The sequence below is a fragment of the Actinoplanes sp. TFC3 genome, assembly GCF_001553785.1.
In the GTDB taxonomy this organism is placed as follows: Bacteria; Actinomycetota; Actinomycetes; order Mycobacteriales; family Micromonosporaceae; genus Actinoplanes.
The window spans coordinates 778,515-836,185 of record NZ_LOJP01000002.1 but is presented as its reverse complement, the minus strand read 5'-3'; the positions used below and the strand labels follow the sequence as shown (position 1 = coordinate 836,185).

Here is a 57,671-nt window from a genome sequence, read left to right as displayed (position 1 = left end):
TCTGCCACGACGTCCGGGTGATCCGCCTGCCCCGCCACGGCGCCTCCTGCCCGGTGGCCATCGCGGTCTCCTGCTCCGCCGACCGCCAGGCCCTGGCCAAGATCACCCCGTCCGGCGTCTGGCTGGAACGCCTCGAACCGGACCCGGCCCGCTTCTTGCCCGACGTCACCGACGAAGGTTTGCAGACCGACGAGGTAATCCGCGTCGACCTGCGCCGCCCGATGGACGAAATCCGCGCCGAACTAGCCAAGTACCCGGTCAAGACCCGCCTCTCCCTGACCGGTCCCCTGGTGGTGGCCCGCGACATCGCCCACGCCAAAATCGCCGAACGCCTCGACGCCGGCGAACCCATGCCGCAATACCTGCGCGACCACGCGGTCTACTACGCCGGCCCGGCCAAGACCCCCGAGGGCTACGCATCGGGATCCTTCGGCCCTACCACAGCCGGCCGGATGGACGCGTACGTCGAAAAGTTCCAGGCCGCCGGCGGCTCGCTGGTCATGCTGGCCAAAGGCAACCGGTCGGGCCAGGTAACCCGGGCCTGCCAGACGTACGGAGGCTTCTACCTGGGCTCCATCGGCGGCCCAGCGGCCCGGCTGGCCCAGGACTGCATCCGGCACGTGGAGGTGCTGGAGTACCCGGAGCTGGGCATGGAAGCAGTCTGGCGCATCGAGGTGGAAGACTTCCCGGCCTTCATCGTCGTAGACGACAAAGGCAACGACTTCTTCGCTGAGGTGACCAAGCCCGTCCTTGGCATCGGCCGCCGCTGACCCACCGGCTTCGCCCACCTCGCCAACGAACTGTCCGTCGCGGACCTTCGTCCGGCTTGCGAGGGGCAACACACGGGGGGCCAGCGCTCATTGCCGCCTCCGAGCACTTAGCTTTGCGCGGGTTTGCTGTCGGATGAGAAATTCCACCGATCAAGATGCGGTTAGCCGATGTAGATCTCGACGCGGCGGTTGACGGCCTTGTTGCGCTCGGTGGTGTTGGGGCGTACGGGTTCGGTTTCGCCGCGCCCGGTGTGGGTGGCGCGGAGGCCGGTGTAGGTGCGCCGGAAGTAGGCGGCGACCTGAGCGGCGCGGCGTTGGGAAAGGGTGGTGTTCGAGCTGGCGGTGCCGTCGGCGTCGGTGTGCCCGACCATGAGGGCGGTGCCGAAACCGTACGTGCGTGCCTGGAGGGCGACGGTGCCGAGCACTCGGCGGGCGTTGGTGTCGAGGGAGAAGTCGCTGACGGGGAGGTACACCACGGCGAGTAGCCGATTGATGGCGCCGGGCGAGGTGATGCGGGCGGCGACCGGCTCGGCAAGGGTGCCCTGGGCGCCGACCGCGATCACCCGGACGGCGTCGCCGCCGGCCGTGACGGCTCCCAGCACCCCAGCGACGGCACCCACCGTGCGAGCGGGTACCTCTTCGATCACCGTTTCGTGGGCACCTGCCGCCGGAGCCGTCAGCGGCTATACCGCCTACGCCTCACCCGGTGAGGGCTCGTGCACTACCACATCGGCCTCCGACACCTCCTGCGTCATCGGCGCCAACACCAACAAGACAGTCCTGCCGGTGCCGTCCGGTGGCGCCATCACGCTGCTGGACGCGCAGGGCAACCCGGCCACGACCGTCCTGGTCACCCGGCAGGGCACGTACGCCCTGGACGCCACGACCGGCGTGATCACCTTCGTCCCGGTCACCGGCTTCCGGGGTACGGCCACCGCCGTCAAGTACCGCATCACCGACTTGATCGGCACTGTCGTCGACGGTACGTATACGGCAGTGGTGACCGGCGGCGGCGAAACACCCGGCCCGGCCCCATCCACCGGCTCGGTCACGGTCAGGGTGTCCAAGCTGACAGTGACCCGGGAGGCCCCGGCGCGAGCAACGGTGCCCGTGGTGGTGTCGTTCTCCTCGCCGGTCCGGGGCCGGCACACGCTGGTGTTGTGGAGCACTGTGTCCGGCAAGCGGGTCATGCTCGGCACCGGCCGGGCCGTGACCACCGTGGCCAGCCGCCGGGCGGTCGTCACGGCAAAGCTGAACCCGCTCGGCCGGGCCATGGCCGCACGGCTCGGCGGCTATCCGGTCGCGGCGGCGGTCACGACGGTGCCGACCGGTGGCGGAAAGACATTGCGGGCCAGCAGTCGTACCCGGCTCGTGCTGAACTCGTTCGCAGCGGCGCGAGCGGTGTATTTCGCCACCGCCTCCTCGGCGATCAGCGCGCCGCAGCGCCGGTACCTGGCTACTGTGCGGAGCAGCCTGGCCGGGGTTCGGTTCATCACCTGCGTCGGACACACCGATGACCGGGGCAGTGCGGCCGCCAGCCGGGCCCTCGGTAAGCGCCGGGCGCGGGCAGTCTGCGCTGCCCTGGCTGCCCGGTCCGGTATTCGCACGTACGTGATCACCAGGGGCGAGACCAACCCGTCCGCCAGCAACAAGACGCCCGCCGGCATGGCCCGCAACCGCCGAGTCGACATCACCGTCCGTTACTAGCACCAGCCGCCCAGCGATCATGGCCGTCTCCCATCCGGGGGGCGGCCATGATTGTCGCTTCGGATGCCTTCACCCGTTGTCCTGGGTGGTCAGCCGTCGGCACGCTGCTCTGGCCAGGCCTCCGCCGCGCCCGTGCGCGGGTCAGGAGGACCGGAAGCGGGGACGCGACAAGCGCTATGGGACCGCAGGTGAGGGTCAGTGGAGCCCCCGGTCGGAATCGAACCGACGACATCCTGTTTACAAGACAGGTGCTCTGGCCAACTGAGCTACAGGGGCGGCTGGCCCAGCATACCGGGTGGCCCCGGAGCGGGTCGAAATGGTTACGCCATGATCGTGACCTTGGCAGAACATGAGAAAGGCTTTACGGTAGCGAGGCGTGTGGTCTGCCGCACGTGTATTCCTCCCACTCGGATCGTCCGGCACGTTCCTGCCGGTGGAAAGGAAGTAACAGCTTCATGGCTACCGTGACCTATGACAAGGCTTCCCGGGTCTACCCCGGTTCGGACCGCCCCGCCGTCAACGAGCTCAACCTGGAGATTGGCGACGGCGAGTTCCTCGTCCTGGTCGGCCCCTCCGGTTGTGGCAAGTCGACCAGCCTGCGCATGCTCGCCGGGCTGGAGGACGTCGACCGCGGCCGCATCCTGATCGAGGGCAAGGACGTCACCAACCTGCCGCCCAAGTCCCGCGACATCGCGATGGTGTTCCAGAACTACGCTCTGTACCCGCACATGTCGGTTTATGAGAACATGGCGTTCGCGCTGAAGCTGCGCAAGACGCCGAAGTCGGAGATCGACCGCCGGGTCAAGGAAGCCGCCCAGCTGCTGCAGCTCGACGAGTACCTGTCGCGCAAGCCGAAGGCGCTCTCCGGTGGTCAGCGTCAGCGTGTCGCCATGGGTCGCGCGATCGTGCGTGAGCCGCAGGTGTTCCTCATGGACGAGCCGCTGTCGAACCTCGACGCCAAGCTGCGCGTGCAGACCCGCTCGCAGATCGCCACGCTGCAGGCCAAGCTGGGCATCACCACCGTGTACGTGACGCACGACCAGGTCGAGGCCATGACGATGGGCCACCGGGTCGCGGTCATGCTCGACGGCAACCTGCAGCAGTGCGACACCCCGCGGGCGCTGTACGACACCCCCGGCAACGTCTTCGTCGCCGGCTTCATCGGCTCGCCGGCCATGAACATCAAGACCGTGGCGCTGACCGAGGCGGGCGCCGACTTCGGTCCGCTGGCCGTGCCGCTGACGCGCGAGCAGGCCGAGGCGGCCCGGACCGGCGGTAGCAAGGTGACGGTGGGCTTCCGTCCCGAGTCGACCGACCTGGTTGCGCCGACCGCTGGTGGTCTGCCGATCGTCGTCGACCTGGTCGAGGACCTCGGCTCGGACGCCAACGTCTACGGCCACGCGGCCCTCGACGGTGGCTCGGAGCGTTTCGTGGTTCGCACCGACCGGCGCACGATGCCGAGCATGGGCGAGACCGTGTTCATCAAGCCGCAGCCCGAGCAGGTTCACCTGTTCAACGCGACCAGCGGCGACCGCATCTGATCCCGTACCGGCAGGAAAGGCGGCCCTGACCGGGCCGCCTTTTTGCTGTTCGCTGAAGCTATTTGCTGAAGGTCTGCAGGACGAAGTCCTTCTCGGCCACGCAGGCCAGGTTCTTGGTGTCCCAGGCGCAGGTCGCGGATCGGACGTCGACCAGCGAGCCCAGCGGCACCGGGTCGTCGCCGACATGATCACCGGTGAGCCCGGGATCGTCCGGGGACGTGGTCAGCGCCTTGGAGAAGATCAGCAGGTTGCCGGCATCGATGCGGTTCGCCACCCCGGCCCGGGTCCACAGGACCGTGCCGTCGTCGCCCAGCAACGTCACCTGCCCGGGTGAGGAGTCCTGCGCCGCGAGCACGGTCTCGCCCACCGGGATGAGCGACTCGACCTGGGCCACACCGCGGTGCCACACCTCGCCACCCTTCGCGGTGCTGACGGCAATCACCTGCGCGGTCTTGTGGTCGTACCCGGTCTCCTGCACGGCGCACATCCGGTCGGTGCCGCAGGGGGTGAGCTTGCTGAACCGGGTGTTCGTATCCGGCGGGGTCAGCAGCACCCGGGGTTCGCCCATTTTGCCCAGGTCGTAGGCCAGCAGCCGGTGCGCGTCGCCGGCTTCGGCCACCACCAGCCGCCCGTCGTGCGCGATGACTTCGTCGCCCGGGTCGGCAACGTTGGGTCGCGGCCCGGCGAGCACTTTGCCCGACCCTGCGTCGATGACCCGGGCGGACCGGTCCACGCCAATCTGCACAAGGCGGCCATCTTCCGCTTTCGCAGTTGCGGTCTCGAAGTCGGCGGGGGTGGACACTGCGACGACTTTTGTGGTGCTGAGGCCGTACTCGGAAGCCGGGGTTTTGCTTTCCCATCCGGTCTTTCCCTGTTCCCGGACCCGCAATCCCAGCAACCTGTTCTCGGTGCGATTGACAAGCACGACGGTGTCGCCGGCAAAGAGCAGGCTGTCATCGTCAGCGACGCGCCGCTCCCACAGCTTGTGACCGTCCTTGAGGTTGAGCAACACCATTCGCCGGTCGCTTGTCGCATAATCGTTTGCGGTAATCGCAATCACGGCATCCGGCGTCGTGAAGAGCTGCTCCCACCGCTCGGAAGTGCCCGCCTCGGTGCTGCGCCAGACAACCTTTCCGCTCCCAGCCTCAGCAGCCACCACGCCCAATTGACCATTCTCGTCGGCACTCGCGAAGTAGGCCCGCCCGTCCCGCATCACCGCCGCCGAAAACGCCGACCCAACCGCACTGACCGGAGCAACCCGAACAGGCTGACTCAACGGCCGGTAGTCCAACGCCGAACTCCGCGGCCAAAGCCAAACCGCAAGTCCGGTGCCCACCCCCAGAACCACCAGAACGGAAATAGCAGCAACCATTTTCCGGTACGTCCACAGCGGCGCCGATTTCGGTGGTTCACCGGCTTCTTGTTGTGACGCCAGCCACGACGCCGCCGGCACGCTGGAATGGGAAGGTGCCATTCCCGCGAAAGCAGCGGCCTCCCCGGTTGCCCAAGGGTCAACAGGTTCGGGGTAATCCGGGCTCTCCTGGGCCGGGGCCGCTTGATGGCCGTTCGGAACCGCCGGAACCGTAGGCGCGGCCGCATCCACGGTGTCTCGCGGCGCCTCGGCCCTCGTCATGACCTGCTCCTGCGGCGCCTCAGCGGCGGAGGGCTGCGGCGGTGCCGCGGCGGGGCGCTGCGAAAGTAACTCGGCGGAGGAGGCCGGTGCCGCGGCGGCGGGAGGCTGCGGCGGTGTGGGCGTGGTGGCCAGCGTGTCGGAGATTGGTGCGACGGGAGCTGCTGCCACGTCGACCGGCTCGGTGTCCGAGGGTTCGCTGGCGCTTCGGATGGCGCCCTCGGCCACCGGGAACTCCGGCTGTTCGAGCACCGCGGGGGCGATGCCCAGTTCGCTGTGCAGGAGCCGGGCTACCAGGGGAACCCGGGAGGAGCCGCCGACCAGGAACAACCCCGCCAGCTCGGCCGGGGTCAGGCCGGCCGCCTTGATGATGGTCTCCGCCTCGGCCACCCCGCGCCGGATCAGCGGGGCCGTCACCAGCTCCAGTTCGGTGCGGGTCAGGCTCAGCGCGGTTTCGACGCCGGGGACGGGAACGGGGGCTTCGGCCGTACGCGAAAGCATCTCTTTGGCCCCTCGCACGTCGTCCCAGAAGCGGCGACGGGCGCGCCATTGGGCGAGCGTGACCGGCTCCTGCAGGGTGGCCCAGGCGCCGGGTTCCTGCTGGCGCAGCGTGCCCCCGAGATGGTCGGCGAGCGCCGCGTCCAAATCGAGCCCGCCGAGATCGTCCAGGCCACCCGAGGCAGCGACCTCGAACCGCCCACGCCCATCCTCGCCGGCCGCGACGTTGCGCACCACGGCAATGTCCAGCGTGCCGCCGCCGAAGTCGAACACCGCGACGGCCGCACCCACCGGTACGGGCCGCCGCAGCACCTCAACGAAGTACCGCGCAGCCGCCACCGGTTCAACCACCATCCGAGACCCAGCCGCCCCAGAAAGCCCAGCCGCCCCCGAAGGCCCGGCTCGCCGGACCACTGTCGCGGGCGGCCATCCCGCGCGGACCAGCGACTCCGCCAGCACCGCCTGCCGCTGCGCGCCCCAAGCCGCCGGATAGGTCACCACCGCCGGCGGGAGGTGGCCGACCGTTGCCACCGCTTCCCGGGCCACCGCCCCCAGCAGCGCCGCGAACAGGTCAGCCACCGGCACCTCGGCGGTTCCCAGCAGCACCGTCGCGGCGTCGATGTGGCGTTTGGGGTGCAGTTCCAGGCGGCCCGGTTCGGCGTAGCCCAGGCGGATGGCGTCCCGGCCCACGTGCAGGCGGCCGGTGGTGTCCAGGTATACGGCTGAGGGCAGCAGCGGCTGGCCGTCGAACAGGAGCGGGCGGACCCGTCCGTCGGGGCGGCGCAGCATGGCGACCGTGTGGGAGGTTCCCAGGTCAACACCGAGCATGGCTCGTGACGGTACTACCAGGTGCTGTCCCGTCACGAGCCGGTGACTCAGCTGTACCTGCGGCGGCGGCTGACCTCGGCGAGGGTTACCGCGGCTGCGACGCTGGCGTTGAGCGACTCCACGGTGGAGGCCATCGGGATGCTGACGCGCAAGTCGCAGGTCTCGCCGACCAGGCGGGACAGGCCGCGGCCCTCCGAGCCGACCACCACGAGCAGCGGACCGACCGCGGCTTCGAGCTGGTAGAGGTCGGTTTCGCCGTCCGCGTCCAAGCCGATCGCGGTGAACCCGGCCTGCTGGGCCATCTTGATCGCGCGGGTCAGGTTGACGACCTGCGAGACCGGTACGCGGGCGGCCGCACCAGCGCTGGTGCGCCAGGCCGTCGCGGTGATGCCGGCTGCGCGGCGTTCGGTGATGAAGACGCCGTGGGCGCCGAACGCGGCCACCGAGCGGATCACCGCGCCCAGGTTTCTCGGGTCGGTGACGCCGTCCAGCGCAACCAGCAGTGGGGCGGTCTGCTCCAGCGAGGCGGCTACCAGGTCGTCGAAGTTCTCGTAGGCGAACGGCGGGACCTGCAGGCCGACGCCCTGGTGGAGCACGCCGCCGGTCATCCGGTCGAGCTCGAGCCGGCTGATCTCCAGCACCGGGATGCCGCGGTCGCCGGCCGTGCGCACGATCTCGGTGATCCGGTCGTCGATGTCGATGCCCTGGGCCACGTACAGCGCGGTGGCCGGGATCAGGGCCCGCAGGGCCTCGACCACGGGGTTGCGGCCGAGCAGCAGCTCGGGGCCTTCCTTTGTCGGGTTGGACCGGCGGCCCGGGGCGACACGCGGGCCCCGGCTCTGCATCCGGGCCCCACGCTGCTGGGCCGGGCGTCCGGTGGCCCGGCCACCGCCGCGGCCCCACGTGGTGTCCTTGGAGCCGGGAAGGCCAATCTTGGGCGCCCGTCCCTCGGCGGCCGCCGCGCGGCGTTCCTTGTCCTGCTTGCGGGCGGTCTTGTCGGGCAGCTTCTCGGTGCCGGAGTAGCCCTTGTGCCAGGGGCGCTCGTCGGCGGGCAGGGTCTTGCCCCGGCCCTTCAACGCCCCGCGGTTCTTGCCGCCGGAACCGGCCGCGGCACCCTTCTTCGAGGTGGCGCGCTTGCTTGCGTTACGGGAGTTTCCCGGCATCAGTGCTGCTCTCCTACCGTCCAGCGCGGCCCGGTCGGAGTGTCCTCCACCTGAATACCCGCGTTCTTGAGCTGATCGCGGACCGAGTCGGCCGCCGACCAGTCCTTGCGTGCCCGGGCCTGCGCGCGCTGCTCCAGCGCGAGCTTGACCAGCGAGTCGACGACCGGCTTGAGCTCGCTGCCGGTGTCACCGCCGCCCCAGGCGTCGTCGAGGGGGTCGAGGCCGAGCACCCCGAGCATGGCACGCACCTCGGTGAGCGCTGCTCGTACCCCGGTCTCGTCGGTTGCTGCGAGGGCGCTGTTGCCCTCGCGGATCGTGTCGTGCACGACGGCCAGCGCCGCCGAGGTGTTGAAGTCGTCGTTGAGCGCTGCGGCGAAGGCGGGCGGCACCTGCTTGGGCCGGCCGGGGCCGACAACTTCGACGGCGCGCTGCACAAACCCTTCGATCCGCTTGTACGCCGTCGCCGCCTCGCGCAGCGCTTCGTCGGAGTAGTCGATGCGCGAGCGGTAGTGCGGCGCGCCCAGGTAGTAGCGCAGCTCCACCGGGCGGATGCCCATCCCGCGTACGGCCTCGACGTCGATGACGTTGCCCAGCGACTTGCTCATCTTGGCCTCGCCGAGGTTGAGCAGCGCGTTGTGCACCCAGTAGCGGGCGAACGGCAGCCCGGCCGCGTGCGACTGGGCGATCTCGTTCTCGTGGTGCGGGAACGTCAGGTCGAGCCCGCCGCCGTGGATGTCGAACTCGGCGCCCAGGTAGCGCCGGGCCATCGCGGAGCATTCGATGTGCCAGCCCGGGCGGCCCCGGCCCCACGGTGAGGGCCACGAGGCGTCGGCCGGTTCGTCGGCCTTGATGCCCTTCCACAACGCAAAGTCCGCGGCGTGGTGCTTGTCGCGTTCCGGGGCGTCGCCGGCCGGGAGCATGTCGTCGAGCTTCTGCCCGGACAGCCGGCCGTAATCGGGGTAGCTGGGCACGTCGAAGTAGACGTCGCCGTTGCCCGTGGCCGACTCGTAGGCGTTGCCCCGGGTGATCAGCTCGGCGATCAACTCGTGCATCTCCGGGATGTGCGCGGTGGCCAGCGGTTCGTACGTCGGTGGCAGCACGTTGAGCGCCCGGTAGTCGGCGTCGAGCACCAGTTTGTTGGCATACGCGATGGACCAGAACGGCTGCCCGCTCTGCACCGACTTGACCAGGATCTTGTCGTCCACGTCGGTGACGTTGCGGATGAACGTGACCTCGAAGCCGGAGTGCGTCAGCCAGCGCCGCAGCATGTCGTAGTTGACGCCGCTGCGCAGGTGCCCGATGTGCGCCACGGACTGCACGGTGAGGCCACACACGTAGATGCCGATGTGTCCGGGCGTCTTCGGGACGAAGTCGCGGACGGATCGGGTCGCGGTGTCATGCAGCCTCAGCGTCACCGTACAAGGGTACCGACCGCCCCAACGGAATTGCCGCCCCGCCCGAGCGACGGGCGAAGCGGCAATCCACAGAGTTATCCACAGGCCGCTACCGGCCGCCGACCGCCTTGTAGGCGTCGACGATGCCGTGGCCGTAGAAGCTGTTGAACGACTTGGAGCCGGCGCAGTACGCGTCGAATTCCGGGCCGTAACCCTCCTGGGCATAGCTGCGCAGCCGTGGCGTCGGGCAAGCGGTCTTCTGCGCGGTGCTCAGCAGCCGGGCCTGGACCAGGCCGGGGTTCATCGTCAGCCCACCGCGCCAGAAATCGCGATGCCCGTACTTGCTGATGATCAGGGCCGCGACCCCGGCCGCGTGCGGCGAGGCCATGGAAGTGCCGGCGAGGTACGTGTAATAGCCGCACTTTCCGCGCGCCGTGCAGTCCTTGAACACCGTGCTGACCGTCGGGTTGCCGTCAGCGTCCACCCGGCCCGACTCCTGCAGGACCTTCAGCGGGTACGACGACAGGATGTTGTTAGCGGTCTGGTTGTACTGCGGGGTGCCGAAGAAGTCCCGGGTGAAGCCCCCCGGCGCCGCCACCGAGATCTGCTCGGTGCCGTAGTTGGAGTAGACCGCCTTGGCCGTCGACGGGCCCACCGACGACACCGCGATCACGTGCGGGCCCTCGGTCGGCAGCGAGACGCAGGTCTTGTTGTCGATCGGCCGGTCGTACGGGTCGGTGCCGTAGTCCGGGCTGCTGCTGTCCTCCTGCGGGTCGTTCAGGTTGTCGGCCTGGTTGCCCGCCGCCGCGACCAGCGTGACCCCGCGGGCGTGGGCGTAGTTCAGCGCCCGGTTGACCCCGGCGATGATGGCCCGCTGCTCGGCCTGGGCCTCGGGGGCGTCGGCCGGGTTGGCCTTGCAGTTGTAGAGCCACGGGTCGATGTAGAACGACATGTTGACCACGTCGATGCCGGCGTCGGCGGCGTAGGTCAGCGCGTTCACGACCGGGTCGAGGAAGAAGTAGCCGGAGTCCTGGCCCCCCTTGAGTTCGACCAGCGTCACGTTCGGGGCGACGCCGGAGACGCCGGTGCCGTTGGCCGCCGCGGCGATCGTGCCGGCCACGTGGGTGCCGTGCCCGCCGTCGTCGGTGCCGACCGCGTCGACGCAGCCCTCGGCCTCGCACGGCCCGTCGATGTCGACGATGTCCGGGGCGAAGTTGCGCGACAGCTTGGTGCTGAAGTTGGGGGCGAGGTCCGGGTTGCTGGCGTCCAGCCCGGTGTCGAGCACGCCCACGGTGACCCCGCGGTCGCCCTTCTCCTTGGCGCGGGCCTTGTCGGCCTTGACCATCTTGAGGCCCCACAGCTTGTCGTCGAGGGTGTCAGCCTTGCTGACCCCGCCGGACGGCTTGCCGCCCCGGCCCTCGGTGATCGGCTTCTCCAGCGGGGCCGGTTTGGGGGCGTACCCGATGGGCTTGCGCGCGGCCGCACCGATGAGCGCCCCCGACGCGGCCGCCTTGGTCTTGAAGTCGGCCGCAGCCGACGAAACCCGGTAGGTGCCGACCGCGGCGTTGCTACTGACCACCGTGCCGCCGGCGGCGGTGATCGCGGCAATGGCCTCGGTGGCGGAGACACCGTCGTCGGCGACGACGGTGTACTCAGTGGTCTCGGTGGACGGTGCAGCGCTGGCCGGCGTGCTCGGCAGGCCGGTGAGGAGGGCAAGTCCCGTCGCGGTGGCGACGGCCCCGGCCGTGAGGCGTCTCTTCATCCTCGCATTCCATCGAAGAGATCATATTTCCACAAGGGTCCGCCGGGGCCATCCGCCCAACGATGATCAGGGACGCGTCATGCGCAGGACATCAAGCGCCGCATCCAGCTCATCCTCGGTCAAAGTGCCGTTGGCGACATGTCCCCGTTCGATGACTACCGCCCGGATGGTCTTGTCTTCCTTGAGTGCCTGCTTGGCGATCGCCGCGGCCTCGTCGTAGCCGAGGTGGCGGTTGAGCGGGGTCACGATGGACGGTGAACCCTCGGCGTAGCCGCGAGCCACCTCCTCGTTGGCCTCCAGCCCGGCGATGCACCGGTCGGCGAGCATGCGGGCCGCCGCCGCCAGCAGCTTGATCGACTCCAGCAGGTTGCGGGCCATCACCGGCAGCATCACGTTGAGCTCGAAGTCGCCCTGGCTGCCGGCGAACGCCACGGCCGCGTCGTTGCCGATGACCTGCGCGGCGACCTGGCGCACCGACTCGGGCACCACCGGGTTCACCTTGCCCGGCATGATCGACGATCCCGGCTGCAGGTCGGGCAGGCGCAGCTCACGCAGCCCGGCGCGCGGGCCCGAACCCATCCACCGGATGTCGTTGACGATCTTGTAGAAGCCGACGGCTACCACCCGCAGCTGACCGGACGCCTCCACCAGGGCATCGCGGGCACCCTGGGCCTCGAAGTGGTTACGCGCCTCGCTGAGCGGCAGCCCGGTCAGCTCGCGTAGCTGCTCGATGACCGCCGGGGCAAAGCCGGGCGGGGTGTTGACGCCGGTGCCCACTGCGGTGCCGCCCAGTGGCAGCTCACCGAGGCGCGGCAGGGTGGCACCGAGCCGTTCGATGCCGTAGCGCACCTGGGCGGCGTACCCGGAGAATTCCTGTCCCAGGGTGACCGGAGTCGCATCCATGAGGTGCGTGCGGCCGGATTTCACGACCGTCGCCCAGGCCGACGCCTTCTCGCTCAGCGCGCCCTCGAGGTGTTCCAGCGCCGGGATCAGATCGCTGGTGATCGCCTCGGTCGCGGCCAGGTGGATGGAGGAAGGGAAGACGTCGTTGCTGGACTGTGAGGCATTGACGTGGTCGTTGGGGTGCACCGCACGGCCCAGCTCCCGCGAGGCCAGGGTGGCGATCACCTCGTTGGTGTTCATGTTCGACGAGGTGCCCGACCCGGTCTGGAACACGTCGATCGGGAACTGGTCGTCATAGCCGCCGTCGGCCACGTGCGCGGCCGCCGTCACAATCGCCTTGGCCAGGTCGTCCTCGAGCACGCCGAGGCTCGCATTCACCTGCGCGGCCGCACCCTTGATCTGCGCCAGCGCCCGGATGTGCGAGGACTCCAGCCCTCGCCCGGAAATCGGGAAGTTCTCCACGGCACGCTGCGTCTGCGCCCGCCACAGGGCGTCGGCCGGCACCCGGACCTCACCCATCGTGTCGCGCTCGATCCGGAAGCCGCTCTCGTCAGTCGTCGTCACCCCTCTATCCTGCCCCGGACCTCCGGCGGACGCAGTTGATCCACGCCACTGTCCGAGGCCTGCGGCAAGAGCGCGGATACCGGTACGCCCACCCGCCGGCAGATCGTCCGGGCTTGCGAGTGCCGGCGTTCCGCAGCCTCCGGATCGGTGGAAGCCTCGCAGACACCGAGGCCGGTGAGGGCGCGGGCCTCGTCGACCAGCGACTCGGTGCGCCGGGCGCCGGCGAGCGCCTCCTCGAACACCTTGCGGGCGCCTTCCCTGTCGTGCATGGCCAGCAGGGCTGCGCCCAGCCCGTTCTGGGCCTGGGCGATGCGCAGGGTCTGACCTGCCGAGCGGGCGAGATCCAGCGCGTCCAAGTTGCATTGCGCAGCTTGTTGCGGCTCGGCCCGGTACAGATGCAGGCTGCCCAGCCCGATCATGGCCTCGATGTAGATGGCGTCGTAGCCGCCCTTCCGGGTCAGCCACAGTGAGCTTTTCAAAAGACGCTCGGCCATTGCCGTCTCACCCAGTCGCAGCCGAGCTTCCGCGATCACCAGCAAGCAGGTGCTGGGCAGCGGTGAATCCACAAACTCCACAGCGGTCTGCAAAGCCACCCGAGCGCGCCGCAAGGCTTGGGCGGGGTCACCCAGGAGCACCTCGACGCTGGCCAACCCGGCGTTGCACCGGGTCAGACCCGAGACATCCCCGGACCGCTCGTAGAGGCGGTAAGCCAGCTCCAACTGCTCCCGGGCCTCCTGCAGCCGGCCCATCCGCTGATAGATGCCGCCGAGGTTGTGCCGGGCGCGAGCCTCGCCGTGGCGCCGGCCAACCCGGATCTCGTGCTGCAGCATCATGGTCGTCCGCTCCACCGCCTCGGTATTGCGGCCCAGGCGGTAGAAGCCGGAAGCAAGGTAGTTGCTCAGCACGACAACGCCCTCTTCATCGCCGTCCCGTTCGGCCAGAACCAGCCCGCTTTGCTGCACCGCGATGAGGTCATCGAGGTAGTTGCGGTCGTAGAGGTAGCGCCAGTTGACCCGGGCCAGCCGCCACCCGGCTGACAATTCGCCGGCCTCGGCGGCTGCGGCCAGCAACGCCAGCAGATCCGGACGCTGGTGTTCGAGCCACAACGGATCGGCGACGGCCTGGGCGACCAGCTCCGGACGTGCCGGTGCCCCGGTCGGGAAATCGGTGGACTGCAGAGCCCATTCCTTGCGCCGGTTGAGCTCGGTCGCGGCGTGCAGGTGCAGGTCGATCAGCGGGGCCAGCGCGGTCCGGCGATCCTGCTCGGGCAGCGTCGCGGCCAGAGCCGAGGCGTACTGCCGGACCAGGTCGTGCAGCCGGTACCGGCCCGTTTCCGGCTCCTCGATCAGGTTCACGTCGACCAGGCCGTCCAGCATGTCCTGGGCGTCGTCCAGGGCCACCCCGCTCAGGGCGGCCACGGAGACAGCCCCGAAATGCTTCGCCGGGTGCAGACCGAGCAGCCGGAACAGCCTGCGGACGGCCTCCGGCAATTGCCGGTACGACAAAGCAAAAGCGTCGGCCACCGTACGGTCCTCGGCGGCCAGTTCGGGCAGCGCCGACTCGCCGAGGCGCCGGACCAGGTCGTCGACTTGCCAGCGCGGACGGTGCGCGAGCCGGGCACCCGCCAGCCGCAACGCCAAGGGCAGGCAGCCGCAACGCTGGGCCAGCACCCGAGCCGCCGCCGGATCCGCCGTGACCCGCTCCCCGACGATCCGCTGCAGCAAGCCGACCGCCTCGGCGACGGTCATGACTTCCAGCGACTCGGGCTGCGCGCCGTCCAGCCCGGCCAGCCTGCGCCGACTGGTGACCAGCGTCAGGCTGTTCGGCGACCCGGGCAGCAGCGGAGCCGCCTGAGCACTCGACGCCACGTTGTCCAGGATCAGCAACACCCGGCGCGCAGCAAGTTCGGATCGCCACAGCCCGGCACGCGCCTCAAGGCCGGGCGGGATGCGGTCGGCTGCCACGCCCAGTTGGCGCAGCAGAATCAGCAGGGCCGCGGACGCGTCGAGGGGCTCCTGGATGCTGTGTCCTTGCAGGTCCAGGAAGAGTTGTGCGTCCGGATAGCGGTCGGCGAGTTTCGCCGCCACCTGCAGCGCCAGCGTCGTCTTGCCACTGCCGGGCATGCCGTCGATGGTGAGCACGCTCGTGTGAGCGGCGACGCCGAGCAAGCGGTCGACCGTGGCCGTCCGGCCGGTGAAGTCGCTTACCGTGCGAGGCAGGGCGCGTACCCCAGCAACGGCGGGACGCTCGGCCGGCGCCGGCAGCAACTCGCCGCTCAACATGCGCCGGTGCAGTTCCTGCAGCTCGGCCCCGGGCTCGATGCCCAGCTCGGTGCGGTACAGCGCCCGAGCGCGCCGATACTCCGCCAGCGCATCAGCGTGGCGTCCGAGCCGGTGCAAGGTGAGCATCAACTGCCGCCGGAGTCGTTCCCGCAGCGGATAGTTCTCCACCAGCCCGGTCAGTTCGGCGACGATGTCCCGTTCGCGCCCGGCGGCCAGCTCGAGATCCACCCAGTCCTCGGTGAAAGCCTGGCGCTGCTCGTCCAGGACGGTGGCGAGCCGGCGCACCGCCGGACTGTCGAGCCCGGCGAGGCAGGACCCACGCCACAGCGCCAACGCCTCCCGCAACGACTCGGCGCCTTTGGGGGGGAGCGCTTCCACCGCGCGTCCGGCCAGCTCGGCGAAGCTGGTGGCGTCCAGGTCCTCCGGGTCGAGCACGACGCCGTAACCGGCCGGATCGGTGCGGATGGTGCCGGACGGGAGCAGCCGGCGCAGCCGGGACACGCAGGTCTGCAGTTGCCCGCGGGCAGTGGCCGGTGGGTTGCCGGGCCAGACGGCGTCGATCAGCTCTTCAGCTCCGACGACCCGGCCGGGCTGCAGCAGCAGCATGGCCAGCACGACCCGATCGCGGCCCGCGGTGATGACGATCTCGTGGCCGGTTTCGCCGGTTACCAGGAGCGGCCCGAGGATGCCGAATCGCATCGCGCCCCCTATTTCCGCATGTCGATCTCGTCCGACGATAGCCGGTGAGAGCGCGACGACAGTCAGACGAGAGCGGCTGGGGACAGAATCCCTGCCGAGGCCGTTCCGCTTCCCATGATCGATCACGCCCCCAAGGGTGCGGAGCGGCCCGTAACGGGGGGTGTTCAGCTCGTCCACGGCGTGGTGGACGGGCTGATCGCTGATCGGCTTGCCGGGATTCTCGGGAGAAGGACACCGGTTGGACGCCGACGGGCTGCGGAAGTAGCCTCGCGGGGGTTCGCCAGCAACCGTGGAACGTCCCCGACGAACAGGATCTCTCATGCGACGCGCCCTTCTTGCCGTGACGTTCGGTGGCCTGCTGCTTTCCGGGGCGGCCTGCAGCAGCGGCGGCAACGATGCGGACTCCACGGCCCAGGCGCCGGCGATCGTGACGCCTTCCTCGCCGGCCGAGACGACCAGCCCGCCGCCGGACTACACGGCAAACACCAAGCAGGTCTGCTCGAAGGTCGAGAAGATCTTCGACGCCGAGCTGGAGGACTTCGGCACCGAGATCGGCAAGATGATCGCGTACAAGGAAGCCAAGCAGAGCGACAACGCCGAGGCGGCCGAGAAGGCGGCGGGCAAGCAGCTCAAGAACGTCGGCGCGCAGATCAAGAAGCTGACCGCGGCGGCGCAGGACCCTCAGGTCAAGGAGGCCGGCGCGACCTCGTCGGCCAAGTTCACCAAGAGCGCGGCGGACGGCACGTTCTTCGACAAGATCAAGTCGACAAAGGACCTGGACAAGGTGCTGGAGTCGCAGATGACCGAGTGGCTGACCCCGATCGCGGGTTACTGCGCCTGAGACCGGGACAGGCTACGCCGTAAACCGCTGGCGTCCGGTTTATCGTGACGCCATGCGAATCGAGCGCATCGTCAGCCCGGCGGCTGTGCACGCGGCCGCCGAGCTGTTCGACGGGCCGCCTCTGCCTGGGGCGACCGAGACGTTTCTGACCAGCCCCGGGCATCACCTGCTGCTGGCCTACGAGGGAGATCGGCCGGTCGGCATGATCACCGGCGTGGAGATGACGCACCCCGACAAGGGCACCGAGATGTTCGTGTACGAGCTGGCGGTCGCCCCGGATGCCCGGCTCAAGGGCATCGGCACCGCGCTGGTCGAGGCGCTCGCCGGCATTGCCCGGGAACACGGCTGCTACGGCATGTGGGTGGGCACCGAGAACGACAACGCGGCGGCGCAGCGGACGTACCGTAAGTCCGGAGCGACCGAAGAGGAACCGTTCCTGCTGCTGAACTGGGATTTTCACCCGGCCGCGGGGCGGTCCGAGGGCGGCCAGACGTAGGGCAGGTCATCCGGGATGGTGCCGAAGACCGGTCCGTAGAACGCCGGGTCCTTGCGCAGCAGCGCCGAGCGGTGGCTCAGATGCAGCGCCTCGTCACCCAGCCACGGCGGCAGGTCGTCCGAAGCGGCAAGATCTTCTTGGGTACGGATAACCGTCAGCCCCCGCGTCTTCGCCACGTCGGTGAGCAAGGTCTCCGCGGTGGTGTCGGCGTGCCCGGCCGCCGTCCAGATGCCGGCGAAGTCGAGGCCGTAGCGCACCAGCGCCTCCTCGTAGCCGATCCACATCTTGACCGCCGGATGATGCCTCCAGCCGTAGCCGGGCTGCACCAGCCCGCGCAGCACCTGGACTGTCTCCACGCGCTGCTTGCCCAGCCGCTTCTGGTCCAGCACCTTCGCGCTCTTGATGAAGTCGGGGTAAGGGAGAAAAGTCTGCACGCCCCATTAACTACGATGCGCCCATGGCCGACGATCCCACCCCCGGGGGTAACCGCAAGTCCCTGGTCTCCCGGTTGCGGCACACGCTGCCGGGCGCCGCGGACAACCGGCCGCATTTCGTGGTCTGCGGGGCGGACGCGCTGGTCTACACGCTCGCCGAGGAACTGGCGGCCAACCATCGGGTGCGGCTGACCGTCATTGTGCCGAGCAAGCTGCGGCGAGACGTGCCAGATCTGACAGCCCTGCGAGGGGTAAGGGTCATGCGCGCCGACCGCCTTGACGAACGCGCGTTCCGCTCGGCCGGGCTCGACGGCGCCGCAGCGCTGGCCCTGGTGATGCCCGACGACGTGGTCAACCTGCACGCCGCGCTCTGCGCTCAGGCCGTCGAGCCGGACCTGCGCCTGGTCATCCGGATGTTCAACACCGGCCTCGGCTACAGCGTACGCCGGCTGTTCGCCGACTGCGAGGTGCTCTCCGACGCCGCGATGGCCGCGCCCGCCTTCGTCGCAGCCTCCCTCGGTGAGGTCGTGCCCACCCACGTTCGCCTGCCCGGCCGCACGGTCCACGTGGCGCGGCGCGAGGACGTACGCACCGAGCAGGTGGTCTGCACCCTGACCGCGGCCGACGGCGCAGGCAAGGCCGAGGTGCTCCCCGAGGATTCCGGGCCGGACGTGCAGCGCCCGGAGGATCTGGTGCTGGCCGAGGCGACCGGGAAGGCCGCCGAGCCGGAGAAGACGGTCAGCTCCCGCCGCCGCCCGCACCTCGCGGCTGGCCGGGCGATCCGGGCCGCGCTGAGCCGCAAGCTGGGCATCGCCGTGCTGGTTACGCTAGCGGTCACGGCGGTGTCCGGAACCGTGCTGGCGTTGTCGCTGGGTTACCACGGCTTCTGGAAGTCGCTGTACGTCACGCTGCTGACCGTGGTCGGCTCGTCCGACGTGGAGGAGAACCGCAACGCCGTCGCGCAGGCCGCCCAGTTGGTGCTCACTATCGCTGGGCTGGCGCTGCTGCCGCTGATCACCGCAGCGGTGGTCGAGGGCATGGTCAACGCCCGGCTGGCGCTGGCCGGGGGCCGCTTCACCGCCAAGCGTGAGGACCACGTGGTGGTAGTCGGGCTGGGCAACGTGGGCACCCGGGTGCTGCGCCAGTTGCACGATCTGGGCATCGACGTGGTGGCCATCGATCGCAGCCGGGACGCGCGCGGGGTGCGCGTGGCCGAGCAGCTCGGCATTCCGCTGATCATCGCGGATGCGGCGTCGGAGGAGACGCTGCGCCAGGCGTCCGTCGCCACCAGCCGCGCGCTCGTGGTGGTCTCCACCGACGACGTGTCCAACCTGCAGGCCGCGCTGAACGCCCGCGCGGTCCGGCCCGATCTGCGCGTGGTGCTGCGGCTGTTCGACGACGACTTCGCCCGCCGGGTGCAGACCGCGTTCAACATCGCCATCTCACGCAGCGTCTCGCGGCTGGCCGCCCCGGCGTTCGCTGCGGCCATGCTGGACCGCGACGTGATCGCCACCATCCCGGTCGACCGGCACGCACTGCTGATCGCCAACGTCCGGGTGGTGGCCGGTTCCCCGCTGGACGGCGCCGCGCTGAGCCAGGCGTCGCGCGCGGAGAGCGTACGGGTGATCGGGCTGACCGCCGCCGAGCAGGAGTGGGTGGACTGGTCGCCGGACCCGCGCCGGGTACTGTCGGCCGACGACCGGATCATGGTGGTGGCCCGCCGGGCCGGGCTGCGCGCCCTGGTCGAGCAGGCCAGCCCGCCACCCGAGCCGCTGATCCTCGAAGGGATCTAAGGCAGCGCCGCCACCTCGATGCCGAGGACGGCCTGCTCATCGGGCTTGTGGGCGAGCACGTCGGTCAGGTACGACTGCACCGCCGGGCCCATGCCGACGTCCCGGCCGGCCTGCTCGGACAGCAGCCACTTGTGCTGGATGATCTGCGAGAAGATCTCCTGGGCCTCGAGCTTGTTGCGCAGGTTGGCCGGCACCGCGCGGACCACCGGCTCGAACACCTCGGTCAGCCACCGGTGGGCCGCCTGCTGCTCGTCGGTCAGGTCGCTCTCCGCGCGGTAGGTGTCCAGGTCGTTGAGCAGTTGCCGGGCCTGGTTCTCCTCGGCGTCCAGGCCGGTCAGCCGCATCAGCCGGCGGGTGTGGTAGCCGGCGTCGACCACCTTGGGGCGTACCCGGTAACCGCCGTCCACCGTGGACATGGCCACCTCGGCGACGTCGAAGCCGAGGTCGTTGAGGCGGCGGATGCGGCCCTCGATGTCGTGCCGCGCGTCGCCGGCGTTGCGGGGGACCTCCTGCTCGTACGTCACCTCGTGCCACAGCCGCTCGTAGCGCGCCACGATGTCGTCGACCACGCTCTCCGGATCGATCGACTCGTGCAGCAGCTCGGCGGCCTTCAAGTCGAGGCACTCGCCGAAGATGTTCATGCGCAGGATCTCGATGTCCTCGCTGCGCTGACCCTCCGACAGCCTCGGATACAGGTTGCCCGTCTCGGCGTCGACCAGGTACGCGGCGAACGCACCGGCGTCGCGGCGGAACAGCGTGTTGGACAGCGAGCAGTCGCCCCACGAGAAGCCGGTGAGGTGCATCCGCACGATCAGCGCGGCCAGCGCGTCGAGCAGCCGGTTCATCGTCTCGGGACGCAGCACGTGGGAGAACAACGCCCGGTACGGCAGCGAGAACTGCAGATGCCGGGTGATCAGCACGGTCTCCAGCGGCTCACCGCTCTCGTCGTGGCGGTCGGTGACGATCGCCAGCGCCTCCACGGCCGGGAAGCCGATCCGCTCGAGCGAGCGCAGCAGGTCGTACTCCTTCTCGGCGATCCTTTCCCGGGTCTCCTTGAGCGCGTAGACGGTGTCGTTGAGCTTGACGAACCGCACGACGTGCCGGGAGATGCCCTGGGGCAGCGCCACCAGGTGATCGGCGGGCCATTCCTCCAGCGGCACGGTCCACGGCAGCTCCAGCAGCGCCGGGTCGATGAGGGCGGAAGTGATGCGCACGAACCCCAGTGTGCCTGTACCAAGCGGCGCGACGCTGCTGCACGTGGCTCGTTACACACAAGCGGGACGGGGCAGACCGGAAGAAACGGAAGTGAATCTGTGCGACGCTCGGTGAGCATTGTGGCCGGGGCTGTTGCCGCCCTGGCCCTGGCCGGCACGGCTGGTGCGGTCGGGTGGACGCAGACCAGCCGTTCCGAGAGCCGCGAGGTCGGCACCTGGCACGAAGCCCCGGCGGTCGCCGCGTCGCCGACCGTCGACCTGGCGCCCCCGCCGGCCGAGTCGGCCCAGGTCAAGGATGACCAGGACGGCCGCCAGCAGGTCGGCGAGGTGCTGCGGCTCAACAAGCGGATCGGCTACGGGCGGCCCGAGCGCGAGGTGTTCAGCTACCCGCAGGCGTCCTACGTGAAGCTGCACTTCAGGAGCATGGTGCTGCGGCCCGGCGATTACCTCACCGTTTCGGATGCCGCCGGGCAGGAGTCCTACCGGTACGACGCCCCGGCCGCGGTGAACCCGACCGCCCCGAGCGACAAGTGGGCGATGTCGGTGACCGGGGACACTGCGGTGCTGGAGATCCACCGGGGGCCGGGCGCCGAGGTGGGTGCCGCGGCGGGGACTCTGGGCGTACAGGTGGACAAGGTTGCGAAGGGATTTTCGCGCTCGGAGCAGGCTCAGGCTCCGGTGGACCGGTTGCTGCGTCCCGGACTCACCGGGCGTGAGGAGTCGATCTGCGGCGGCGACCAGAGCAGCGACGCGGTTTGCTACAAGTCGAGCGACCCGGTCGCCTACACCCGTTCCCTGGCCATCGCCCGGCTGCTGATCAACGGCACCGAGCTGTGCACCGGCTGGCGGGTCGGCGCGAAGAACCGGCTGATCACCAACAACCATTGTTTCAGCAGCTCGGCCGACGCCTATGAGACCGAGGTCTGGTTCAACTACCAGTGCGCCAAGTGCGGTGGCTACCAGGTCTTCAAGCCGACAAAGGTCTGGGGCGACAAGGTCATTTCCACCAGCCACGTGTACGACTACACGCTGTTCACGGTGGAGAACTTCGCCTCGGTCCAGAAGTACGGTTACCTGACCCTGGACACCGCCCGCCCGGCGCGCAACCAGGAGCTGTACGTCCCGCAGCACCCGGCCGGCGAACCCACCCGGATCGCGGGTCGCCTCGGGGACAAGGCCGGCACCTGCGCGGTCGTCGACAACGCCTTCGACGGGTACGCCACCAACTCCGACGTCTCCTACTACTGCGACACCGAGGGCGGTTCCAGCGGCAGCCCGGTGCTGTCGCGCCGGACGAACAAGGTGGTGGCCCTGCACCACTTCGGCGGCTGCCCCAACTCCGGGGTCCGCGGTGACCTGCTCGCCACCAAGCTCAAGAGCTACCTCTGACCTTGTAACTTGGGCACTATGCGTCAGTTGCGAGCGTGGTGGCCGGATGTCGTCCTGCTGGCGGCGTTCGTCGCGCTCACCGTGGCGTTGGCCAACGGTCACTTGCTGAGCCTGGACCTGCGGGTTGCCGGCTGGGTCGACGAGCACCGGCCCAAGCCGCTGTACTGGGCGCTGCGGGTGTTCAACTATCTCGGCCAGGGCGGCCAGGTACTGATGCCGGTGACGCTGCTGCTGACCGCCCTGCTGTTCTGGCGCTGGCGTTCCTGGCGGGCCGTCATCCCGTTTGCGGTGGTGTTCGTGCTGACGTACATCACGATCGGCCCGCTCAAGATCTGGCTCGACCGGGCCGCGCCGGCCTTCAAGGGCCCGGACCGCGAGGTCCTGTTCAACCCCGCGGCCTCGGGCAACCTGGCGCTCAGCTATCCGTCCGGGCACGTCGCCAACACTCTGGCCTGGTATTTCGTCATCGCGCTGCTGCTGCGCGAGCTGACCGGCCGGGACTGGACCGCGCTGCGGGTGGCACCCCCGGTGATCGTCATCATCACGACCACCTACCTGGCGTACCACTGGATCACCGACTCGGTGGCCGGGCTGCTGCTCGGGCTGGTCCTGGCCCGGCTGCTGGCCCGGCTCCCGTGGCAGGCCCTGCTCAGATCCAGGACCCCGCTCGCATCACCCGCTTGACCTGCAGATCCGGCGACAGCACGACGAGGTCGGCGCGCAGCCCGGCCTCGAGCGCACCCACCTGATCGGCCAGCCCGAGCACCCGCGCCGGGGTGGTCGAGGCCATCGCCGACGCCGCGGGCAGGCCCAGCCCGGCCCCCACGGCCTGCCGGAACGCCGCGTCCATGGTCAGCGTGCTGCCGGCGATCGAGCCGTTGCGGGCCAGCCGGGCCACCCGGTCGGCCACCACGACGTCCTGCCCGCCCAGCTCGTACTCGCCGTCGGGCATCCCGGCGGCGTCCATCGCGTCGGTGATCAGCGCGGCGCGGTCCGGCCCGGTGGCGTGCGCGGCGAAGCGCAACGTGCCGTCGTGCAGGTGGATGCCGTCGGCGACCAGCTCACAGACGATGGCCGGGGAGTCGAGCAGCGCCAGCACCGGCCCGGGTTCGCGGTGATGGGCCGGCGGCATGCCGTTGAAGACGTGGGTGCCGACCGTCGCGCCCGCGTCAACCCCGGCGAGGGTCTGCTCGTACGTGGCGTCGGTGTGCCCGATCGCGGCGGCCACCCCGTTGCGGGCCAGGAACCCGATGGCGTCCAGCGCGCCGGTCAGCTCGGGCGCGATCGTGACCAGCCGAATCGCTCCCTCGCCGAGCTTGATCAGCGCGCTCAGCTCGTCGATCGAGGGGTCGCGCAGGAAGTCCGGGTTCTGCGCGCCGCACCGGATGCCGCTCAGGTACGGGCCCTCGAAGTGGATGCCGGCGATCGCGCCTTGCTGCACCAACGGCAGGTAGGCGGCGGTGGCGTCGCACATCAGCTCGTACGGGGAGCTGACCAGGCTGGCGAGCATCGTGGTGGTGCCGTGGGCCAGGTGGAAGGCGGCGGCCTGGGCCGCGTCGTCGACGTCGCCGCGGGTGAAGGTGTGCCCGCCGCCGCCGTGACAGTGCAGGTCCACGAAGCCGGGCACGATGATGTCCGAGCCCGCGTCGGGCGACTCGTCAACGGACAGGATCGTCGGGCCGTCCACCTCGACGAACCCGGGCACCACGGCGCCGGGCCGGACAATGCGGCCGTGAATTCTGTCCGTCACCGGGTCTCCTCCAAGTGGTCCAGGGCGAGCAGGGCAGCACCGAGACAGCCGGCCGTGTCGCCGAGCTTGGCGCGCACGATGCTGGGCAGCCGGTGGAACGTGACGCGCTGGGCGAGGGCCAGGCGCAGCGGGGCGAGCAGGGCCTCCCCGGCTTCGGCGAGCCCGCCGCCGAGCACGATGATGCCCGCGTCGTACAGCGCCTGCGCGGTGAGCAGCCCGTCCGCGAACGCCTCGACCGTCTCGGTCCAGATCTGGTTGGCCAGCTCCTCGCCGGCGGCCGCGCGGGTGGCCACGTCGTACGCGGTCACCCCGGCCTCCCCGGAGATCTCGACGTAGCGCCGCCCGACCGCCGAGGCCGAGGCGATCGACTCCAGGCACCCGTGGCCGCCGCACTTGCAGGCCGGTCCGCCGGGTCGCACCACGATGTGCCCGACCTCGCCAGCCGCGCCGTGCGCCCCGCCCAGCGCCTTGCCGTCGACGACGTGGGCGGCCGCGATGCCGGTGCCGATCGCGATGAACAGCACGTGCCGTTGCCCCCGCCCCGCCCCGAGCCGCGCCTCGGCCAGACCGCCCGCCCGCACGTCGTGGCCGAGCGCCGTGGGCAGTCCGAGCCGTTTCTGCGTCAACTCCCGCAGCGGTACGTCCCGAAAGCCGACATTGCTCGACCACACCGCGATGCCGTTGCCCTCATCGATGACCCCGGGCACGACCAGCCCGGCCGCCACCGGGTCAAGCCCGTCGGCGCGAGCCCGATCGGCCAGCCCGGCCGCGATGTCGAGGATGTTCGCGGTGACCGCTTCCGGTCCGCGCTGGGCCAGCGTCGGGTGCCGCTCGGCGTGCACGACCTCGCCGCCGCGGCCCACCAGGGCACACTTCATACCGGTGCCGCCGACGTCCAGCGCCACCACAACGTCGTTGCTCACCGATCTACCTTTCGCCGCTGACGCGCGAGCCGGGACCGACGCTGCGTTGCGTCATGGCAGAACCACAGAACGAGTGACCCCGCGCGGGTGGTCGGGGTCGAGGCCCTGGCTGGTGGCGAACAGTACGGCCACCCGCTGCGCCACCACCAGGTCAGCCATCGGATCGAAGCCCTCGCGCTCGCCCGCTCCCCAGTAGCCGCCGTTGTGCTGGCTGTGCACGAACGCCGCCCCGGTCGCTTCGACTTCTTCGGACAGCCCCTCGGGCACCTCACCGAAGGCCCACACCACCCGGCCCTCCCGGCCGAGCGCGATCGGGCCGTGCCGGTACTCCATCGCCGGGTACGCCTCGGCCCACCACTCGGCGGCTTCGCGGCACTTGAGGGCGGCGTCCTCGGCGAGCCCGACAGTCCAGCCGCGCCCGAGGAAGGTGATCTGCTCGGCGAGCGCCGGGTGCACCGGCAACGGCAGCCGTACGGCCGCGTCCCCGTCCGCCGCCAGCGCCTCGATGTCGTGGCCCAGGTGCGCGCGCAGCAGGGCCAGGGTGCTCGTGGCGAACCGGGTCTGCACCACCGACAGCTCGTCGGCGAAGTCCAGCACGATGGCCTCGTCGGCGATCGCGGCGACCGGTGCCTCCGGGTCCGCGGTGATGACCGTGGTGGGGATCTTGCCCCGCAGCGCGGCGAGCAGGTCGACGACCTCGGTGGTGGTGCCCGAGCGGGTGATCGCGATGACGCGGTCGTACTTGCGGCCGTACGGGAACTCCGAGGCTTGGAAGGCGTCTGTTTCGCCGTGGCCCTCGCGTTCGCGCAGCCCGGCGTAGGACTGCGCCATGAACCATGACGTGCCGCAGCCGGCGACTGCCACCCGTTCCCCGGGCACCGGCAGCCCCGCCGAGCCGGCCAACTTCGCCGCCTGCCGCCAGCAGTCCGGCTGGCTGGCGATCTCCACCCTGACGTGGCTCATCGGGCCCCTCTCGCTTACTTTCCGCTGCGGGAAGGTCTTGCGCATATCCGCTCGCTAAGCGGGTCTTTCGAGCGTCATTCTGCGCGGAACAGCGCCGCGACCGCAACCTTCGCGCAGGTACTCTCTTTGCTCGGGGACGTTTCGCGCACTAATGTGCACAGACCTGGCACTCTCGCCGGGTTGAAAGAGGGAGCTCGGGTGGACCGGTACGCGCGCTGGAATGCCCTGCTGGAGTTGCTGGCCGAGAGCGGCCGGGTCACCGTGGAGGACGCCGCCGAGCGCCTGGACGTCTCCCAGGCCACCATCCGCCGCGACTTCGACCAGCTCGCCCAGCAACAAATGATCACCCGCACCCGCGGCGGCGCGGTGGCCAACGGTGTCTCGTACGACCTCCCGCTGCGCTACAAAACCGCCAAGCACTCGGCCGAGAAGCAACGAATCGGCGAAGCAGCGGCCACCCTCGTCGAGCCGGGCACGGTGGTCGGCCTCAACGGGGGCACCACGATGACCGAGGTGGCCCGCGCCCTGGCGGTGCGCCCCGACCTCAACGCCAGCGGCGACGGCGCCCAGCTCACCGTGGTCACCAACGCCCTGAACATCGCCAACGAACTGCTGGTGCGCTCCCGGATGAAAATCGTGGTGGCCGGCGGCGTGGTCCGCCCCCAATCCTTCGAACTGGTCGGCCCGCTGGGCGGCGCGCTGCTCAAAGAGGTCACCCTCGACATCGTGCTGCTCGGCGTCGACGCCCTGGACGTGGAACTGGGTGCGGCGGCCCACCACGAGGGCGAGGCGGCAATGAACAGCCTGATGGTGGCCCGGGCCAAGCGGGTCGTGGTGATCGCGGACTCGTCGAAACTGGGCGGGCACGCGTTCGCCCGCATCTGCCCGATCGGCAAGGTCCAGACGCTGGTCACCGACTCGGGCGCCGCCCCAGGAGTGATCGAAGCCATCCGCGACGCCGGCGTCGAAGTGATCTGCGCGTGACGGTAACCGCGGCCCAGGTCACCGCCCTGGTCGCGGCGCAATTTCCCGAATGGCGGCATTTACCGGTACGACCAGTGCTCTCGCACGGCACGGTCAACGCCCTCTTCCGCCTCGGCGACGACATCGTGCTGCGCTTCCCGCTCCAGCCGGGACGCAGGTCATCGCCGTAGCCGGAGATAAGCCGCATCCGGGCGCCGTTCGATATGTCTCCCCTAGGACGTCACGTCCTTGCGGGTGAAGCGGTAGAACGCCATCGACCAGAACACCGCCGCATAGCAAACCGCCGAAATCGCCCCCTTCACCACGTCGTCGGTCTGCATGGGTGTCGACAGCAGACCCAGCCAGGCGTCGCTGTAGTGCGTGGGCAGGAAGTTGCGGATCCCGCCGAGTGCCGTGATCTGGTCCAGGATGCTCGACAGGATCCAGAGCAGGACCGCGCCGCCGACCGCTCCCAGCGCCGCGTCGGTCAGCACCGACAGCAGGAACGCCAGCCCGGCCACCCCGAGCAGCATCACCGCCAAGTATCCGAGAATGCCCAGTAAGCGCAGCAACCCCTCGCCGGCCGGAATCTCCGCAGCCACCGTGCTTCCCAGGGGATGCCAGCCGTAGCGCAGCGTGCCGACCAGCAGCGCCGTCCCGGCCAGCGTCAGCAGCGCGGTCAGCGAGTAGCCCAGCGCCACCACCAGCTTGACCGCCAGCAGGCGGGCGCGCGGCACCGGAATGGCCAGCAGGTAGCGCAGGCTGCCCCAACTGGCTTCGGAGGCGACAGTATCGCCGCAGAACAGGGCCACCACCACGACCAGCAGGAAGCTCGATGACACGAACAGCGCGAACAGGGTGAAGTTCAGGCCGCCCGAGGTGGCCAGGTCGACCAGCGAGGAGAAGGCGCCACCGCCGTTGTCGTCATCGTCGCCGCCGCCGAACTCGAAGGCCAGCAGGATGATCAAGGGCAGCAGGACCATGAAGCCCAGGGCCAATTGGGTACGGCGCCGCGACGCCTGACGCCGGATCTCCGCGCCGATCGGCAGGGTCCGGGATGGCGAGTAGCCCGAGATCATCGGTCTCCACTTCCTCGGGAGTTGTCGCCCACCAGGGCCAGGAAGGCGTCCTCAAGGCGGCGGCGCGGCACCACGCGGTCCACCCCGACGCCCGCACGCACCAGCGAGGCCACCACCTCCTCGCGAGGTGTGCCGTTCATGTCCACGATCAGATCTGCGGGACCGTCGCGGCGGACGTCGCGGACGTTGAGCCCAGCCAGCACCGTCGAGGCCACCGCCACGTCGGAGACGCTGAGCTGCACCGACGGGGACTCGCCGACGATGTCATCGACCGGGCCGGAGGCGACGATGCGGCCCTTGTTCACCACTACCGCGTGCGTGCAGGTCTGCTCCACCTCGGCGAGCAGGTGGCTGGAGACCAGCACCGCCCTCCCGTCGGTGGCGTAGCGCTTGAGCACCCGGCGCATCTCGGCGATCTGCGGGGGGTCCAAACCATCCGTGGGTTCGTCGAGTACCAGCAGCTCCGGCAGGCCAAGCATGGCTTGGGCGATGGCTAGGCGCTGGCGCATGCCGTGGCTGTAGTTCTTGGTCCGCCGGTGCACCGACTCACCCAGGCCGGCGATCTCCAGCGCCTCGTCGAAGTGGGCCTCCGCCAGCGGCCGGCCGGTGGCCCGCCAGTACGCCTGCAGGTTCTCGTACCCGGTCAGGTGGGGCAGGAAGCCGGGGCCCTCGACCAGCGCACCGACCCGCGACAGGATCGGTGCCCCGGGGACCAGGCGCTGGCCGAACACCAGGGCATCGCCGGAGGTGGGCATGGTCAGGCCCATCAGCACCCGCAGCGTGGTCGTCTTGCCGGCGCCGTTCGGGCCGAGCAGACCCACTACCTGCCCGCGTTGCACTGTGAAGGCGACCTTCTCGACCGCCACGAACCCGTCCGCGTACGCCTTGCGCAGGTCACGGACCACCAGCGGGGTCTCAGCGAACTCCTCGACCGGGGCGGTCGGGCGCCGGCGGGTCAGCCAGTAGGCGGCTGCCGCCCCCAGCGCGATGACCACCAGCGCACTGAGCAGCACCCAGCGCCAGATCACCTGCGGGTTCGCGATCGGCGTGCCGACCACCGTGGGCAGCGACACCGCGGGCTCCACGGCCACCGTGTACCCGGCTGGGGCGGCCGGGGTCAGGAACGCCTGATCGGTGGTGGCGACCACCACCCGTACCGTGTGGCCCTGATCGATGCGGCGCACGATGGCCGGCAGCGTCACAGTGACCGGTTGGGCCGCGGCGATGTCCTTGGCCAGGCCGGTCAGCCGGACCGGGGCGATCAACCCGCCGCTCAGCGTCTCGGTGCCGGTGGGGTCGACGTCGTAGAGCTTGACGAACACGGTCGCCGAACCGGTCGCCGCGGCCACCCGCAGCTTGACCTGCGGCGAGCCGACCACCTCTATCGCAGTGCCGACCGGCGCGGAGGCGAACGTGGCGTGCTGCCCGCCCAGGTCGCCGGCCACGCCGCCGAGCAGCGAGCTGAGCTGGCCCCCCACGCCGGGCAGCGAGGACAGGGCGCCGGGGTTGCCGTTCGGCGGAGCCGCGATCTGTTGCGCCGCACCGGTCACGGCAACGTCGGTGCGACCGGTTCCGCCGATTCCCGGGTACGTCGGATCGGAGTAACCGTTGGTGACCAGCCCCCGGTCCAGCGCGCTGAAACCCGCCACCCGCGAGTACGTGAAGCTGTTCTCCGGGGCCGGCCCGTCGCCCTTCACGTAGTGGTCGAGCCACTCGGCGGTCAGGAACCTGGTCCGATCCTGATCGGTCTTCGGGCCCACCCCGCCGTCGTGCCCGCCGGTGAACCAGGCGACCCGCACCGGGGTGCCGGTGGCGGCGATGCCCTTGGCGTTGGCGTCGGCCTCGGACAGGGGGAACAGCGTGTCGACAGCACCCTGGATGAGCAGCGTGGGCGCCTTGATCCGGGTCAGGTACCCGGCCGGGCTGGACTTGCGCAGCAACGCCGTGGTGGCCGCGTCCGGGGTTCCTGTGGTCGCCATCTTGAGGTAGGCCGCGCACACGTCTTCGGCGAAGCGCCCGCAAGCCGGGTTGCCGGCGTCGGAGCCGGAGGTGAAGAACAACCCGGCCCAGTTCTTCTTGAACACCCCGCCGGGGAAGAACGACGTGCTCAGGTCGTTCCAGGTGATCATCGGCACGATGGCGTCGACCCGGGCGTCCTGGGCGGCCAGCATCAGTGCGAGCGCCCCACCGTACGAGCCGCCGACCACGCCCACCCGCGGGTCCCCGGCCGCGTCGGTGCGCACCTCGGGCCGCGCGGCCAGCCAGTCGAGCAGCCGTTGACCGTCTTTGATCTCATAGTCGGGGTTGTCGAGGTGGATCTCGCCGGCGCTGCGCCCGAAGCCGCGCGCGGTCCAGGTCAGCACCGCGTAACCCCGGTCGGCCAGCGACTCGGCGTCATCGCTGACGGACTCCTTCGTACCCCCGAAGCCATGCGCCAGCAGCACCGCCGGGACCTTGCCGTCGTGATCCTCGGGCAGGTAGAAGCGGGTGTCCAGGGCGACCGGCTCGGTGCCCGAGGGTCCGGACAGCACGCTCACCATCTGGTCGGTAGCCGTCCACGAGTGCCGTTCGGGCAGCGCTGCCCAGGTCACCAGCGCGGCTACGAGCACCAGCACGGCACCACCGGCGATGACCCGGCGCCGCGTCGGGCGGGAGAAGACACGGCGCAGCCGGGCCGTCAGGGCAAACATGACCGCAACGCTAGCCCGGCCCCCCTGAGCAAGACCTGTGAACGTGGCCGGAAGAGGACTACTAGCAACCCTGCTGATCGGTGTACGCGAACTGCACAGCCTCGCCCTGGCCCGCGTCGATGGCGCTCACCTTGCCGTCGGCGATCTTGAACAGCAGCCCGTTGCCGCCCTCGGCGGTGTACCAGGCGCTCGCGCCGACCCAGTTGTCGAGCTGCTTGCCGTTCGGGTACAACTTCTTGACCTCGTCGTAGGACATGCCGACCTTGGCGCCGCCCGCGGTCTTGACCTTGGTGCTGGTGATCGAGATGCGGGTCAGCTTGCCGTCGTTGAACGCCAGGGCCGGGGCGCGGTACTTGCTCAGGCCCGCTGCGGCCGTACATTTATCGACCTTCTTGGTCTTTCCGATCAGCTTGGCCGACGCCAGGTCCGCTTGCGCGACGCCCGTCAGGTACGGCCCGAGGCCGGAAGCCGAGACCACATCGGTCGCCGTCTTCGCGTCCTTGCCCACCGGGGCCTGCCCGTTCTTGGCCGTGGGCGCGGAGGGTTCGGCGGCGGGCGCGGCCGTGGATGCCGCCGCTGATGGATTGACGAACGCTCCCGCGTCATCATCGGAGTCATTCCCGCAGGCCGCCACGCCCAGCAGGGCAATCGCGGTGACGGTGAGTGCGATTCGACGGTGCCTCATGGCGGTGGGCCTCCCCGGCTCGGCTGACGGCGATAGCGTGTCAACCTAGTACCTCCAGTTCGACGGAAGGTTCCCCGGTGCCCGACGACTTGACGCTGACCGTGCACGAACGCCCCGGCCAGCTGCCCCGCCGCGGCATCGTCCGGCTGCATCCCGAGGTGATGGCGGCGCTCGATCTCAACAACGGCGATCCGGTGCAGCTGGCCGGGCGCCGGACCACGGCCGCGGTGGTGGGCAGGGCCGAGGCGGGGGCCAGCCGCGCGGCGCTCTACGCCGACGACCTGACCATCGGCAACCTGCAGCTACGCGACGGCGACGAGGTGACGGTGACGCCGGTGCCAGTGGTGGCCGCCCGCCGGGTCACGCTGGCCGGTCCGGTCGAGATCACCGCGGTGGTGACCAACGAGATGCTGCGCCTGGCGCTGCTGGGCAAGATGGTCACTGCCGGCGATGACGTGTCGCTGCTGCCGCAGGACGTGCCCGGCTATCAGGCGCTGGTCGAGGGCGCGCGGCGCAGTCTGGCCAACCGGGTGGGCTACCTCTGGACCAGCCAGCTCCTGCAGGTCGTGTCGGTTGAGGACCAGGAGGGCGCGCTGGTCACGATGGACACGGTGGTGGGGTGGCAAGGTCAGAATTCCGCACCGGTACGTCCACAGCAGCCCTCCGTCGCCGCCGCGCAGGTCCCGGCTTCGACCGACCCGGCGCTGCCTCCGCCCAGCCTGGACGACCTGCCCGGGCTGCGCACCCAGGCGCAGGAGCTGACCGAGCTGCTCGATCTCGGCTTCAACCACCACGAGGTGCTCAGCCGCCTGGGCACCACGGTGTCGCTGGGAGTGCTGGTCACCGGTCCGGCCGGCTCCGGCAAGTCGGCGCTGATCCGTGCGGTCGCCGCTGGCGTGGGCGCGCAGGTGCACGCGGTGTGGGGCCCGGAGCTCGCCGCGCTGACCAATGACGCGGCTGCCACCCGGCTGCGCAATGTGGCCCGGGACCTGAAGGCGACCGCGCGCGGGGTGCTGCTGATCAGCGACGTCGAGGCGCTGGCTCCTCGCGACGAGCCCGGCCCGCTGGCCACCGTGTTCCGCCAGGTGCTCACCGACCTGGTCGGTTCGGGTGCGGCGGTGGTCTGCACGACCAGCCGCCCGGAGTCGGTCGACCCGTCGCTGCGGGCGCCGGACCTGCTGGCTGTGCAGCTCGCGGTGCCTCTGCCGGATGCGGCGATGCGGCGGGAACAACTGCGGGTGCTGACCCGGGGGATGCCGTTGGCTGAGGACGTCCGGCTGGATGATGTTGCCGGTCGCACTCCTGGTTTTGTGGCCGCCGACCTGGGGGCATTGGCGCGGGAGGCCGGGGTGCACGCGGCGCTTCGGCAGAAGGAGGCGGAGTCACCCACGGTGGCGATGGCCGACTTCGAAGCCGCGCTGGACGTGGTGCGCCCGACCTCGATGGCGGAGTCCACGCTGGAGGTCGCGCAGGTGACCCTCGACGACGTCGGCGACATGGCCGAGGTCAAGGAGGTGCTCACCGAGTCGGTGCTGTGGCCGCTGACCTACCCGGACACCTTCGCCCGGCTGGGAGTGCAGCCGCCGCGGGGCGTGCTGCTCTACGGCCCGCCCGGGTGCGGCAAGACTTACCTGGTCAAGGCGATCGCGGGCACGGGCAAGGCCAACGTGCTCTCGGTCAAGGGCGCCGAGCTGCTCAGCAAGTGGGTCGGTGACAGCGAGCGGGCGGTGCGCGAGCTGTTCCGGCGGGCCCGCGAAGCCGCCCCGACGCTGGTGTTCCTGGACGAGGTCGACGCGCTCGCCCCGACCCGCGGGCAGGCTACCGACGGCGGGACGACCGACCGGGTGGTGGCCGCGCTGCTGACCGAACTGGACGGCGTCGAGTCGCTGCGCAACGTGGTGGTGATCGGGGCGACCAACCGGCCCGACCTGATCGACCCGGCGCTGCTGCGCCCCGGCCGGCTCGAACGCCTGGTGTTCGTACCGCCACCGGACGCCGAGGCCCGCGCGGCGATCCTGCGCGCGTCGGCGAAGTCGGTGCCGCTGGACGAGGCGGTGGATCTCGACGCGCTCGGCTCGGACCTGGAGGGCTTCTCGGCGGCGGACTGCGCGGCGCTGGTGCGAGAGGCGGCGCTGGCGGCGATGCGCGAGTCGCTGGACGCCACCACGGTCACCGCCGGGCATGTGGCTACCGCACGCAAGCGGGTGCGGGCGTCGCTCGATCCGGTGCAGGTTGCTTGGCTGGAGGCGTACGCGTCGACGCACGCGCCAGGCTGATCTCTAGCGCCGGCGGGTGCGCGCCCGGGTGGAGCGCAGGCGGCGCAGGCGGCCGACCAGGACGGGGTCGTGCTCCAGCGCCGCCGGGTTGTCCAGCAGGGCGTTCAGGAGCTGGTAGTAGCGGGTGGAGGAGAGCCCGAACCGGTCGCGGATCGCCTGCTCCTTGGAGCCGGCGTGCTTCCACCATTTCTGCTCGAACGCCAGGATCTGCACCTCGCGCTCGGACAGCCCGGAGGTCCGTTCCTCGCCCTCCCGGGGCGCGGGCACATGAGGTTCTTCTGGCTGCATGAGGTGTCCTCGACAAAGCGCACACGAAAGGGGGACCGCCGTAATACTTGCAGCCGGCGATCCCCCTCGCTTGCCTTCACGGCAATGTCACCTCATGTGATGTCACGCTTACGCATCGTCCACATCGTCACGCCGACGACGACAATGACGACGGCGGCCAGCAGCCCACCCGCCATCGGCCAGGTCAGCGTCAACGTGTCCGCTTCACACCCGTTCGGGCCGGGCACGCAGGAGTTGTAGTCCTCCAGCTTCACTTCCTTGTTCATCCAGGCCACGGCCCACGCCGGGATCAGATACGCGTCGACAAACTTGACCTGGGCCAGAGCCAGCACGGTGCCGAGGCCGAACTGGAACACCACCACCACGCCAATGGCCACGCCCATCGCCACCGCGGTGTGCCGGCCGATCGAGGCCAGCCCGAAGCCGATCGCCCCGGCGGCCAGCACCACAACCAACCCGCGCAATTCCATCAGCGCAATGGACTGCCACGCCCCGGAGGTCATCGACTCCGTCGAGCCGCGCAGGTTGGCGATCACGGTGAAGATGCCGGTCCAGATCGCCGACAGCACCGCGGTCACCGCGGTCAGCGCCACCAGCAGCGCGCCGAGTTTGGTGCCCAGCACCTGCAGGCGCCGGGGCCGCCAGAGCAGCAGGTTCATCATGCCGCCGCTGTTCCACTCCGCCCCCACGAACGACGCGCCGATGACGAACGCCATCACCGCCAGGATCGCGGCCAGCGTGGTGAGCATGTCGGGGAACTGCTTGCGGAAGTTGAATGTGGCCGGCATGAACCATTCGGCTTGGAAGTCCGACGGCTGCGGCTGCCACATGTCCGCGCAGTTGTCCTGCGGGTTCGCCTGCGCCTCACACGCCGCTTTGTCCTGGGCCGCTTGCTGCAGCGCCGACTGGTAGTTCTGGTCGGCCTCCCGCTGAGCCGCGGCGACCGTCTCGGGAGTGCTCTTCTCGTTGGTGATGAACATGCCGACCGCGACCGCGGCCAGCACGAGCACCACGCCCAGCAGGAAGAACCGGGTGAACCGGCGCTTGGTCAGCCGCCGGGTTTCCGCTGTGTACAGGCTCATCGTCCCCACCCGCCCGGGGCCGCCCCGGTGGGCGACATGATCGTCTGGTCCACCTGGCGGTGCTCGCCCGCCACCGGCGCAGTGCCGGTCAGCTCCAGGAACACGCTCTCCAGGTCGGCCACCACCGGGCTCAGCTCGCTGACGTACACGCCGCGACCGGCCAGCGTGCGGGTGATCGCGCTGGGCTGGGCCACCCCGGACACCATCAGATGGTCAGACTCCACGATGACCTGCGCGCCCAGGTCCCGCAGGGCGGCGGCCGAGGCGGTCAGGTCGGCGAGGGCTTCCAGGCGTACCCGGATCGACGCCGTGGTGTGGGACTCCAGCACGTCCGCGACCGAACCCGCAGCGACCCGCCGCCCGGCCGAAATGATCGTGACGGAGTCGCAGATCAACTGGATCTCGCCCAGGATGTGGCTGGACAGCACCACCGTCATGCCGGACGCGGCCAGGTTGGCCATCAGCGAGCGCATCTCGCGGATGCCGCCGGGGTCGAGCCCGTTCGCCGGCTCGTCCAGGATCAGCAGCTTCGGGTTCTTGAGCAGCGCCGACGCGACGGCAAGGCGCTGCTTCATGCCCAGCGAGTACGTCTTGACCCGGTCCTTGGCCCGGTCGCGCAGCCCGACCAGTTCCAGCACCTCGGTCACCCGCACCGGGGCCACTCCGCCCGCATCGGCCAGCAGCGACAGCGTGTCCTGAGCGGAGAAGTTGCCGAAGAACTGCGGGCTCTCCACGATCGCGCCGACCGAGCCGGCCACCTCGGGCAGCGAGTCCGGCACCTCCCGGCCCAGGATGGTCATCCGGCCCCCGTTCGGCCGGATCAGGCCCAGCAGGGTGCGCAACGTAGTCGTTTTTCCGGAGCCGTTGGGGCCGAGGAAGCCGTGCACCTGCCCCGCCTCGACAACCATGTCGAAGCCGTCGAGCGCCTTGCGCACCCCCTTCCGGCTGCGATAGGTCTTCTGCAGACCCGATATCTCCAGGACGGCGCTCACGCCGGACCTCCCGAGTTCGTGGCAATGACTTGCGTCACCCTATGCAGCGGGCGCCACCACCGGACGGTGACCGCGCCGACACAAAGGGCGGCTCCCTGAGGGGGAGGGCTCGCTCACAACTCGCCGATTGCGGGGTGGCGTTCCGGCCGCCTCCACGTAAGGTGTTGGAAACAACTGAATACCTCATCCAGAGGGGTAGAGGGACACGGCCCGACGACACCCCGGCAACCACCGCGCTCGACTCGATGACGAGGCAGCCGCACGGCAGGTGCTAATTCCGTCCCGGATCGCGGCTCGTCGCGCCCGGGGAAGATGAGAAGGAGCCTCGCATGACGTCAACCGTTGACGCCCCCAAGACCTCGACCAGCCCCGCTCGTGCCCTGGTCTGCCGCGGCTGCGGCACCGAGTTCCCGCTTGCCGCGCAGCATGCGTGTTACGAGTGTTTTGGCCCCCTGGAAGTCGCGTATGACCAAGCCGCCCTCGCCACCGTCACCCGTGAGCAGATCGAGGCCGGCCCGCACAACATCTGGCGCTACGCCGCGCTGCTGCCCGCCGGCCAGGACCCGGCCGCCCGGGTCACCCTCGACCCCGGCCTGACCCCGCTGATCAGCGCGCCCGCCCTGGCCGCCGAGATCGGGCTGAACGCGCCGCTGTGGGTCAAGGACGACTCGGCGAACCCGACCCACTCGTTCAAGGACCGGGTCGTCTCCGTCGCGCTGACTGCCGCCCGCGAGCTCGGCTTCACCCGCTTCGCCTGCGCCTCCACCGGCAACCTGGCCAACTCGGTCGCCGCGCATGCTGCCCGCGCCGGGGTCCCGTCGATCACCTTCATCCCCAGCGACCTCGAGCCGGGCAAGGTCATCACCACCGCCGTGTACGGCGGCGAGCTGGTCGCCATCGAGGGCTCGTATGACGACGTCAACCGCCTCTGCGGCGAGCTGGTCGAGACCGACGAGTTCGAGGACACCGCGTTCGTCAACGTCAACGTGCGCCCGTTCTACGCCGAGGGCTCCAAGACGCTGGGCTACGAGGTCGCCGAGCAGCTCGGCTGGCGCATCCCGGCCCAAGTGGTCATCCCGATGGCCTCCGGCGAGCTGCTCACCAAGGTCGACAAGGCGTTTGCCGAGCTGGTCGAGATCGGCCTGGTCGAGGCGCCCGAGGGTGGCTGGACCGTGTTCGGCGCCCAATCGGCCGGCTGCAACCCGATCGCCACCGCGCTGCACAACGACACCGACGCGATCGTCCCGGTCAAACCGACCGGCATCGCCAAGTCGCTCAACATCGGTGACCCGGCGGCCGGGGCGTACGCGATCGAGGCGGTCAAGCGCACCGGCGGTTGGATGGACTACGCGGACGACGACGAGATCCGCGAGGGCATCCGGCTGCTCGCCCGCACCACCGGCGTGTTCGCCGAGACGGCCGGCGGGACCACCGTGGCGGTGCTCAAGAAGCTGGTCGCCAGCGGCAAGCTCGACCCGCAGAAAGAAACCGTCGTCTACAACACCGGCGAGGGTCTGAAGACCATCGACGCGGTCGCCGGCCTGGTCGGCCCGACCCACCAGATCAAGCCCTCGCTGCGCGGCGCCCGCGAGGCCGGACTGCTTGGCTGAGATTCACTGACGGTAAGGAGCTTCCTGCCCGCTGTGGAGAAATAACCCCCGCGAGGTCTTGCGCGGTGATCCGCAGGTCGGCAGGATGCTCTACGCGGGAGGGCGCGACGCCGTACGCGGTCCCACCTTCGAGCTTGGAAACAATCTCCTAGGGACCCAACGACCCGGTGCCGGAGGCGCCGTGCGCGCGCCCTCTCGACCAAATTCGCTGGTGCTCTTGCGCGCGGTTGCAGCACCATCCGCCGGTGCCGCCTACCTCATCGCCAAGGCGTCAGCGGACGCCGAAATACCGGACATCCCGTTCCGGTCCCCCGCGGCGTCAACGAGGCTATGGGTTTTCGCCGCCGCGAGACCTGGACCCAGTGGCAGAAGACCATCTGAGCGGGAGCCGTGGGTAGCCACCGCGTTCCAGCCCGGCGTCCCGCTCGAACGGGTTGTGGCTGCCGTACGAGCCGGCTAGCGCCCACGACAAGCCGCACGCCATCCAGTAGGCCGGCCAGAACAGCGGGCCGAGCACGGCGTACTGGCCCGCGTGCCGGGCCTCGTGGGCAAGCAGCTCGGCGCGGCGCTCGTCGAGCAGCCATTCCGCGCTGCGCCGGGTGATGACCACCGAACCCACCGTGAAGCACATGGCCGGCGGGAAGCGGCGCCGGTAGCCCTCGGCCACCAGGATGCCGTCGCGCCCCCGGCGCACCCGGGCCCCGGTCAGCACCGCCACGGCCAGGCCCACCGCGGTGGTGCCGTTGATCGCGGTGAGCACTGTTCTGACCTTCATGCCCGGCGGCGCATCTGCAGCTCCTGCAGGCCCGGGATGACCGGGTGCGGGACCCGCGCCCCGGTCTGCGAGAAGCCCAGCCGCTCGTACGCCCGCACCGCCCGGTCGTTGCCCACCACGACCTCCAGCATCAGCTCGGGGCGGCCCGACTCCACCGACCATTGCGCGACCGCGTCCACCAGTGAGGCCAGCACGCCCTGCCCCCGGTGACGCGGGGTGATGTAGACCGCGAACACCACCGTGACGTCGGGCTCCTCGGGCAGCACCGTGCCCCCGGCGTGCCCGGTCAGCCGCCCGCCCGGATCGGCCACGAACTGGGCGAGCTGGTTGCCGCGCGAGGCCTGCCGGATCCGGCGCTGGTAGTCGGCATGCGAGCGCGCCGCCTGCTGGGCCACCGTCTCGAGGAAGGCCAGCGGGCTGTCGGCCAGCATCTCCAGCCGCAGGGCACGCATCCGGGCCGCGTCCTCGGGCGCGACCCGGTGCACGGTCATCGGCGGGGCCAGGGTGCTGGTCATGCTGCCTGCCTACCCGGTACGTCGCCCCTCGGCAACCCAGATCCGGCTATTGGGGCCCCGAGCCCAGCTCCAGCATCCGGTCCACCACCCGCTGGGTCGCTCGCCCGTCGTCGAGGTCACAGAAGCGGGCCTGGAACGCCTCCCGCTCACCCCGGTACGCCTCCGGGTCCGCCGCCACCTCGGCCAGCGCCTGCACCACGTCCTGCGAGGTCATCAGCAGCGGGCCGGGGGCCTCCTGCTCGAAGTCGAAGTAGAAGCCGCGCAGCTTGTCGCGATAGTGCTCGAGGTCGTAGGTGAACAGCAGGATCGGCCGGCCGGTGTTGGCGAAGTCGAACATCACCGACGAGTAGTCGGTGATCAGCACGTCGGTGATCGACAGCAGGTCGGCCATGTCGGGGTAGGTGGACACGTCGCGCACGAACCCCGAGCCGTCGTCCGGGATCGGGTCGACCACGTTGGGGTGGCGGCGTACCAGCAGCACGTGGTCGTCGCCGAGCACGCGCCGGGCAGCCGCGAGGTCGAGCATCATCGACATCTTGTAGCGGCCCTGGCCGTAGAACTCGTCGTCGCGCCAGGTCGGGGCGTACAGCACCACCCGCTTGTTCGCGGGCAGGCCGAGGCGCTCGCGGATGGCCGCCAGCACCAGCGGGTCGGTGTCGAACAGGATGTCGTTGCGCGGGTAGCCCGACTCCAGCATCTCGCCCTCGTAGCGGAAGGCCCGCTGCAGGATCGGGGTGCTGAAGCGGTTGGGTGAGACCAGGAACGACCAGTTGGGCGTCTCCCGCTCGACCCGCTCCAGGTACTTGATGTCCGCGTGGCGGATGGCGGTGGCGTCGAAGCCGATCCGCTTGAGCGGGGTGCCGTGCCAGGTCTGCACCACGACCTGACCCGGGCGGCGCTCGAACCAGTCCGGCAGGTGCGAGTTGGACACGATGTAGCGGAAGGTGGCCAGGGCGTCGTACCACTCGGTGCCGCCGAGCCGAGCCGCGGTCATGGATGCCGGTGTGGCCGCCTGGCCGTCCCGCACGGTCAGCACCTGGGCGTCCAGCGGCACCCCGCGGCGCAGCAGCTCCTCGGGGATCGCCTTGGGGCTGTCGGAATGCTGGCGGCCACCGAAGCTCTCGAACAGCACGGCGTCGCGCAGCGGGCTGCGGCGCAGGGCCGCCATCCGCTTCTGCCGCAGCTGGGTCCGCGCGTGGGCCCCGCGCTCGTCGACCTGTAGCACCGAGCCGGCCCGCAGCGCCACGAAGTCACCCTCGGACAGCTCCAGGGTGAACTCGCGGTGCTCGTCGGGGGAGGGCGCCGGGCAGATCGCCCGCACCGCGTTGGCCACCACCAGGTTGGTGATCGGGTACGCCCCGCCGGTGCGATGGGTGACCAGGAGGTCCCACAGCCCGGGGCGCAGCTCGACGGTCCCGCCCCAGGACGGCACCTTGCCCGGGTGCAACCGCGCGGTCCACCGGTCGCCGTCGATGGTGACCGGCACCGGGCATTCCTCGGTCTGCCCGCGCAGCCGCAGCGTGATCTCCGGGGCGCCGTCGACCGGCCGGAAGTCGCCGGTCAGCACCAGCGTGCCGTCCGCCGCCCATTCCGCGGTGTTGCCCACCGGACCCTGCGCCCGGGCACACAACCAGAGGAAGCCAGCCGCGGTACGCCGGACGATCACGTGCCGGTCGAAGATCTCCGCGCGGGCCGTGGGCATCGCGTCGCTGAGCAGGTGCACCGACTGAGCGCCGCCGCTGGTGAACGCCATCTGGATGCGCCAGCGGTCCATCGGGCCGCCGGGCGGGGGCATGACCGGCTGGCCGGCGTGCTCGAACACGTCCTTGAGCTGCAGCACCGCACGGAACGGGGTGCTGCCGTGCCGGGTGTCGCCGAACTCCACAGCGGTGACCGCCTCGGCCACGTCGGTGACCCGGCACAGCCGCAGCAACCCGCCGCTGGGCTTGGGGCCGAGCACCACGCCGTCGATGACCAGGTCGTCGTCCTCGAACGTCAGCGAGGTCGCTTTCGCGCTCACCTTGTCCAGGCGCAGCACGATGCTGGTGCCCTCCGTGATCGGAGTCAGCTGGGTGCCGGCATCCAGGTACTGGGGGGTGAGGCTGAGCCGGGTCGAGTGCGGGCCCACCTTCAGCCGGCTCTTGCGCAGCTTCGTGCCGGCGATGATGCCGACCGCGATCTGCCAGCGGCCCTCAATCCACTTGCCCCCGGACTGCAGCGTCGCCGGGTCGATGGCGACCTCGAAGCCGGACCAGTCGTAGGACTTGTCGGGGTGCGATGAGGTCGCGGTCGCCTCGGGCTCGCGGCGCGGGCTGGTGGGCAGGGTGATCGTACGGTCGGTGGTGCGCTCGCGGAGCCGGATGATGCGCACCGACGTCCAGCGGGAGTTGGCCGAGGTGCCGTCGATGTAGGCGTACCCGCGCAGGACCAGCTTGCCGTCGCGCCAGGTGACCTCGGTAACCCGGGTCCGTACGGCCGGTTTGCCCATGTCGTAGAGCTCGCGCGGGACCCCGGCGGCCGGGTCGTCAAGAAACGGCAGCTCGGCGTAGCGGTGGTTGCCCTCGTGCTGGGTGCCGATCGGCATGCCGGGCCGGCTGGCCAGCAGCACCTCGATGGCCTCGGTCAGCTTGTGCTCGCGCACCAGGTGCCAGGCGACCGCGAACTTGGGCGGCAGGCTCTCGATGGTGCCGGGGCGCAGCCGGGCCAGGAACTTGTTGACCTCGTGCAGGAAGGCCGCCTGGAACTCCGGGTCGGCGTCGGGCAGCACGCCCAGCACGATGGCGAAGTCGTCGACCAGCACGTTCGCGTCGTACGCCCGCTTGACCTCGCCCTGGTGGTGCTCGGCGAGGAAGCGGCTGACCCGGTCGACCGCCCGCAGCCGGTCGGCGGTGATCTTCCAGTCCTTCTTGCGCTGGGTGATCGACTGCTCGCCGACCTCCCGCTTGCGCCAGTAGTAGACCGGTACGTTGACCACGTCGACGGCCTTGGCCATGGCATGCGCGGTCAGCGCGATCGGCACGTCCTCGAACACCACGCCCTCGGGGAAGCCGAGTTCGTGCTCGTCCCAGAACTGGCGGCGGAACACCTTGTTCCACACCGTGCGGTCCTTGAGCAGGGTGAGCCGCTCGCTGACGTGGGTGCGCAGCACGGTCTTGCCGAAGATCGGCCCGTGCATGGCCGAGGGGGTGGCCCCACGCGAGGTCAGCGATCGCACTGCGCCGCAGGCGAAGTCCGAGCCGCTGTGCTCCAGCGTGGTCATCAGCATCTCGTACGCGTACGGCGGGACCACGTCGTCGCCGTCGGCGAAGGTGAGGAAGGTGCCGGTGCTGGCCGCGATGCCGGCGTTGCGGGCGTGCCCGGGGCCGCTCTCCGGCTGATGGATGACCGTGAAGCGGGAATCCTTGCTGGCCCACTCGTCGGCCAGCGCGCCGGTGCGGTCGGCCGAGCCGTCGTCGACCACCACGATCTCGAGGTTCTGGTAGGTCTGGCGGGCCACCGAGGCGAGGCACTCCTCGAGGTACGGCTCGACGTCGTGCGCCGGGATGACCACACTCAGCAGAGGCTTGCCGCCCCGGCCCGCGGAGGCCGCCGCGTCGATCGATCTGGTTACGCTGGGTGATCGTTGTGCCGGAATCCGTTGGCTGTCTGGCTCCCGTAGGTGGGCGCGTTCGTCCGCGCCGACGATACGGTTCTCCACTCCGCTCACTCCTCAATCCGGTAGCGCCGGATGGCCCTTTCATCCCCGTGGCGTGCGAGCCGCACCCGCACGCTACAGCTAGCGTCAACTTGCGTCTAAGCAGTGCTCACGTCCCAGCAACACCGATTTGCCGGCGTTCTGCCCGAATCAAACCGGCAAATACCGCTATTCGGTACGCCCGGAGCAATCCTGTGAACGAGGCCCTCCGGCATCAGGTCGCCTCCCCGGGTGACTGCCTTCCTGGGCTTACGGCTGCGACCCGGTAATCGTTCACTCATAGTGATCATGAAAGCGGTGGGCGTACCCCTCGGGTCGTGTCGTTGTCCTTGCACTCGACCCCCCAGAGTGCTAAACAGGTTCTTGGCACTCGCGACGCGTGAGTGCCAACAGGTCGGGACGGTGGGGTCACGGCCGCGGTGCCGCCATCGGCTCCGGGGCACGGGACCGGTCGTCGCGGGCTATCCGGCTCGGCCTGAGGACGTCGCGACGCCAGGTGGCGGCGTCCAAAGCGTTCCGCAACCAGCGGAGAGCGGGGCCGAGGAGGCCCGGCACCGCGCATGTCCAGGAGGACACAGCCGTATGGCCAAGATCATCGCATTCGACGAGGAAGCTCGTCGCGGCCTCGAGCGGGGCATGAACCAGCTCGCCGACGCCGTCAAGGTGACGCTCGGTCCCAAGGGCCGCAACGTCGTGCTCGAGAAGAAGTGGGGCGCTCCCACCATCACCAACGATGGTGTGTCGATCGCCAAGGAGATCGAGCTCGAGGACTCCTACGAGAAGATCGGCGCCGAGCTGGTCAAGGAGGTCGCCAAGAAGACCGACGACGTGGCCGGCGACGGCACGACGACGGCGACCGTCCTCGCCCAGGCGCTGGTCCGCGAGGGCCTGCGCAACGTCGCCGCGGGCGCCAACCCGATGGCCCTCAAGCGAGGCATCGAGGCCGCCGTCGCGAGCGTCTCCGAGGGTCTCTCGCAGCTCGCCAAGGACGTGGAGACCAAGGAGCAGATCGCCTCCACCGCCTCCATCTCCGCCGGTGACTCCACGGTCGGCGAGATCATCGCCGAGGCCATGGACAAGGTCGGCAAGGAAGGCGTCATCACCGTCGAGGAGAGCAACACCTTCGGTCTCGAGCTCGAGCTCACCGAGGGCATGCGCTTCGACAAGGGCTACATCTCGGCGTACTTCATGACCGACGCCGAGCGCATGGAGGCCGTCTTCGACGACCCCTACATCCTGATCGCGAACAGCAAGATCTCCGCGGTCAAGGACCTGCTCCCCGTCCTGGAGAAGGTCATGCAGGGCGGCAAGCCCCTCGTGATCATCGCCGAGGACGTCGAGGGCGAGGCCCTGGCCACCCTGGTCGTCAACAAGGTCCGTGGCACCTTCAAGTCCGTCGCCGTCAAGGCCCCGGGCTTCGGTGACCGCCGCAAGGCCATGCTGGACGACATCGCCATCCTCACCGGCGGCACGGTCATCAGTGAAGAGGTCGGCCTGAAGCTTGACGCCGCCGACCTGAGCTTGCTGGGCCAGGCCCGCAAGGTCGTCATCACCAAGGACGAGACCACCATCGTCGACGGTGCCGGCAACGCCGAGCAGATCCAGGGCCGGGTCAACCAGATCCGCGCCGAGATCGAGAAGTCGGACTCCGACTACGACCGCGAGAAGCTGCAGGAGCGCCTGGCCAAGCTGGCCGGCGGCGTTGCGGTCATCAAGGTCGGCGCGGCCACCGAGGTCGAGCTCAAGGAGCGCAAGCACCGCATCGAGGACGCCGTGCGCAACGCCAAGGCGGCCGTCGAAGAGGGCATCGTCCCCGGCGGTGGCGTGGCCCTCGTGCAGGCCGGCAAGACCGCGTTCGACAAGCTGGACCTGGTGGGCGACGAGGCCACCGGTGCCAACATCGTCAAGGTCGCGCTCGACGCCCCGCTGCGCCAGATCGCCGTCAACGCCGGCCTCGAAGGCGGCGTCGTGGTGGAGAAGGTGCGCAACCTCGAGTCGGGCCACGGCCTGAACGCCGCCAACGGCGAGTACGTCGACCTGCTGGCCGCGGGCATCATCGACCCGGCCAAGGTCACCCGCTCGGCGCTGCAGAACGCCGCTTCCATCGCGGCGCTGTTCCTCACCACTGAGGCTGTTGTCGCTGACAAGCCCGAGAAGAACCCGGCTCCGGCCGGTGCTCCGGGTGGCGGGGACATGGACTTCTAAGTCCTGCTCTTTCTCACCAGGCCGTCCCCGTTCGGGGGCGGCCTGGTGGCTTTCTTGCGCTGGGACGGCGAGGGGCCGGGATGGCCGCAATTGGCTGACAGGGGTATTTCCTACGCCAACTGCGGCCATCCCGGCCCCTCACCTTGCATCCGAGTCTTAGCGGTTGGCGTGCTTGCCGGGGCGGTGCCGGCCGGGGCCGCGATGCTCGCGACCGCCGATGGCCAGCCAGGCGGGGGTGCGGCCGCCGAAGAAGAACAGGGCCGCTCCGACGATCAGGGTCAGGATGCCCACGCCGCCCACCGACATGAGGTCGGCGCCGGTCTTGGGCAGCTTGATCACTGCGCCGGTGTCCGGGGTGTCGACCTGGTTGACCACTACCGTGACCGTGACGGTGGCCGTGGCCGTGCCGCCGCGGCCGTCGCTGATGGTGTAGGTGAAGCTGTCCCGGCCACCTTGGTACCCGTCGTTCGGGGCGTAGGTGATGGTGCCGTTCTTGTTCAGCACCGCGTGGCCGTGGCGGGGCTTGCCCACCTTGGTCACCGTGAGCGGGTCCGTGTTCGGGTCGCTGTCGTTGGTGCGGACCTTGATGACCACCGACTTGCCGGCGTCCACGCTGGTCAGGTCGTCGACCGCGGTGGGGGCGGCGTTCGGGCCGGCGACCGTGACCTTGACGGTGCCGTAGGCCAGGTTGCCGTCGGCGTCCGTGGCGGAGTACGAGAAGCTGTCGATGCCCGCGAACCCGGCCTTCGGGGTGTAGGTGACAGTGCCGTCGGCGTGCAGTGTGGCCGTACCGTGTGAGGGTTTGCCCACCGCGACCACCGTGACCGCCTTGTTGTGCTTGTCCACCTTCGGCAGCCCGATCGTCACCGGCGTCGCCGGCTTGGCCGTTGTTGACTTGTCCGGCACGGCCGGCGGCTCCCCGACCTTGATGGTGACGGTCGAGGTGGACGTGTCGGTGCCGTTGCCGATCGTGTACGTGAACGACACAGTGCCCGAGAACTTCGCCGGCGGCGTATAGCGCACCGTGCTGCCGGTGAAGGACACCGCACCCTGCTCCGGCTGGGTCACCCCGATGACTGTGATGGCGTCGCCGGTCGGGTTCAGGTCGTTGGTGAGCACCTTGACCGTCACGGCCCGCTGGTACGGCGTGGTCCGCTCATCCGGCAGCGCGACCGGGGCGCCGCCGGTGACGGTCACCGACACCTGACCCGTGGCCGTGCCGCCGTTGCCGTCGCTGATCACGTAGGTGAACGTGTCGGTCCCCGTCCAGCCGGCGTCGGGTTCGTAGCGCACCTTGCCGTCGGCGGTCAACGTTGCCTTGCCGTGCGCTGGGCGGCCGAGCGAGGTGAGGCTGAGCTTCTGGCCGGTGTTCGGGTCGGTGTCGTTGGCGAGCACGTCGATGTCGGCCTGGCCGTTCTTGACCACGGCGGCCCGGTCCAGCACGGCCACCGGGTCGGCGTTGGCCACGGTCACCGACGCCTGGCCGGTGGACTCGTTGCCGGCGGCGTCGCGGACCACATAGGTGAACGTGTCCGCGCCGGCGTACCCGGGCTCGGGGGTGTAGCGCACCTTGCCGTCGACGATCTTGACCGTGCCGTGCTGGGGCTGGGTCACCGACCTCAGGGTCAGCGCGCCGCCGTCGCCGTCATTGGCCAGCACGTTGAGGTCCACGGCGCGCCCGGCCGGGGTCGTGGCCTGGTCCGGGGTGGTCATTGGGATCTGGTTGATGGTCACCGTCACGCTGGTGGTTTCGGTGCCGCCGAGGGCGTCGATGACCACGTAGTCGAAGGTGTCGGTGCCGGTGGCGCCGGCCTTCGGCGTGTACGTGATCGTGCCGTTCGCGTTGACCACGGCGGTGCCCTTGCCCGGCGTGGCCACCGACAGCACGCGCAGCGCCTGGCCCAGGTTCGGGTCGGTGTCGTTGTCCAGCACCTTGATCACTACCGGCTTGCCCGGCTGGGCCACGGCGGTGTCCGGCACGCCGATCGGGTTGGCGTTCTGCACGGTGATCGTGACGGTCGACGTCGAGGTGGCGTGCGACGGGTCCTCGATGACGTAGGTGAACGTGTCAGTACCGGTGAAGCCGCGCTCCGGCGAGTACACCAGGTTGCCGCCGGACAGCGAGACCTGGCCGTGCCCGCCGTTGGTGAACGAGCGCACCGAGATCAGGTCGCCGTTGGGGTCCTTGTCGTTGTCGAGCACGGTCACGGTGACCGCCTGGTCGGTCGGCGTGACGGCCGAGTCCGGCTTGGCGATCGGCGCCGAGTTGATCACGGTGAGGGTGACCGTGGCGCCCGCTACGCCACCCCGGCCATCGGTGATCGTGTAGTGGAAGCTGTCCGGGCCCAGGTAGCCGGCGGTGGCCTTGTAGGTGACGGTCTTGTCGGCGTTGATGGTGGTTGTGCCGTGGGCCGGCGGGTTGTCGATGGTGATCGTCAGCGGGTCGTCGTTGGGGTCGCCGTCGTTGAGCAGGATGTCGATGGGCAGCGCCACGTTGGCCTCGGCGGTGACCGTGTCGGGGTTGGCCACCGGCACACCGTTGTTGATCGTGACGGAGACCGTCGCGGTGCCGAAGCCGCCGCGGCCGTCGCTGACGGTGTAGGTGAACGAGTCCGGACCGGACCACTTCGTCGCCGGTACGTACAGCACCTTGCCGTTGCTGAAGCTGGCAACGCCATGGCCGGGGACCGAGGTGCCCCACACGGACAGGGTGTCGTCGTTCGGGTCGGTAGCGTCGGCGAGCACGTCGAGGATGACAGCGGTGCCGTAGCCGGTGGTGACGGTGTAGTTCTTGGCGATCGGGGCGGCGTCCTTGACGGTCACGGTGACCGTCGCGGTGGCGGTGGCGGTGCCGTCGGAGATCTCGTACGTGAACGTGTCGACGCCGGAGAACGTGGCCTTCGGCCGGTACGTGATCTTGCCGTCGAGTTCCTCGGCGGTGCCGTTCGACGGGGTGCCGACGTGCGTGATGGACAGCGGGTCGTCGTTGGCGTCGGTGTCGTTGTGCAGCACCTCGATTTCGACGGCGGTCAGGTACGGCGTCTCGGCCTGGTCGTCGTCGGCGGCCGGCCCGGCGTTGTCGACGGTGACCTTGACGGTCGCGGTCTTCGTACCGCCGCGGCCGTCCGAGGCGGTGTAGGTGAAGGTGGCGAGCCCGCGGAACTTCGGATTCGGGGTGAACGTCAGCAGGGCGCCGTCGTGGGTGACCACGCCGGTGTCCGCGCCGTCGGCGGGCTGGGTGACAGCGGAGATGGACAGGGTGTCGCCGTTGGCGTCGGTGTCGTTGTCGAGCACGTCGATGGCCTTGGCCACGCCCGACGCGGTGGTGGCCACGTCGTCGTTGGCGATCGGCCGGGCGTTGTCCACGTTGACGGTGATGGTGGCGGTGGCGACGCCGCCGTGGCCGTCCTTGACCCGGTAGGTGAAGGTCTCGGTGCCGGCCCAGCCGGTCGGCGGGTGGTAGGTGATGCTCTGGTCGCCGTTCAGCACGGCGGTGCCCTGGGCGGGCGAGGTGGCCAGCTCGATGGTGAGGGTGTCGTGGTCGGCGTCGCTGACATGGCCGGCCGCAATGATCGTGGCGGTGCCGTCGGTGGCGATGTCGGCGGTGATGTCGTCGGCCTGCGGTGCGGTGTTCACCCGCAGCGACGCCGTCTTGGTGTTGTCGGCCGGCGTCGCGTCGGTGCCCGAGCCGGACGCCACCATGGTCGCGTCGGAGGCGAGCACGGCGGCCGGACCGGCCGTGGCGGTGATCGTCACCGGGACCGAGCTGCCGCTGACCAGCGCCCCGAGGGCACATGTGATGTCCTGGCCGGTCTGGGTGCAGCCGACCGGCAGCGCGTCAGCAGTGATGCCGGTGGGCAGGGTCAGCTTGGCGACGGGCAGTGGCTCGCGGTCCGGGCCGTTGTTGGTCACGGTCATGACGTAGGAGAAGGACGCCGGTACGTCGCCGCGCTGGACCGTGTCGGGGGTGACCGTCAGGTCCGCTGTGAGGTTGGCCGCAGGCCGGTTGACGGTGGTGGTGACGACGTTGCTCGTGCCGCTGATGGTGCGCCCGGTGACCTCGCCGACGTAGGCCAGCCCGGCCACGTTGGTGATGGCGAAGCCGGAGGGCGTGTTGTCGTTGACCTTGACCCGGTACGTGATCACCGTGGTCGCGCTGGTGGCCAGGGTGCCGCCGGCGGTGCCGGTGGCGCCGGTTCCCAGGCGGAAGGTGGCCTTGCCCTGGGCGCCGTCGAGGGCGAAGGTGGCCGGGTCGTCGCCGTCCGCGTCGGTGCGCGCGGTGCCGTCGATCTTCAGCGAGCCGGGGACGTACGTCGTGCCGGCCGGGACCGCGTCGGTCAGCACCGTGCTGATGCTGTTGTCGGTGCCCTTGTTGCGCACGCTGATCGCGTATTCGATCTCGTCGCCGGGCATCAGCCGGTTGTCGCCGGCCGGCCGGGTCTCGTCGGTGCCGGTCAGCGTCGCGGTCAGGTCGGGGGCGTACAGGTCGGTGGTGAAGGTGACCACGCCGGGGTAGAAGGTCTCGCCGCCCGTCGCGGTGGTCAGGGTCAGCGTGGCGCTGGTCGCGTTGTTCAGCAGCTTGCCGGTCGCATCGAACTGGTCGATGTCCAGGCCCATGGTGTTGAGGTTGTTCGGGGTACGGTCACCCACCGACACGTTGTCCTCGGAGATGGTGCTGTTGAAGAAGTTGCTGGCCGGGTTCCGGTCATCCGACATCGACGTGCCGTTGAGCTTGAGGGTGTCGCCGGTCTTGCCGAGGTCGCCCTCGTAGACCACGGTGCCGATCTTGGTGGTGACCGGGCCGGTGCCGGGCGTACGGAAGCCGTCGACCGCGATGTCCACGCTGGTGGAGTTGCTGCTGACGATCCCGAAGCCGTCGAAGACGCGCAGGTCCCGCATGGGCAGGGCGGCGTTCTGGTACACGATCACGAGCGACCAGCCGGCGTAGCGGTCGATTCCCGTGCCGGCCTGGATGTTGCCGACGCCGTACACGCCGTTGCCCGCTCCGGCCACGACCGAGGTGACGTCGGCCATCATCTGGTAGGCGGTCGAGGCGGGGGTGAAGGTCTTCGTCGCGGTGATCGTGGACCAGCCGGACGTACCCGGAACCGAGAGTTTGACTTTGTTCTTGTCATCGGGCGTGGGGGCGGCGGCTGCACCGGTCCCGCTGCCCGCCGCGGTGTTCGCACTCCAGTACAGCCCGGCGAAGAGCACCGTGCTGTCGGCCGGCATGGCGATGGTGGCGGTGCTGGAGTTGAACAGGTTCGCCGTGCCGTCCCCGCCGGCGTTCTGCATGACGTAGCCGTTGTTGTTCAGCGACTCGTCGGACGGCGAGCCGGAACCACCTTGCGCGGCGGTGCAAGCGGTGTTCGCCGGGGGACAGACGAGGTTGGCGTTACCTCGCAACAGGATCGCTCCGTTGGCGTTGGTGCCGAACTGCTTGCCGAACGGCGCCGTGATGGCGGCATTGGCCCGGTTCATGTAGAACGTCATGGCGATGGCGACGGTGACCACCACCAGGACGGCAAGCACACGGTGGGGCGCTGAGCGCAGAACCTGCATGTTCCTGAAGCTAGAAATCGTCGATAGCTGTTCGGGTGCAGCGCAGTCGCAGCCGCAGAGTTAGCGCCTGGCCGCCGTCACGTCGGGAAGGTCGCGCCGCCCGCGCACCGGCGAGAACAGCCAGATGGCCGGAGCGAGGGCGGTCACGGCGCCGAGCCCGGCCAGCGCCGGCCGCGTCCCGATGAGCCCGGCCAGGGCGCCCGCCACCAGGCCACCGATCGGAATGGCACCCCACGAGATGAACCGGACGGTGGCCATGACCCGGCTCAGCAGCTCCGGTGGGCTCGCAATCTGGCGATAGGTACGGGTGGTCACGCTGAGCACGACCACTCCGGCCGAGAACAACAGATTGCCGAGTACGAACCCCGCGTACGACCCCCACGGCACCAGAAACGCCCCCGCCGCAGCCACGAACCCGGCCACGAGCAGTCCTCGGGCCGTGCCCACGGTGGTGGTGAACCGGGTGGTCAGGGCGGCCCCGGCCAGCGTGCCGACCCCGTCCGCGGCGAGCAGCACGCCGACCAGTCCGGGCGAGGCACCGAGATCGCGGACCAGGTACAGCGGGTAGAGCGCGTACTGCACGCCGCAGACGAAGTTGACAGTGGTGGCGACCCACATGCCCGGACCCATGACCGGGTGCCGGACCACGAACGCGAAGCCCTCGCGGATCATCTCGCCCATCGGCGGCCACTTGTCCGGCCGGGCCACCCGCCGGGCCGGCAGGGTGCGCAGCAGGGCGGCCGAGACGAGGTAGCTGACCGCGTCGACCAGCAGCGTGGGCACCGCACCAAGGGCCTGCACGATGAGCCCGCCCAGGGAGGGGCCGCCGAGGCTGGTGGTGGCATGGGTGCCCGAGGTGAGGCTGTTGCGCGCCTGCAGCTGGTCCTTGCCGACGATCTCGGGCAGGAACGTGGAGTTGGCCACGTCGAACACCACGTTGGCGAAGCTGACCACCAGCGCGGTGACGACCAGGTGCGCGACGGTGAGTTCACCCAGCCACCAGGTGAGCGGGATCGAGCCGACCGCCGCCGCCCGGATCACGTCGGCGCCGAGCTGGGCCCCGCGCAGTGGCAGCCGCTGCACGATGACCCCGGACGGCAGGCCGATGACCAGCCAGGCCGCGTACTGCGCGGCTGCGATCAGGCCCATCTGGAGGGGGCTGGCGTCGAGGACCGCGAGCGCGGTCAGCGGCAGTGCCACGCCCCCGATGGCCGAGCCGAGGCCGCTGATGCTCCCGGCCGTCCACCACCGCCAGAACACGCTCACGGTCCCCGCCCCCCCGTCGGCTCCAGTGAGTTCCAATCTGGAACGCACTATACTTGGATCCGTGCGACAGGTCGAACTTGGTGATGCCGACTGCGGCATTGCGCAGGCCCTGGGCGTGCTGACCGACTGGTGGACGTTCCTGGTGGTGCGCGACGTCGCCGGGGGAGTCACCCGGTTCGATGCGCTGCAGCGGGAACTGGGCATGAGCCGGCGCGCGCTCACCGAACGGCTGGGCAGCCTGGTCGAGCACGGCGTCCTGCGCCGGGTCGCCTATTCCGAGCGCCCGCCGCGCTACGACTACCTGCTGACAGCCAAGGGCGAGGGGCTGTTGCCGGTGCTCATCGCGCTGCAGGACTGGGGCACCCGGCACGTGATGGGCGATGGCTCGCTGACCGCCACCTCGTCGCCGACCTCGGCCGAGGCGCACCGCGTGCACAATCTCGTCGGGCACCGGATTCCCGAGTTCACCGTCGAGGCACCAACTGTTCTCTACTTCTTCCCCGGGGCCTACCCGCCCGGTGCGCAGGGCTATCCGCCGGGTTGGGGAGACATTCCCGGGGCTGCTGGATGCACCCTGGAATCCACGACGTATGCCGCGCGAGCTGGGGATTTCGAGACTTTGGGCGTACGGGTAAAAGGCGTCAGCACGCAACGGCCCGACCAGCTCGACGCCTTCGCGCGGCATGCCGGTCTGCCGTTCCCCCTGGTTTCCGACCAGGACGGCAAGCTGGCCGCGAGCCTGCGCCTGCCCACGTTCCGAGCCGGCGGGACGGACCGGTTCAAGCGCCTCACGCTGCTGGTTGATGCGGCCGCGACGATCCGGGCGGTGCAGTTCCCGGTGACCGATCCGGCCGGTTCCGTCGACGAGATGCTGGCTACAGTTCGTGGCTGATATGACGCGCAGCGTTACAGCGCTACGGTGGGATTGTGCGCTCTCCTTCGGATTCCCGGTACACGGCCGGCCGGCTCTCGCCGGTGCGTCGGGTCGATGATCTCCGGCGGCTGCGTGACGAGCAGTTCGACGTGCTGGTCATCGGCGGTGGCGTCACCGGCGCCGGCGCCGCGCTGGACGCCGCGTCGCGTGGCCTGAAAGTTGCCCTCGTTGAGGCGCGAGATTTCGCCTCCGGCACCTCCAGCCGCTCCAGCAAGTTGATCCACGGCGGCCTGCGCTACCTCGAGCAGCTCGAGCTGCACCTGGTGCACGAGGCCCTCACCGAGCGCGGTCTGCTCACCAGCCGCCTCGCCCCGCACCTGGTGCGCCCGGTGCCGATCCTGGTGCCGCTGGAAACCGCCTCGCCGCCCGCGCGCGTCTGGCACCGGCTCTACTACGGCCTCGGCGTGGCCGCCTACGACGTGTTCGCCGGGCTGTTCGGCACCGGTCGGGGCATGCCGCTGCACCGCCACCTGACCCGCGACGGCGCCCGGCACCTGTTCCCGAGCCTGCGCGCCGACAAGATCGCCGGCGCGATCCGCTACTTCGACGGGCAGGTCGACGACGCCCGGCTGGTCGTCACGCTCGCGCGCACCGCGGCCAGCCTCGGTGCCGCCGTGGTGACCAGCGCCCGGGTGACCGGCTTCCTGCGCGAGGCCCGCCAGGTCGTCGGCGTGAAGGTGCGCGACCTGGAGGACCCGGGCTCGCCCGAGTTCGAGGTGCGCGCCCGCACGGTGGTCGCGGCCACCGGCGTGTGGAGCGATGACATGTCCCGGATGCTGAACGACGTCGGCGTCAAGCCCGGCCTGCGGGTCCGCGCCTCCAAGGGCGTGCACCTCGTGGTGCCGCGCTCGGCGATCACCGGCGACGCCGGGCTCATCCTGCGTACCCCCACCTCGGTGCTGTTCGTCATCCCGTGGGGCGGCCATTGGATCATCGGCACCACGGACACCGACTGGGAGCTCGACCGCTCGCACCCGGCCGCGTCCGCGCGCGACATCCGCTACCTGCTCGACCAGGTCAACACGATCCTCGAACGCCCGCTGACCATCGACGACATCGAAGGCGTGTACGCCGGTCTGCGCCCGCTGCTGTCCGGCGAGGCGGATTCCACGTCCAAGTTGTCGCGCGAGCACGCCGTCGTCGAACCCATGCTCGGGCTGCTGCTGGTGGCCGGCGGCAAGTACACGACCTACCGGGTGATGGCCGCCGACGTCATCAACCGGGCCGTGCGCCGGCTCGGGGTGGACCGCCCGTCGCGCACCGCTGAGCTGCCGCTGCTCGGTGCCGATGGCTACGCCTCGGCCTGGCGGGACCGGCAGGACATGGCCCGCCGGCACGGGGTCACCACGGGGGTCATCGAGCATCTGCTGGAGCGGTACGGGACTTTGGCCGTACACCTGCTGGCTCTGCTGGAAGCTGAACCGTCGCTGGCCGTGCCGCTCGCCGGGGCGCCCGAGTATCTGGCGGCCGAGGTCGCTTATGCGGCGACCGCCGAGGGCGCGCTGCACCTGGATGACGTGCTCACCCGCCGGACTCGGATCTCCTTCGAGACCACCCACCGCGGCAGCGAGACGGCCCGGCACGCGGCCACCATCATGGCCGGCGCGCTCGGCTGGGACCAGGCCGTCCGCGATCGCGAGGTCGAGCACTACCTGGCCCGGGTCGAGGCGGAACGCCAGTCGCAGAAGATGCCCGACGACCTCACCGCCGACGCTGCTCGCCTGGGCGCGCCCGACGTGCGGGGCTACGCGGCGGATCGCGGCCTGACCCTTTGATTCTCGTTGACGAACCGCGCTGGCCGGGGCGGGGCCGGCTCTGGTCCCACCTGGTCAGCGACGTGTCGTACGCCGAGCTGCACGCCTTCGCCGAAATGCTCGGCGTGCCCCGCCGCGGATTCGACCGCGACCACTACGACATTCCGGAGACCCGCTTCCCGATGGCGGTGTGGCTCGGCGCCGACCTGGTTGCCTCGCGCGACATAGCAGCGCGGTTACGAGCCGCTGGCCTGCGCCGGCCTAAGCACCTGCAAGCCTCCTGAGCTCGGCTTCGAGGTTGCGCCGGGCGGTGTCCTCCCAGCGCTGCTTGAGCGGCGCATGCCGGTAGATCGACGGCAACTCCAGCAGCGAAACCAGCACCTGCGCCCGGGCCGCCCGGAAAGTGTCGTCCGGCACGTGCGCGTACTCACGGCGGATGGCCTCGGTGTACGCCGCGTACCGCTGCGCATCGGCGGCCAAGATCCCCAGGTCGGCGTCGCACAGCAGCTCGCCGTCCGGGTCGTCCTCGCCGGTGGCGTGCCCCGCGGTCAACCCGACCAGCCGGGCCACCTCCGCGGCGATCTCGGCCGGCATGCCCAGCGTGGCCAGCAGCCCCTCAGCGAACGCGGCGCTGTCACGCTCGTTGGCGTCGCCCAGCGCCCGCGGGTCGTAGATCGCGTCGTGCATCCAGGCCGCCAGCCGCACCCGATCGGGGTGCCGGGCCAAGTCGGCATGCTCGTCGACGATGTCCAGCACCGCGGTCAGGTGGTGCACGTCGTGATACTGGCGCTGCGGCTCTGACCAGCGGCCGAGCAGGTACGCGCCGGCCGCTTCGAGGTCCGGGCCGGTGGCCGTGGCCCCGGCGCCTGACGCGGCGGCGATCCAGCGGTCGAGAAGAGAAGTCACGGGCGCAATCCTGGCACGTAGGGTTCGCTGCATGAGTGATCGCGGGCTGGCTGCCGTCCTCGCCGAGATCCGGGGCCGCTCCCGCACGGGCGTGCAATCCGGGTACGCCCGCGTGCGCGGCGGCTTCGGACTGGCCGTGCAGGCGGGACTGGCCGCGGGCATCGCCTGGTTCATCGCGCACGACCTGGTCAACCGGCAGAGCCCGTTCTTCGCCCCGATCGCCGCGGTGATCACGCTCGCCTCCTCGGTCGGGCAGCGCGCCAAACGCACCATAGAGCTGGTGCTCGGCGTGGCCATCGGGATCGGCATCGGCGACGCGATCATCCTGCTCATCGGCACCGGCCCCTGGCAGATCGGCCTGGTCGTGGTGCTGGCCATCCTGGTCGCCGCGGCGGTTGGCGGGGGCACGCCGCTGGTGGTGCAGTCGGCTTCCTCGGCGGTGCTGGTGGCCACGCTGACCTCGGGGGCGAACCTGCCGTACACGCGGTTCTTCGACGCGCTGATCGGGGGAGCGGTCGGCTTGGTGGTCATGACGCTGCTGCTGCCGCTCAACCCGCTGACGGTGGTGCGGCGCGCGGCCGATCCCGCCCTGCAGGAAATGGCTGAGGACCTGCGGGCGGTGGGTGCGGGCATGGCGGCGAAGGATGCGGATTCTGTTCGTACGGCGTTGGAGCGCCTGCGGGAGGGTGAGGCCAACTTCGCGGCGTTCGCGCAGGCGGCCTCGGCGGCGAGCGAGAACATCGCCTTTGCGCCGGCTCGGTGGCGATCCCGGGGAGCCTTGAGCCAGTACGTGGAGGGGGCGCCGCATTTGACGTACGCGCTGCGCAATGTCCGGGTTCTGGCCCGGCGCGTGATCACGGCGCTGGACGACAAGGAGACGCTACCGGCCTGTCTGCCGGCCAGCATCGAGCTGCTCGGCGACGCGATCGACCTGCTGCGCGAGGAGTGGGCGCGCGGCGTGGAGCCGGAGGCGACGCGGGAACGCGCGCTGCGGGCGGCGGCGGAGAGCGGGCGGGCGTACCAGGAGGGCGTCGGGTTCTCGGGCGGTGTGGTTGTTGCTCAGGTACGGACAACTGTGTCCGATCTGCTGCGCGCAACGGGGATCGAGTATGCGGAGGCGCCCCGGCTGGTCCGGCGGGCCGTTGGGTGGGCCGGGCGGCCGCGGGGGGCTCGGCGGCGGTCTTCTCCGGCCTGAGGCGGGCCCCCCCCTTGCGACTGGTAGCTGGCTGCTTTCTGCGGGGGCGGGGGTGCTTGCTGGCCGCGGGGGGCTCGGCGGCGGTCTTCTCCGGCCTGAGGCGGGCTCCCCCTTTGCGACTGCTAGCTGGCTGCTTTCTGCGGGGGCGTGGCTGCTTGCTGGCTGCGGGGGCGCTTGAATGTGGCTGGGTGGCTACGCTGGCGGCATGGCTGATGGAGTGCCGGGCGCTGCGCCTGACCCGGAATCGCGTCCGGATCCGGGTTTGTCCGCTTCGGCCGTACCGGTATCGGGGTCTGCTCCTGGTTCGGTTCTTCCGCCGGCGCCCCCGCCGCCGCCTGTTCCTGGCCGCCGGGCCGGCTGGAAACGCTGGCTGCCGCTCACCGGGATCATCGCCTTCTTTGCCGCGTGCGCGATCGCCATGCTGGTCATCCTGGGCATCAGCAACGGCCCCACCGGCCTGATCGTCGGGCTCACCGCCGCCATCCTGCCGGTGCCCCTGCTGGCCAGCGCCTTCCTGTGGCTGGACCGCTACGAGCCCGAACCGGTGCGCTACCTGGCCTTCTGCTTCGCGTGGGGCGCTGTCGTGGCCACCCTGGTCGCCATCGGCGTCAACAGCGGCGCCGCCTGGCTGTTCGACCGGGCCGGGCTGCCCACCACCCTGGTAGCCGTGATCATCGCCCCCTTCATCGAGGAGTCGATGAAGGCCCTCGGCCCGATCCTGCTGTTCTGGCGCCGCCGCCGCGAATGGTCCGGCATCACCGACGGCATCGTGTACTGCGGCCTGTCAGCGCTCGGCTTCGCCATGGTGGAAAACGTGCTCTACCTGGGCGGCCACGGCTACGCGGCGGGCGCGGAACAATATGGTCCGGCCACCGGCATCCAGAACCTGTTCCTGATCTTCATCGTGCGCATCCTGTTCACCGGCTTCGCGCACCCCCTGTTCACCTCGATGACCGGCATCGGCCTGGGCATCGCGGCCCGCTCGGCCGACCGCCGCATCCGCTGGCTGGCTCCCATCGCCGGCCTGCTGCTCGCGATGATCCTGCACGGCACGTTCAACCTGCTGCCCACCCTGTCGGCGGCCACCGGTCAAACCCTGATCATGCTGTACGGCTTCCTCGGGTTCATGATCCCCTTCTTCTTCGCCGCCGCGGGCCTGGCCATCAGCCTGCGAGGCTACGAAGGCCGGCTCACCGAAAGAATCCTGCCGGTGTACGTCCAATCCGGCTGGCTCTCCCCACCCGAAGTAGCCACCCTGGGCACCCTCGGCCGGCGCTACTCGGCCCGCCGCTGGGCCAAGCGCGTGGCGGGGGAAAGCGGACTGCAGGCAATGCGCGGCTTCCAACTGGCGTCCACGAAACTGGCGCTGCTGCGAGACGGAATGCAGCGGGGGTTGCGCAGCGAGCCGGAGGAGCTGGCTAAGGCGCAGGAGGAAGAGTGGAAACTGCTCACGGACATCCTGGGGTACCGGTCGATGTTCACCGGGCGGGATCCGCAGGCGCCGCAGGCCTTCTGGGACGGGCGGGCTTATCAGATCGCGTTCCCGGACGGGGTGACGCGGACGGTTGGCGCGCCGGTGGAGCCGGTTGTGCCGGTGCCGGTTCGGCTGGGGGCTCCTGTGGGGGGTGCATGGGGGGCTTTCGCGGGGCCTTTCGC

At 70.1% G+C, this 57,671-nt stretch carries 41 protein-coding genes, 1 tRNA gene, 1 pseudogene and 1 riboswitch (1 of these 44 only partly in view); of the genes and pseudogenes, 18 read left to right on the top strand and 25 right to left on the bottom strand.

Annotation, left to right across the window (positions count from 1 at the left end; all coding sequences use genetic code 11):
* Positions 1-770, top strand: partial view of a fumarate hydratase gene (locus tag TFC3_RS30965; RefSeq protein ID WP_067509894.1) — the end only. Its footprint begins 898 nt before the window's first position; only the last 770 of its 1,668 coding nucleotides appear in the window; its start codon lies beyond the left edge, outside the window; it ends in the stop codon at positions 768-770.
* Between the two features lie 161 nt (positions 771-931).
* On the opposite strand, the gene TFC3_RS30960 is transcribed toward TFC3_RS30965, so the two are convergent.
* On the bottom strand, positions 932-1,417 hold the full coding sequence (locus TFC3_RS30960; protein WP_161952705.1) for an OmpA family protein: 486 nt from the start codon (positions 1,415-1,417) through the stop codon (positions 932-934).
* On the opposite strand from TFC3_RS30960, the gene TFC3_RS30955 reads away from it, so the two are divergent.
* Positions 1,392-2,477, top strand: a complete 1,086-nt coding sequence (locus tag TFC3_RS30955; protein WP_067509070.1) for an OmpA family protein — start codon at positions 1,392-1,394, stop codon at positions 2,475-2,477. The genes TFC3_RS30960 and TFC3_RS30955 overlap by 26 nt on opposite strands.
* 199 nt (positions 2,478-2,676) lie before the next feature.
* On the opposite strand, the gene TFC3_RS30950 is transcribed toward TFC3_RS30955, so the two are convergent.
* Positions 2,677-2,753, bottom strand: a tRNA-Thr gene (locus tag TFC3_RS30950).
* Positions 2,754-2,932: 179 nt separating this feature from the next.
* Here TFC3_RS30950 and TFC3_RS30945 point away from each other — a divergent pair.
* Positions 2,933-4,018, top strand: coding sequence for an ABC transporter ATP-binding protein (locus TFC3_RS30945; RefSeq protein WP_067509068.1), 1,086 nt, complete (start codon positions 2,933-2,935; stop codon positions 4,016-4,018).
* 58 nt (positions 4,019-4,076) lie between these two features.
* On the opposite strand, the gene TFC3_RS30940 is transcribed toward TFC3_RS30945, so the two are convergent.
* From TFC3_RS30940 to TFC3_RS30915, 6 genes are all read right to left on the bottom strand, one after another.
* Positions 4,077-6,974 (bottom strand): Hsp70 family protein, encoded by a 2,898-nt coding sequence (locus TFC3_RS30940; protein ID WP_067509066.1) that lies wholly within the window; start codon positions 6,972-6,974, stop codon positions 4,077-4,079.
* A gap of 47 nt (positions 6,975-7,021) precedes the next feature.
* A complete protein-coding gene (rlmB, locus tag TFC3_RS30935) occupies positions 7,022-8,137 on the bottom strand; it encodes a 23S rRNA (guanosine(2251)-2'-O)-methyltransferase RlmB (RefSeq protein WP_067509064.1) in 1,116 nt (371 codons plus the stop codon).
* Positions 8,137-9,552 carry a cysteine--tRNA ligase gene (gene cysS, locus TFC3_RS30930; RefSeq protein ID WP_067509062.1) on the bottom strand — a complete coding sequence of 472 codons (1,416 nt, stop codon included), beginning with the start codon at positions 9,550-9,552 and terminating at the stop codon, positions 8,137-8,139. The genes rlmB and cysS overlap by 1 nt, the downstream gene beginning before the upstream one ends.
* Positions 9,553-9,640: 88 nt before the next feature.
* Positions 9,641-11,293 carry a S8 family serine peptidase gene (locus TFC3_RS30925; protein ID WP_067509060.1) on the bottom strand — a complete coding sequence of 551 codons (1,653 nt, stop codon included), beginning with the start codon at positions 11,291-11,293 and terminating at the stop codon, positions 9,641-9,643.
* A gap of 66 nt (positions 11,294-11,359) precedes the next feature.
* Complete coding sequence (locus TFC3_RS30920; protein WP_067509058.1) at positions 11,360-12,760, bottom strand: aspartate ammonia-lyase; 1,401 nt, start codon at positions 12,758-12,760, stop codon at positions 11,360-11,362.
* Positions 12,757-15,741, bottom strand: coding sequence for a BTAD domain-containing putative transcriptional regulator (locus tag TFC3_RS30915; RefSeq protein ID WP_067509056.1), 2,985 nt, complete (start codon positions 15,739-15,741; stop codon positions 12,757-12,759). Before TFC3_RS30915 ends, TFC3_RS30920 begins: the two co-directional genes overlap by 4 nt.
* A gap of 319 nt (positions 15,742-16,060) precedes the next feature.
* Between TFC3_RS30915 and TFC3_RS30910 the strand changes: the two genes are divergently transcribed.
* Together TFC3_RS30910 and TFC3_RS30905 are read left to right on the top strand one after the other, a co-directional pair.
* The gene (locus tag TFC3_RS30910) at positions 16,061-16,582 is read left to right on the top strand and encodes a hypothetical protein (protein ID WP_067509055.1); all 522 of its coding nucleotides are present in this window, start codon (positions 16,061-16,063) and stop codon (positions 16,580-16,582) included.
* A 52-nt stretch (positions 16,583-16,634) separates the two neighbouring features.
* Positions 16,635-17,078 carry a GNAT family N-acetyltransferase gene (locus TFC3_RS30905; protein WP_067509054.1) on the top strand — a complete coding sequence of 148 codons (444 nt, stop codon included), beginning with the start codon at positions 16,635-16,637 and terminating at the stop codon, positions 17,076-17,078.
* Here the strand turns inward: TFC3_RS30905 and TFC3_RS30900 are convergent.
* Entirely contained in the window at positions 17,039-17,512 is a 474-nt protein-coding gene (locus TFC3_RS30900) for an MSMEG_6728 family protein (protein ID WP_067509052.1), read from the bottom strand. The two genes, TFC3_RS30905 and TFC3_RS30900, sit on opposite strands and share 40 nt — an antisense overlap.
* Positions 17,513-17,535: 23 nt before the next feature.
* On the opposite strand from TFC3_RS30900, the gene TFC3_RS30895 reads away from it, so the two are divergent.
* Entirely contained in the window at positions 17,536-19,305 is a 1,770-nt protein-coding gene (locus TFC3_RS30895) for a TrkA family potassium uptake protein (RefSeq protein WP_082772623.1), read from the top strand.
* Here the strand turns inward: TFC3_RS30895 and TFC3_RS30890 are convergent.
* Entirely contained in the window at positions 19,302-20,519 is a 1,218-nt protein-coding gene (locus TFC3_RS30890) for a DUF4032 domain-containing protein (RefSeq protein ID WP_067509050.1), read from the bottom strand. The genes TFC3_RS30895 and TFC3_RS30890 overlap by 4 nt on opposite strands.
* A gap of 99 nt (positions 20,520-20,618) precedes the next feature.
* Between TFC3_RS30890 and TFC3_RS30885 the strand changes: the two genes are divergently transcribed.
* Complete coding sequence (locus tag TFC3_RS30885; protein WP_067509048.1) at positions 20,619-21,908, top strand: serine protease; 1,290 nt, start codon at positions 20,619-20,621, stop codon at positions 21,906-21,908.
* 18 nt (positions 21,909-21,926) lie between these two features.
* The gene (locus TFC3_RS30880) at positions 21,927-22,592 is read left to right on the top strand and encodes a phosphatase PAP2 family protein (protein ID WP_067509046.1); all 666 of its coding nucleotides are present in this window, start codon (positions 21,927-21,929) and stop codon (positions 22,590-22,592) included.
* Here the strand turns inward: TFC3_RS30880 and nagA are convergent.
* From nagA to TFC3_RS30865, 3 genes are read right to left on the bottom strand one after another with little or no spacing between them, the layout of a single operon-like run.
* On the bottom strand, positions 22,558-23,658 hold the full coding sequence (gene nagA / locus TFC3_RS30875; protein ID WP_067509045.1) for an N-acetylglucosamine-6-phosphate deacetylase: 1,101 nt from the start codon (positions 23,656-23,658) through the stop codon (positions 22,558-22,560). The genes TFC3_RS30880 and nagA overlap by 35 nt on opposite strands.
* A complete protein-coding gene (locus TFC3_RS30870) occupies positions 23,655-24,581 on the bottom strand; it encodes an ROK family protein (protein ID WP_067509043.1) in 927 nt (308 codons plus the stop codon). The genes nagA and TFC3_RS30870 overlap by 4 nt, the downstream gene beginning before the upstream one ends.
* A 51-nt stretch (positions 24,582-24,632) precedes the next feature.
* The gene (locus TFC3_RS30865) at positions 24,633-25,544 is read right to left on the bottom strand and encodes an SIS domain-containing protein (RefSeq protein ID WP_067509042.1); all 912 of its coding nucleotides are present in this window, start codon (positions 25,542-25,544) and stop codon (positions 24,633-24,635) included.
* Positions 25,545-25,742: 198 nt separating this feature from the next.
* Here TFC3_RS30865 and TFC3_RS30860 point away from each other — a divergent pair, with 198 nt between their 5' ends.
* Positions 25,743-26,528, top strand: a complete 786-nt coding sequence (locus TFC3_RS30860) for a DeoR/GlpR family DNA-binding transcription regulator (RefSeq protein WP_067509040.1) — start codon at positions 25,743-25,745, stop codon at positions 26,526-26,528.
* Entirely contained in the window at positions 26,525-26,698 is a 174-nt protein-coding gene (locus TFC3_RS36430; protein WP_201787289.1) for a hypothetical protein, read from the top strand. The genes TFC3_RS30860 and TFC3_RS36430 overlap by 4 nt, the downstream gene beginning before the upstream one ends.
* A gap of 42 nt (positions 26,699-26,740) precedes the next feature.
* On the opposite strand, the gene TFC3_RS30855 is transcribed toward TFC3_RS36430, so the two are convergent.
* The 3 genes from TFC3_RS30855 to TFC3_RS30845 all read right to left on the bottom strand — a co-directional run bounded on the left by TFC3_RS30855 (position 26,741) and on the right by TFC3_RS30845 (position 30,961).
* Entirely contained in the window at positions 26,741-27,586 is an 846-nt protein-coding gene (locus tag TFC3_RS30855; RefSeq protein ID WP_067509038.1) for an ABC transporter permease, read from the bottom strand.
* Positions 27,583-30,276: an alpha/beta fold hydrolase gene (locus TFC3_RS30850; protein WP_067509036.1), complete on the bottom strand. Its 2,694-nt coding sequence runs from the start codon at positions 30,274-30,276 to the stop codon at positions 27,583-27,585. Before TFC3_RS30850 ends, TFC3_RS30855 begins: the two co-directional genes overlap by 4 nt.
* Before the next feature lie 61 nt (positions 30,277-30,337).
* On the bottom strand, positions 30,338-30,961 hold the full coding sequence (locus tag TFC3_RS30845) for a hypothetical protein (protein WP_067509034.1): 624 nt from the start codon (positions 30,959-30,961) through the stop codon (positions 30,338-30,340).
* Between the two features lie 77 nt (positions 30,962-31,038).
* Between TFC3_RS30845 and TFC3_RS30840 the strand changes: the two genes are divergently transcribed.
* Positions 31,039-33,237 (top strand): AAA family ATPase, encoded by a 2,199-nt coding sequence (locus TFC3_RS30840; protein ID WP_067509032.1) that lies wholly within the window; start codon positions 31,039-31,041, stop codon positions 33,235-33,237.
* A gap of 3 nt (positions 33,238-33,240) precedes the next feature.
* On the opposite strand, the pseudogene TFC3_RS30835 reads toward TFC3_RS30840, so the two are convergent.
* From TFC3_RS30835 to TFC3_RS30825, 3 genes and pseudogenes are all read right to left on the bottom strand, one after another.
* Positions 33,241-33,474, bottom strand: a pseudogene (locus TFC3_RS30835) (DUF3263 domain-containing protein); the annotation flags it as partial.
* Between the two features lie 143 nt (positions 33,475-33,617).
* Positions 33,618-34,607 carry an ABC transporter permease subunit gene (locus tag TFC3_RS30830; protein ID WP_067509891.1) on the bottom strand — a complete coding sequence of 330 codons (990 nt, stop codon included), beginning with the start codon at positions 34,605-34,607 and terminating at the stop codon, positions 33,618-33,620.
* Positions 34,604-35,599: an ATP-binding cassette domain-containing protein gene (locus TFC3_RS30825; RefSeq protein ID WP_067509028.1), complete on the bottom strand. Its 996-nt coding sequence runs from the start codon at positions 35,597-35,599 to the stop codon at positions 34,604-34,606. The genes TFC3_RS30830 and TFC3_RS30825 overlap by 4 nt, the downstream gene beginning before the upstream one ends.
* A 180-nt stretch (positions 35,600-35,779) precedes the next feature.
* Positions 35,780-35,918, top strand: a riboswitch (SAM riboswitch).
* Between the two features lie 10 nt (positions 35,919-35,928).
* On the opposite strand from TFC3_RS30825, the gene thrC reads away from it, so the two are divergent.
* Positions 35,929-37,209 carry a threonine synthase gene (thrC, locus tag TFC3_RS30820; protein WP_067509026.1) on the top strand — a complete coding sequence of 427 codons (1,281 nt, stop codon included), beginning with the start codon at positions 35,929-35,931 and terminating at the stop codon, positions 37,207-37,209.
* A 328-nt stretch (positions 37,210-37,537) separates the two neighbouring features.
* On the opposite strand, the gene TFC3_RS30815 is transcribed toward thrC, so the two are convergent.
* The 3 genes from TFC3_RS30815 to TFC3_RS30805 are packed head-to-tail and all read right to left on the bottom strand — an operon-like array spanning position 37,538 to position 42,049.
* A complete protein-coding gene (locus tag TFC3_RS30815) occupies positions 37,538-37,984 on the bottom strand; it encodes a hypothetical protein (RefSeq protein ID WP_067509024.1) in 447 nt (148 codons plus the stop codon).
* On the bottom strand, positions 37,981-38,499 hold the full coding sequence (locus tag TFC3_RS30810; RefSeq protein WP_067509023.1) for a GNAT family N-acetyltransferase: 519 nt from the start codon (positions 38,497-38,499) through the stop codon (positions 37,981-37,983). Before TFC3_RS30810 ends, TFC3_RS30815 begins: the two co-directional genes overlap by 4 nt.
* 46 nt (positions 38,500-38,545) lie before the next feature.
* The gene (locus TFC3_RS30805; RefSeq protein ID WP_236718555.1) at positions 38,546-42,049 is read right to left on the bottom strand and encodes a bifunctional glycosyltransferase family 2 protein/CDP-glycerol:glycerophosphate glycerophosphotransferase; all 3,504 of its coding nucleotides are present in this window, start codon (positions 42,047-42,049) and stop codon (positions 38,546-38,548) included.
* 726 nt (positions 42,050-42,775) lie between these two features.
* On the opposite strand from TFC3_RS30805, the gene groL reads away from it, so the two are divergent.
* The gene (gene groL / locus TFC3_RS30800) at positions 42,776-44,398 is read left to right on the top strand and encodes a chaperonin GroEL (protein ID WP_067509021.1); all 1,623 of its coding nucleotides are present in this window, start codon (positions 42,776-42,778) and stop codon (positions 44,396-44,398) included.
* A 156-nt stretch (positions 44,399-44,554) separates the two neighbouring features.
* Here groL and TFC3_RS30795 read toward each other — a convergent pair whose 3' ends face one another.
* Together TFC3_RS30795 and TFC3_RS30790 are read right to left on the bottom strand one after the other, a co-directional pair.
* On the bottom strand, positions 44,555-49,960 hold the full coding sequence (locus TFC3_RS30795) for an Ig-like domain-containing protein (protein WP_082772621.1): 5,406 nt from the start codon (positions 49,958-49,960) through the stop codon (positions 44,555-44,557).
* 60 nt (positions 49,961-50,020) lie between these two features.
* Positions 50,021-51,226 (bottom strand): MFS transporter, encoded by a 1,206-nt coding sequence (locus tag TFC3_RS30790; protein ID WP_236718553.1) that lies wholly within the window; start codon positions 51,224-51,226, stop codon positions 50,021-50,023.
* A 61-nt stretch (positions 51,227-51,287) separates the two neighbouring features.
* Here TFC3_RS30790 and TFC3_RS30785 point away from each other — a divergent pair, with 61 nt between their 5' ends.
* Genes TFC3_RS30785 through TFC3_RS30775 form a run of 3 tightly spaced genes read left to right on the top strand, consistent with a single transcriptional unit; the run spans position 51,288 to position 54,198 of the window.
* Positions 51,288-52,118: a winged helix-turn-helix transcriptional regulator gene (locus tag TFC3_RS30785; RefSeq protein ID WP_067509016.1), complete on the top strand. Its 831-nt coding sequence runs from the start codon at positions 51,288-51,290 to the stop codon at positions 52,116-52,118.
* Positions 52,119-52,153: 35 nt separating this feature from the next.
* A complete protein-coding gene (locus tag TFC3_RS30780; RefSeq protein ID WP_067509014.1) occupies positions 52,154-53,935 on the top strand; it encodes a glycerol-3-phosphate dehydrogenase/oxidase in 1,782 nt (593 codons plus the stop codon).
* On the top strand, positions 53,932-54,198 hold the full coding sequence (locus tag TFC3_RS30775) for a DUF4031 domain-containing protein (protein ID WP_067509012.1): 267 nt from the start codon (positions 53,932-53,934) through the stop codon (positions 54,196-54,198). Before TFC3_RS30780 ends, TFC3_RS30775 begins: the two co-directional genes overlap by 4 nt.
* On the opposite strand, the gene TFC3_RS30770 is transcribed toward TFC3_RS30775, so the two are convergent.
* Positions 54,176-54,820 carry a metal-dependent phosphohydrolase gene (locus TFC3_RS30770; protein WP_082772619.1) on the bottom strand — a complete coding sequence of 215 codons (645 nt, stop codon included), beginning with the start codon at positions 54,818-54,820 and terminating at the stop codon, positions 54,176-54,178. The genes TFC3_RS30775 and TFC3_RS30770 overlap by 23 nt on opposite strands.
* A 31-nt stretch (positions 54,821-54,851) precedes the next feature.
* Here TFC3_RS30770 and TFC3_RS30765 point away from each other — a divergent pair, with 31 nt between their 5' ends.
* Entirely contained in the window at positions 54,852-56,015 is a 1,164-nt protein-coding gene (locus tag TFC3_RS30765; RefSeq protein ID WP_067509008.1) for an aromatic acid exporter family protein, read from the top strand.
* 205 nt (positions 56,016-56,220) lie between these two features.
* On the top strand, positions 56,221-57,671 hold a 1,451-nt coding region (locus TFC3_RS30760), incomplete at its 3' end, for a PrsW family intramembrane metalloprotease (RefSeq protein WP_082772618.1).

Bases quoted from the DNA above. Each gene is read 5' to 3' on its own strand.
- TFC3_RS30910 (WP_067509055.1), top strand. From the start codon at position 16,061: ATGCGACGCGCCCTTCTTGCCGTGACGTTCGGTGGCCTGCTGCTTTCC.
- TFC3_RS30895 (WP_082772623.1), top strand. From the start codon at position 17,536: ATGGCCGACGATCCCACCCCCGGGGGTAACCGCAAGTCCCTGGTCTCC.
- TFC3_RS30830 (WP_067509891.1), bottom strand. From the start codon at position 34,607: ATGAGCCTGTACACAGCGGAAACCCGGCGGCTGACCAAGCGCCGGTTC.
- TFC3_RS30925 (WP_067509060.1), bottom strand. From the start codon at position 11,293: ATGAAGAGACGCCTCACGGCCGGGGCCGTCGCCACCGCGACGGGACTT.
- groL (WP_067509021.1), top strand. From the start codon at position 42,776: ATGGCCAAGATCATCGCATTCGACGAGGAAGCTCGTCGCGGCCTCGAG.
- TFC3_RS30940 (WP_067509066.1), bottom strand. From the start codon at position 6,974: ATGCTCGGTGTTGACCTGGGAACCTCCCACACGGTCGCCATGCTGCGC.
- TFC3_RS30880 (WP_067509046.1), top strand. From the start codon at position 21,927: ATGCGTCAGTTGCGAGCGTGGTGGCCGGATGTCGTCCTGCTGGCGGCG.
- thrC (WP_067509026.1), top strand. From the start codon at position 35,929: ATGACGTCAACCGTTGACGCCCCCAAGACCTCGACCAGCCCCGCTCGT.
- TFC3_RS30850 (WP_067509036.1), bottom strand. From the start codon at position 30,276: ATGTTTGCCCTGACGGCCCGGCTGCGCCGTGTCTTCTCCCGCCCGACG.
- rlmB (WP_067509064.1), bottom strand. From the start codon at position 8,137: ATGCCGGGAAACTCCCGTAACGCAAGCAAGCGCGCCACCTCGAAGAAG.
- TFC3_RS30905 (WP_067509054.1), top strand. From the start codon at position 16,635: ATGCGAATCGAGCGCATCGTCAGCCCGGCGGCTGTGCACGCGGCCGCC.
- TFC3_RS30845 (WP_067509034.1), bottom strand. From the start codon at position 30,961: ATGAGGCACCGTCGAATCGCACTCACCGTCACCGCGATTGCCCTGCTG.
- TFC3_RS30765 (WP_067509008.1), top strand. From the start codon at position 54,852: ATGAGTGATCGCGGGCTGGCTGCCGTCCTCGCCGAGATCCGGGGCCGC.
- TFC3_RS30865 (WP_067509042.1), bottom strand. From the start codon at position 25,544: ATGAGCCACGTCAGGGTGGAGATCGCCAGCCAGCCGGACTGCTGGCGG.
- TFC3_RS30795 (WP_082772621.1), bottom strand. From the start codon at position 49,960: ATGCAGGTTCTGCGCTCAGCGCCCCACCGTGTGCTTGCCGTCCTGGTG.
- TFC3_RS30810 (WP_067509023.1), bottom strand. From the start codon at position 38,499: ATGACCAGCACCCTGGCCCCGCCGATGACCGTGCACCGGGTCGCGCCC.
- TFC3_RS30815 (WP_067509024.1), bottom strand. From the start codon at position 37,984: ATGAAGGTCAGAACAGTGCTCACCGCGATCAACGGCACCACCGCGGTG.
- TFC3_RS30855 (WP_067509038.1), bottom strand. From the start codon at position 27,586: ATGATCTCGGGCTACTCGCCATCCCGGACCCTGCCGATCGGCGCGGAG.
- TFC3_RS30915 (WP_067509056.1), bottom strand. From the start codon at position 15,741: ATGCGATTCGGCATCCTCGGGCCGCTCCTGGTAACCGGCGAAACCGGC.
- TFC3_RS30945 (WP_067509068.1), top strand. From the start codon at position 2,933: ATGGCTACCGTGACCTATGACAAGGCTTCCCGGGTCTACCCCGGTTCG.